Genomic DNA, 57,549 nt, shown 5'->3' with positions numbered 1-57,549 from the left:
TAGCCGCCGCCGCAGGTGATCACGCGCAGCTCGGGGCGGCGGGCGGCGCCGTACACCTTGTCGTCGGGGAAGCGCTTGGCGTCGTACACCTCGACCGCGTCGACGGTGAAGCGGGCGGTGGAGCCGTCGCGCCGGTCGACGTCGATGACCGCGCCGCGCTTCAGGGCGCCGAGGCGGTAGAAGACGGCGGGCCCGTCGGCGTTGTCCACGTGCCCGGCGACGATCGCGGTCCCGGTCTCGCCGGGCGTCGTCCCCGCCTCGTACCAACCGGCGAGGCCGGGGCGGTCAGCGGGCGGGACGTCGAGGCTGCCGCTGGGGGTGAGACCGAGGCCGGTCAGGGGGGCGTCGACGCGGATCGCGGGGATGCGGACGCGGTCCGGGGGAGAGGGCGGCAGCGCGGGCGCGGTGTCCCGCTCACCGCCCACCCGCGCCTCGGCGGCGGACGGCTGGGGCGGGGCGGGGGTGCCGTTGCCGTGCAGCAGCCACGCCCCGCAGCCCAGGGCGACGACGGTGACGGTCGCTATCGCGACATCACCGGCCCTGCCCGCCCTACGTCCCATGACGACCTCCTGCACTCGGCGACGCCCCGGGGGGGGGCCACCCCCTGAGGGGCGGCGGGTCCACGCCCTCAAGGGGCGCGGGGAACTGCGCGACCAGCCACGACGGCGCGGCACCCGGGAGACGACCGCACCCGGCACGACCCGCACCCGGCACGACCCGCACCCGGCACGGAACCCGCCCCCGGCACCCCACCCGCCCGCAACGCCCGGCAGGGCCCCGGCCCCCTCCGGGCCGCGAGGGGCGTCGGACCCGGAGGGGAGGGGACATGCGGTACCGGCGGACGGACAGCGGAGGGTGTCCGTCAGATCCCGTCGCCTCTCGCCCGGCGATGCAGGAGCCAGGTACCGCCCGCGGCGGCGACGGCGAGAGCCGCCACGCCCGCCGCGGTCTGCACGGGGTCGGGGCCGAGCGCGCCACCGACCCCCGTCTTCACACTTCCGCGCGGGTACACCTGCTCACGGGGCACGGTCAGCGTCACCACCAGGTCCCCGGCGACCCGCCGCCCGCCCGCCGCCTTCCCGGCGCACCGCGCGACGATCTCGTACGTCCCCGGCTGCGCGCTCGGCGGCACCCGGAACGTCCCGACCGCCTCGCCGTCCCGCTCGCCCGGCGCCAGGGTGAACGTTCCGGCGCCCACCGCGCTGGCGTCCCCGGCCGCGGTGCCGCCGCTGCCGCACGCCGTGGTGGTCACCGTGACCTCGCCGCCCGGGACCACGCCGGACGGGGACACCTCCAGACGGCCGGAGTCCGCGCCGGACGCGGGCGCGGCGAGCGCGAGTACGCCACCGGTCAGTCCGGACAGCATCAGCAGCCGGGCGGTACGTCGCATGGTGCTTGCTCCTTCGAGCCGATCGGGCGCTGCCCTACCGAGGTAAGTGCCATCGGCCCGCCACCGCTTGCTGAGACGCCGTCAGAACGGCGTCGGGAATGTGCCGAACGGGTGCTACGACTTCCAGGACCGATGCCCTTACCGCAGGTCAAGGGGGTCGCGGGGGGAGCGCCGCAAGAGCACCCGATGGGCGCACGGCGAAGGTGTGAACGGGTGACCGAGCCCTCCGCCGCCCCCGGCCGCTTGACCTCAACCAAACTTGAGGTAGGAGGCTGTGCCGCATGACCCCCAACCTCAACCTCACCCTCGTCATCGGCAGCAACCGCCACGGCCGCTTCGGCCCCGTCGTCGCGGACTGGCTGCTCGGCCACGTCCGCCAGCGCGACGACCTCACCGCCCGCGTCATCGACCTCGCCGAGACCGACCTGCCGACCTCCCTCGCCCGCACCCCCGAGGCGGCCGACGCGCTCGCCGGGACCACCCCGAAGCTGTCGGCCGCGGACGCGTTCGTCGTCCTCACCCCCGAGTACAACCACTCCTTCCCGGCGGCCCTGAAGAACCTGATCGACTGGCACTACACCGAGTGGCGCGCCAAACCGGTCGCGTTCGTCTCCTACGGCGGCCTCTCCGGCGGCCTGCGCGCCGTCGAACAGCTCCGCCAGGTCTTCGCGGAGCTGCACGCGGTCACCGTCCGCGACACCGTCTCCTTCCACAACGCCGGTGACTCCTTCGACGCCCAGGGCCGCCCGAAGGACCCCACGGGCCCGGACGCGGCGGCCAAGACGATGCTGGACCAACTGGTGTGGTGGGGCACGGCCCTCAAGGAAGCCAGGGAGAAGCGCCCCTACGCCGGTTGACGCACGTGGCTGAAACGCGGTCTGTGCGTCGCGTCGGGACTCGCGAAGTCTCACGCAAGCCTCGAAACGCCAACTGGCACCTGTTTGGTCGGCGATGCCCGATCTCTCCCTCGGTGCGGGAGTGAGGGCCCACCGCGACAACCGGAACATCGAGGTGTGAATCGGTCAGCCTGGGCGCGGTGCCTCGCCACTCCTGACGGCCGAACGGTTCAAGCCGTTGTCATATGACGGCCATGACAGCTTGTGGGTGACATGTGAAGATCCCGGACTGGCGCAGAGCGTACCTGCGCCAGTGAGGACTTCACATGTCAATCCCCTTCCACAAGAACCATCGACACAGATCCGTTGACCCGGAACTCCCGTACCGGCCGCTGCCGTCCATGGCGCGGCTGCGCCCCGTGGCCCTGGCCGTGACGCTCCTCATGGCGCTTGAGGCCACCCTGGTCATCGGGTCCACGGGCGAAGCCGTCGCGCTCTCCCGTGAGACCGAGAGCGCGACGGCTTCCGGTGAGCCCAAGGACCTCGGTCCCGCCACCGCGGCCTCGGAGGCGGCGGCCCGGTTGAAGGCCAAGATCCAGAACCGCAGGATCGAGGTCACCGACGCTCGTACGGAGACCTCGACCACCTATGTCAATCCCGACGGGACGGTGACGGAGGAGGCGCACGCCGGTCCGGTCCGTTTCAAGGGTGACGACGGCGCCTGGCACGACGTCGACGCGTCGCTGACCCGGGCCGAGGACGGCTTACTACGGGCCAAGGGCCACCCGCACGGGCTGGTGCTCGCGGGCAGGAAGGCCGCCCCTAAGGGCCTCAGGACCGCCGGGGAGAAAGGCGCGACGGCCGTCCCTCTGGTGACCATGGAGGACCGTGCGGGTCGGCGGATACAGCTCGGCTGGTACGGCGCGCTGCCGACGCCCACGGTCGAGGGTGCCGAGGACACGGTCGCCCGGTACAAGGACGTGCTGCCGGCGACCGACCTGCTGATCGAGTCCACGCGTACCGGCTACGAGCAGTTCCTGGAGTTGCAGGATCGTTCCGCCGTCGACGCCAACGGTCAGGTCTCCTACAGCCTGAAAGCCAAGGGGCTCACCGCGAAGGCGCAGGAGGACGGCTCGGTCACTTTCACCGACGCCAAGGGCAAGACCGCGGGGGTCCTGCCGTCGCCGGTGATGTGGGACGCCCGTACCGACAAGAACTCCGGTGAGCACACGCACACCGCGGAGGTCGGGGTGAAGGTCGCGCAGGACGGCGACACGATCACCCTCACCCTGACGCCGGACGCCGAGTTCCTGGCGGATGGGAAGACCCAGTTCCCGGTCACCATCGATCCGACCATCAACGTCGGCGCCAGCTTCGACACGTTCGTCCAGCAGGGCTACACCACCGACCAGTCGACGGCCACCGAGCTGAAGATCGGCAACAACGGCTCCAGCCAGGTGGCCCGTTCCTTCCTGTCGTTCCCGATGAAGAACATCACCGGGAAGCAGATCACCGCGGCGAAGCTGAACCTGTTCGAGTTCCACTCCTGGTCCTGCACGGCCAAGGGCTGGGACCTGTACAGGACGGGGGCCTCCTCGACGAGCACCCGGTGGACGAGCCAGCCCACCTGGGGCACCAAGTACGCCACCAGCACCCAGACCAAGGGCTACTCCAGCTCCTGCAACGACGGCTGGGTCAACGTCGACGCCACCTCGCTGGTGAAGGCGTGGGCGGCCAACGGCAACGCCACCAACCACCTGGGCCTGCGCGCCTCGGACGAGTCCGACCCGTACGGCTGGAAGCGCTTCAACTCGGGCAACGCGGCCTCCAACACGCCGTATCTGTCGGTGACGTACAACTCCATCCCGGACGTCCCGACCCTGATAGCCCCGGCGGCCGCGGCCGCCACGAACGTCACCACGCCGACCCTGTCGGCGAAGGCGCTGGACGGGGACGGCTCGCAGGTCAAGTTCGACTTCGAGGTCTGGGCGTCCAACGGCACCGCCGCGCTGCGCTCCGGCTCCAGCGGCTACGTGGCCTCGGGCGCGCAGGCGTCCTGGAAGCCCGCGACGGCGCTGCCCGCGGGCGCCTACAAGTGGCGTGCGCGGTCTTCGGACGGTTCGGCGAGCAGTGCCTGGTCCGCGTTCCGTTCGCTGACGGTCGACACCACGGCGCCCGCGACGACCAAGGTGTCGTCCACCGACTTCCCGGCCGGACAGTGGTCCGGCACCCCGGACGACAACGGTGACTTCACCGGCACCTTCACCTTCACCCCGCCGACCAGCGATGTGAAGGAGGTCCAGTGGAAGCTGGACTCCGGCGCCTGGCAGTCGGCCGCGACCACCGGCACCGCCGTCACCCGCAAGCCGGTCTTCCGCGCGGGCAAGCACGTGCTGACCGCGCGGACCAAGGACGCGGCCGGAAACGTCTCGGCGGAGACGTCGCACACCTTCTACGCCGGTTCCGGCGCGGCCCTGCTCACCCCGACCGACGGGGATCGCCCCGCGCGGCGCACCGAGCTGACGGGCGAGGGCAAGGCGGGCGACACCGGGGTGCGTTACCAGTACCGCCGCGGTGAGACGGACACCTGGAAGGACATCCCCGCGGCGAACGTACGCCGCAAGGCCGACGGTTCGGCCCTGTCCGCGTGGCCCGCGAAGGTCACCGGCGGCAGCGCCGAGGCGCTCGTCTGGAACGTCACCGACACCTTCGGCGAGGACGGCCCGGTGGACGTCCGCGCGGTGTTCACCGACGGGAGCACCAGCGACGCGTCTCCCGCGACCCGGATCACGGTGGACCGCAACGCCGGTGAGGCGCCCAGCGAGGAGGCCGGTCCGGGCAGCGTGAACACGCTCACGGGCGACTTCGGCCTGTCGGCCACCGACGCCTCCGGGTTCGATCTGACCGCCACGCGGTCCTTCTCCTCCCGCCGCCCGGCCAACGGTTCGCAGCAGGAGGGGCAGGCCGCCATCTTCGGCCCGCAGTGGACCGCGGGCACCGTGGCGGAACTCTCCGAGAGCGACTGGGCCTACGTGCGCGCGACGTCGTCGACCTCGGTGGCGGTCGTGGACGTGGACGGCGAGGAGACCGGGTTCACCGCGGTCACCGGTGGCGGCTGGAAGCCGGAGACCGGCGCGGAGGACCTGACGCTGACGGGTTCGCTGACGGGTTCCTTCACGCTGAAGGACACGGAGGGCACGACCTCGGTGTTCGCCAAGGTGGACACGACGGCCACCACGTGGCAGCTGTCGAGGACCTTCCTGCCCGCCGAGAACTCGACCACGACGGTGATCTCGGAGAAGGTCACGGTGGACGGCAAGACCCTGGCCCGCCCCAAGTACGTGATCGCGCCCACGTCGGCGGTCTCCGCCGCCACCTGCGCGGGCACGCCGTCGACCAAGGGCTGCCGCATCCTGGAGTACCAGTACGCCACGACGACCACGGCGAGCGGCAGCACGCTCGGTGACGTGGCCGGGCAGGTGACACAGATCCGTCTGTGGACGACCGTCCCGGGCGCGTCGACGTCGACCGCGACGGTCGTCTCCCGTTACGCCTACGACAGCCAGGGCCGTCTGCGTGAGCAGTGGGACCCGCGCGTCTCACCGGCGCTGAAGACCGCCTACACCTACGACAGCGCGGGCCGCGTGGTCACCCTGACCCCGCCGGGCGAGCTGCCGTGGACGTTCGAGTACGGCAGGGCGGGCGCCAGCGCGGTGGCCGGGGACGGCATGTTGCTGAAGGTCTCCCGGCCGACCCTGAAGGCGGGCAGCAAGGACGAGCAGGACGGTGGCAGGGCCGTCACCTCGGTCGTCTACGACGTACCGCTGTCCGGCGACAAGGCCCCGCACCAGGTCTCGCCCGTCGAGGCCGCGAAGTGGGGCCAGACGGACGCGCCCACGGACGCCACCGCCGTCTTCCCCGCCGACCAGACGCCCGCCTCGCACACCGGTGGTGACCTGGGCGCGGCCGACTACGACAAGGCCACCCTCACCTACACCGACGCCTCGGGACGCGAGGTCAACTCCGGCCTGCCCGGTCGGCACCTGACCGTCAAGCAGTACGACCGCTTCGGCAACACGGTGTTCGACCTGTCGGCCACCAACCGCGAACTCGCCCTGGGCAACGCGGACTACCAGGTCAACACCCAGAGTGAACTCGGCATCCTGTCCGCCTCACCGGCCGAGCGCGCCCGCCTGCTGGGCACCGTCTGGGTGTACTCGACCGACGGCAAGCGCCTGCTGGAGCAGTCCGGGCCGCTGCACCTGGTCACCCTGACCAAGGCGCTCCAGGGTGACGAGGACAGTCCGGACCTCCCGGCCGGGGTCCAGGTCGCGGCGCGCGAGCACACCGTCAACCGCTACGACGAGGGCCGCCCCGCCGACGGCACCGCCACGGTGAGCGACCAGGTCACCACCTCGATGGTGGGCGCGGCGATCGACGGCTACCCGGCCGACGGCGACGTGCGCACCAGCGCCACCGCCTACGACTGGGTCAAGGGCCTGCCCACCAGCGAGGTCACCGACCCGGACGGTTTGAAGCTGACCAAGACCACCAGCTACGACACGCAGGGCCGGGTCATCAAGACGACGCTGCCCAAGTCGGGCGGCAACGACGCCGGAGCCACGGTGACCCGCTACTGGTCCGCCACCGGCACCGGCACCTGCGAGGGACGGCCGGAGTGGGCCGACCTGCTCTGTTCCACGGGCCCGGCAGGCAAGATCACCGGAGGTGGTTCGAACCCGGACGAACTCCCGCTGAGCACGACCGAGTACGACCGCTGGGGCAACGTGGCCAAGGTCACCGAGACCGCCAACGGTGTCACCCGTACCACGGAGAACACCTACGACGCGGCCGGACGCCTGACGCAGAGCAAGATGACGGGCGGCATCGGCACCGCGGTCCCGGCGCAGACCACCACCTACGATCCGGACAACGGCGCGGTGGCGACCGTCACCAACGGCACCGCCACCATTCGCCGTACCACCGACCGGCTCGGCCGGGAGATCACCTACGACGACGGGGCGGGCAATGTCACCCGCACCGAGTACGACAACCGCGACCGCAGGATCAGGGTCGCCGACTCCGCCCCGTCGACGGTCAGCTACGACTACGACAACCCCGCCGGTCTGCCCACCAGGATCCACGACTCCGTCATGGGCGCCATCGGTGACGTCACCGGCTTCTACGACTCCGACGGCCGCCTCTACAAGCAGAGGCTGCCGTGGAACATGGACGTCGAGTTCAACCTCGACCCCACCGGCACCGAGACCTCCCGCTACTGGCACTGGGAGTCCGGCTGGACGGTCCAGGGCGAGTCCACCAGCCTGAACATCCACGACCAGGTCGTCTCCCGCACCACCTACACCGGAGGCGGCGCCTACCAGGAGTACACCTACGACGCGGCAGGCCGCCTGACCAGGACGGACGACTCCCAGGCGGGCGTCACCACCCACCGCGCCTACACCTTCGACAACAACACCAACCGCACCTCCCTGACCACCACGATCGACGACCTCGACGGAGGTACCCCCGCCAGCGACACCGTCACCTCCACCTACGACAGCGCCGACCGCCTGATCGCCACCGGCACCGTCTACGACGCCTACGGCCGCACCACCGCCCAGGCGAACGGCGCCCAGAACGCGTACTACGCCAACGACCTCGTCCGTCAGATCACCGCCAACTCCAAGCGCACGACCTGGAGCCTGGACGCGGCTGGCCGTCTGGCCTCCGCCGCGACCGAGGAGCAGGACGAGGACGGCACCTGGGGCGCGGCTGTCACCAGCACCAACCACTACGGCGGCGACGGCGACAGCCCGGACTGGATCGCGGAAGGCAACGGCGCCATCAGCCGCAGCCTCGAAGACCTGTCCGGCGGTCTGATCGCCACCACCAGCGCGACCGGTGACGTCACCCTGCAACTGGCCAACCTGCACGGCGACATCGGCACCCAGATCCCGCTGGTGGACAACACCACCCCCGTGGTCAACACCTACGACGAGTACGGCAACCCACTGCCCGGCACCGACCCGGCCCGCTACGGCTGGCTCGGCGGCAAGCAGCGCTCCACCGAAACCCCCAGCCGCGTGACCCTCATGGGCGTCCGTCTGTACGACCCCGTCATCGGACGCTTCCTGTCGGTCGACCCGATCGCGGGGGGCAACGCCAACGCCTACGACTACGTCCACGCCGATCCGCTCAACCGTTACGACCTCGACGGCAAGTGGAGCTGGAAGAAAGCCTGGAAGAAGACCAAGCGGTTCGTGAAGCGACACAAGTGGGACATCGCCCTCACGGCTGCCAGCTTCGTGCCGGGAGTGGGTGCGGCGTCGTGGGCCTACCGCGGATATCGCGCGTACCGCGCCTACCGTGCCGTTCGTGCGGCGAGGTACGCACGCCATGCGGCACCGAGGGCCAGAAGCTTCGGGCGATATGTCAACCGGCGAGCGGCCGGCCGGATCGCACGAGGGGCCGTTTGTTCCGCCTCCTTCATGGGCATCGGCAGCCTGCCGAGCTACAGGTACGGCCGAAGCCGATGGACCGATGCGTCAGTAGCGGCGGGGGGCGCCTTCGGAGCCGGGTACTACTGGAGGAAGAGGAGATGCTTCTCATAGCCGTTCGTTGACGGCGATCGGCGACAGGCTCAATTGACGAGTGTGAGGGTGCAGACGCCGATGGCGTCTGCACCCTCGCTACGGAAAGGTGACCAATGCTCCGCCGGATCACGCCAAGGGCGCTACTGGTTCCTGGGTCGGTCATTGCTCTGTTGATCGTCGTTGTCGGCCTTGGCCCGGACCTGCTGGAAGCGCGGGATTCCGTACCCGTCTGGTACCTGGTGCTCACCGGCGTATTTCTCTGTCGTCCCTTCTTCTATCCCGTTGTCTTCAAGGAGCAGTACCTCGTCGCGGCGGAGAAGTGCGAGAAGGTGAAGCCGAGTCCCCTGCTTTCCAGGTGTGCGTTTCTGTTGGCTGCCGTCGGCGGTGCCGCGCTGCTCATGCCGCAGCCGTCCGTGCCGGCCTTCTGGGTGGCGGTGGGGGTGGCCGCGGTGCACTGTGTCGCTTCGCCTGTGGTGTGGCCGTTCGCGGTCTGGAGATCGGGCATCACGAGTAAGGCGCGTTGACGCGGGTGACGGCGAGCCTTCCGGTGCAGGCGCGTGAAAGCAACCTCGATGCGATTGCGATCACGGTTCGAGAAGCACTGACCTTGGTGGACACGGACAGGCGACTTCGTCCACGAAGTGAGGGCGGGGAGGGTGCACCCGAACGGCCCAGCAGTGATGGCCGGGGCGGCCGGGCGCTCCTAGCGTCGATGCGGTGGCCGACCCGTCTGGGACGGCCGCCGAAATCGGAAAGGCTCGCCCATGCGAACGCCCATGCGAACCCGTAGGCGCGTACGCGTCGCGCTCACCGCCGCCGTCACCGTGCTCGCGACCGCCGGACCGGCGGTCGGCGGCGCGCACGCCCAGCCGGGGGACCTCGACTGCCGGGACTTCGCCTTCCAGGAGGACGCGCAGGCGGAACTCGCCCGCGACCCCAGCGACCCGAACCGGCTGGACGAGGACCAGGGACCGGACGACGGAGTCGCCTGCGAGGTCCTGCCCCGCCGGGCCACGGCCCGTACGACCGTGCCGCCGACGACCAGCTCCACGGCGCGCCCGAAAGCCACCGCCACCGCCACCGCCACGCCCACCGCCACGGCGCCCCCGGCAGCGACCAGCCCCGCCGCCCCGGCGCCCGCCACCTCCGTCCCCACCCGCGGCGTGGAGGGCGGCCTCGGTGGCGGTTCCGGGCCGTCCCGGCTCGAACTGGCCCTCGGCGCGGGGCTGACCGTGAGCGCGGTCGCCCTGACGGTCGGGTACCTGGCGCTGCGGCGGCGTCGTACGGTCGCGGGTGGCCAGGGCTGACCGGCGAGGGTGCCTCAGGGCCGCGTCCGGAACGGGGCGAGCGTGGCGCGCACGAGGTCGGCGGCGCCCCAGTCGGGGTCGAACTGGGCGATCACGGCCAGGTGCTGGCGCAGTTGGAGTATCGGCATCCGCTCGCGCCAGCCGTCGTCGAGCCCGGTCAGCTCGGCGTACCGCTCGAAGAACACCCGCGCCTCGGGCGGCGGGGCCGTCGTCCACAGGTGGGCCAGGTCGACCTCGGCCCACGTGTACGACACGGCCGGGTCGATCAGCGCGGGCCGCCCGTCGGGGGTGGCCATGGCGTTCATCGCCCACAGGTCACCGTGCGTCAGACACGCGGGCCGGACCGGCAGCAGCTCGGGCAGCCGGTCGCACAGCCGCTCCAGCGCCGCCCGGTCCGCGGCGCCGAGCGCTTCCTGGACGCGGGGTTCGTCGAGCCAGCGCAGCAGCCGGTGCTCGGCGAAGAACGCGAACCCGTCGTCGTGCCAGGTGTTGACCTGCCGACGGCGGCCCAGCCAGTTGTCCCGGTGCCAGCCGAACCGGGGGTGCCGCGTGGTGGTGTGCAGCTGGGCGAGCGCGTGGGCGAACCGCTCCCAGTAGGCGCCGCTGCCGGGCCGGGGCCGCAGCACGGACAGCACGAGCAGGTCGCGGTCCGCGAGGATGACCTCGGGGGTGGCGACGCCGCCCGCCTCCCGCAGCACGGTGAGCCCCTCGGCCTCCGCGGCGAAGGCGTCGTCCGAGGGCGGCTCACCGAACGCCTTGACGAACACCGACGTGCCGTCACCACGACGCGCGAGCCCCGCCGTCGCGGCGAGGCCGCCCGTGGCGGGCTCGACCGTGACGACATCGGTCAGCCCGGCCGCGCGCAGGCGTGCGAGCAGGAAGGACGCCGCGTCCGTCACGGAGGTGCTCCTCTCTCCCGGCCAGCGGCCACCCACCGCATGACCTGATCAAGGACGCTACCCGCGACCGGTGTCCCCGGGACAGGCCCTAGCCCTCCACCGCCTCCACCCGCACCGCGCACGCCTTGAACTCCGGCATCCGGGACGTCGGGTCGAGCGCCGGGTTGGTGAGGGTGTTGGCGCGGCCCTCGCCGGGCCAGTGGAACGGCATGAACACCGTGTCGGGCCGGATGCCGGTGGTGATGCGGGCGGGTGCCACCGCCCGCCCGCGCCGGGACACCACGGCCACCGGATCGCCCTCCGCCGCGCCCAGCCGGGCCGCGAGCCGCGGGTGCAGCTCGACGAACGGGCCCGGCGCGGCGGCGTTCAGCTCGTCGACGCGGCGGGTCTGGGCGCCGGACTGGTACTGCGACACCACCCGCCCGGTCGTCAGCAGCACCGGGTACTCGTCGTCCGGCTCCTCCGCGATCGGCCGGTGCGAGACGGGCGCGAACCGGGCCCGGCCGTCCTCCGTGGCGAACCGGTCGAGGAAGAGCCGCGGCGTCCCCGGATGGACGGCGCCACCGGCACCGTCACCGTCCCCGCTCCCGGCATCCGGCGCCGGGCACGGCCAGAACACCCCGTTCTCCTCCGCGAGCCTGCGGTAGGTGATCCCGGAGTAGTCCGCGACCCCGCCCGCGCTCGCCCGGCGCAGCTCCTCGAAGACCTCCTCGGCGTCGGTCGGGAACCGCTTCTCCGGGTTGCCCTCGCCGCCCAGCCGGGCGGCCAGCTCGTGCATGACCTCCAGGTCGCTGCGCACCCCGTCGGGCGGGGTGAGCGCGCGGCGGCGCAGCAGCACCCGCCCCTCCAGGTTGGTCATGGTGCCGGTCTCCTCCGCCCACTGGGTGACCGGCAGGACGACGTCGGCGAGGGCCGCCGTCTCCGACAGCACCACGTCGCAGACGGCGAGGAAGTCCAGCGACCTGATCCGCTCCTCCACGTGCGCGGCGCGCGGCGCCGACACCACCGGGTTGGACGCCATCAGCAGCAGCGCGCGGACGTCGGTGCCGAGCGCGTCCAGCAACTCGTAGGCGCTGCGGCCCGGGCCCGGCAGGCTGTCCGGGTCGACGCCCCACACCTCGGCGACGTGCCGCCGCGCCGCCGGGTCGGTCAGCTTGCGGTAGCCGGGCAACTGGTCGGCCTTCTGGCCGTGCTCGCGCCCGCCCTGCCCGTTGCCCTGCCCGGTCAGACAGCCGTACCCGGACAGCGGGCGCCCCGCCCGCCCCGTCGCCAGCGCCAGGTTGATCCACGCGCCGACGGTGTCCGTCCCCTTGGCCTGCTGCTCGGGCCCGCGGGCGGTGAGCACCATCGCCGCCTCCGGCTCGCAGAACAGCCGTACCGCCTCCCGCAGTTCGGGCACGGAGACGCCGGTGATCCGCTCCACGTACTCCGGCCAGTGCGCCATCGCCGCCGCGCGGGCCTCCTCCCAGCCCACGGTCCGCTCGCGGACGTACTCCTCGTCCACGCGCCCCTCGGCGACGACCAGGTGCAGCAGCCCGAGCGCCAGCGCGAGGTCGGTGCCGGGCCGGGGCGCGAGGTGCAGGTCGGCCTGCTCGGCGGTCTTGGTGCGCCGGGGGTCGATGACGACGAGGGTGCCGCCGTTCTCCTTCAGCTCGGTGAGGTAGCGCAGCGCGGGCGGCATCGTCTCGGCGAGGTTGGAGCCGACGAGGACGACGCAGCCGGTCCTCGGGATGTCCTCCAGCGGGAACGGCAGCCCGCGGTCCACGCCGAACGCCTTGATCCCGGCCGCGGCGGCGGACGACATGCAGAACCGGCCGTTGTAGTCGATCTGCGAGGTGCCCAGCACGATCCGCGCGAACTTGCCCAGCGCGTACGCCTTCTCGTTGGTCAGCCCACCGCCGCCGAACACCCCGAGCGCGTCCGCGCCGTGCGCGTCCCGCACGGACCCCAGCCCCTCGGCGATCCGGTCCAGCGCCTCGTCCCAGCTCGCGGGCACCAGGTCACCGTCGCGCCGGACCAGCGGCGACGTCAGCCGCACCCGCGACGACAGCACCGCGGGCGCCGTGCGCCCCTTGCCGCACAGCGCGCCCCGGTTCACCGGGAAGTCCGCCCGCTCGGTCACCTCGGCCGTCCCGTCGGGGGCGGGCGTCAGATTCATGCCGCACTGCAGGGCGCAGTACGGGCAGTGCGTGGGCGTCGCGGAGGTCTGCTGCATACCGCCCAGCGTGCGTCGACCGTGTTACGTGCCGCGGCGGCTCCCTGTTACACGGCCGGGACGGCGACCTCCCCGCCCGCCGACGGCCACCGTGAGGAGCGACCTCACACCCGCGCGTCCCCCCGCGGTGAACCCGCGGAAAAGACCCGTGACCCCCACGCAACGGCTCGGCAACCTCCCCCCGACACCATCGGTTCACGACGACGTCGGTTCCCGTGCACGGCGGGTACGACGGCCCCACCTCGACAGTTCGGCGGCGCACCCCATGAACCTGAACCCGAGCACGTACCGGAACGCCAGCCACCACCGCACCCGGCCCGCGCTGGTCCTGGTCGCCCACGGCAGCCGCGACCCGCGCGCCCTGGAGACGGTCACCGCGCTCGCCGACCGCGTCCGCGCGCTGCGCCCCGGCCTGCCGGTGCGCCTCGGCCACATCGAGCTGAACGCGCCCCTGCTGCCCGACACCCTCGCCGCCCTCGGTGACGGCGCGGAGGCGGTCCTGGTGCCGCTGCTGCTCAGCCGCGGCTACCACGTCAAGCAGGACATTCCCGAGATGGCCGCCGCGTCCGGCGTCCGCACCCGCCTGGCCGCCCCGCTCGGCCCGCACCCCCTGCTCGTGGAGACCCTGGTCACCCGGCTGACCGAGGCGGGCTGGACCCGCGGGGACGCCGTGGTCCTGGCGGCGGCGGGCTCCCGCGACCCGGAGGCCGCGGTCGACACCGGCCACACGGCCGACCTCCTCTCCGCCCGCCTGGGCGGCGTCCCCGTCGTCCCCGCCTACGCCTCCGCCGCCAAGCCCACGGTCCCGGAGGCGGTCGCCGCCCTGCGCGCACGGGGCCACCGCAGGGTGGCCATAGCGTCGTACTTCACGGCCCCCGGCCGCTTCGCCACGGAATCCGCCCAGGCGTCCCCCACCCTGGCGGCGGCCCCCTTGGGCCCCCACCCGGCCATGGCCCACCTGATCCTCCACCGCTACGACGAGGCGAGGAAGACAGCACCTCTGAAGCGGACGCTCGCCGCGCTTACCTAGGGGCGCGGGGAACTGCGCGAGTACCCCCCACGACCCGCAGTCGCCCCACAACAGATCCCACCCACCCCGTCCTGCGCATACTGTCAACCCATGGAAGGCAACACACCCCCCACCGCATACGACCCGGCGTCAGCCGCCCGCTGGGCCCCCGAACCAGACAAACGCCCCGGCCGCACCGCCTTCCAGAGAGACCGCGCCCGCATCCTCCACTCCGCCGCCCTGCGCCGCCTCGCGGGCAAGACCCAGGTCGTCACCCCCGGCACCACCAGCCAGGCCTGGGACCCCAGCCCCCGCACCCGCCTCACCCACTCCCTGGAGTGCGCCCAGGTGGGCCGCGAACTAGGCGCCGCCCTCGGCTGCGACCCCGACCTGGTGGAGGCCGCCTGCCTCGCCCACGACCTCGGCCACCCGCCCTTCGGCCACAACGGCGAACAGGCGCTCAACGAGTTCGCGGAGGACTGCGGCGGCTTCGAGGGCAACGCCCAGTCCCTCAGGCTCCTCACCCGCATCGAACCGAAACGGTTCACCCCCGACGGCTCCGTCGGCCTCAACCTCACCCGCGCCACCCTCGACGCCGCCACCAAGTACCCCTGGCCACGCGGCGCCCACCCCACCGACCCGGCGTCGCGCAAGTTCGGCGTGTACGAGGACGACCGCCCGGTGTTCGACTGGGTCCGCGAGGGCGCCCCCGGCACCCGCACCTGCTTCGAGGCGCAGGTCATGGACTGGTCGGACGACGTGGCGTACTCGGTGCACGACGTCGAGGACGGCCTGCACGCCGGGCACCTCGACCCCAACCTGCTGCACGCCGACCCCGAACGCCGGGCCGTCTTCGAGGTGGCCGTGGGCCGGTACGTGCCCGCCGACACCGATCCGGCCGAACTCGCCGCCGCCCTGGACCGCCTCACCGACCAGGAGTGGTGGCCGCACGGCTACGACGGCTCCGCGGTCGCGCAGGCCCGCCTCAAGGACGCCACCAGCCAGCTCATCGGCCGGTTCTGCCTGGCCGCGGAGGGCGCCACCCGGGCGGCGTACGGCAGCGGGCGCCTCACCCGGTACGGCGCCGAACTCGTCGTACCCCGTGAGACCCGGATGGAGTGCGCGGTGCTGAAGGCCGTCGCGGACCGGTACGTCATGCAGCGCGCCGAGCAGGCCCGGCTCCGCGCCGACCAGCGGATCGTCGTACTCGAACTGGCGGAGCGGCTCACCGCCCGCGCCCCGGACGGTCTTGACCCGCAGTTCCGGGCCCTGTTCGACGCGGCGCCGGACGACAGGGCCCGCAAGCGGGTGATCGTCGACCAGATCGCGTCCCTGACGGACGTGTCCGCGCGGTCGCTTCACGCGAGGCTGACCGGGCACCTGTGACACTGAAGGGGCATGTGCGCGACGGAAGGTGACCAGCGTGGCGCGGCCCACATCCGGCCGGGCCGGTCGGGACTCACACCCTCTTCCCCCAACACGCCGCGTGCGGGAGGCTCGCATGTGGCGGCACCCTTACGAGGAGGCATCAAGTGGTCGACGCGGACCAGACATTCGTCATCGTCGGAGGCGGCCTGGCGGGCGCCAAGGCGGCCGAGACGCTGCGGGCGGAGGGCTTCACCGGCCGCGTGATACTGATCTGCGACGAACGCGACCACCCCTACGAGCGCCCGCCGCTGTCCAAGGGCTACCTCCTCGGCAAGGAGGAGCGCGACAGCGTCTTCGTGCACGAGCCCACCTGGTACGCCCACCACGACGTCGAACTCCACCTCGGCCAGACGGTCGACGCGATCGACCGCACCGCGAAGACGGTCCGCTTCGGTGAGGACGGCACCGTCGTCCGCTACGACAAGCTCCTCCTCGCCACCGGCGCCGAGCCGCGCCGCCTGGACATCCCCGGCACCGACCTGGCGGGCGTCCACCACCTGCGCCGCCTCGCCCACGCCGAGCGCCTCAAGGGCGTCCTCGCCGCGCTCGGCCGGGACAACGGCCACCTCGTGATCGCGGGCGCGGGCTGGATCGGCCTGGAGGTCGCGGCGGCGGCCCGGGAGTACGGCGCCGAGGTCACCGTCGTGGAGCCGTCGCCGACGCCGCTGCACGGCGTGCTCGGGCCCGAGCTGGGGCAGCTCTTCGCCGAACTGCACACCGAGCACGGCGTCCGGTTCCGCTTCGGGACGCGGCTCACCGAGATCGTCGGGCAGGACGGCATGGTCCTCGCCGCCCGCACCGACGACGGCGAGGAGCAGCCCGCGCACGACGTCCTCGCCGCGATCGGCGCCGCCCCGCGCACCGCCCTCGCGGAGGCGGCGGGCCTGGAGCTGGCCGACCGGGCGCACGGCGGCGGCGTCGTCGTGGACGAGCGGCTGCGCACCTCCGACCCGGACATCCACGCCGCCGGTGACGTCGCCGCGTTCCCGCACGCCCTGTTCGGCACCCGGCTGCGGGTGGAGCACTGGGCCAACGCCCTCAACGGCGGCCCGGCGGCGGCGCGGGCGATGCTGGGCAAGGAGGTCGTGTACGACCGGGTGCCCTACTTCTTCTCCGACCAGTACGACCTGGGGATGGAGTACTCCGGCTGGGCGCCCCCGGGGTCGTACGACGAGGTGGTGATCCGCGGGGACGCCGGGAAGCGGGAGTTCATCGCGTTCTGGGTGAAGGACCACAGGGTGCTGGCCGGGATGAACGTGAACGTGTGGGACGTCACAGACCCCATCCAGGCGCTCATCCGCGGCCAGGCCCAGGTCAGCACGGAGGCGCTGGCTGACCCGCACGTCCCGCTCGACAGTCTGGTCCCGTGACTGTCCGACCGTCACCGTAGAATTCACGCGTGGCAGGACGGATCAACGACGAGGACGTGAAGGCGGTCAGGGACGCGGTCCCGATCGACGCCGTCGTCTCGGAGTACCTCCAGCTACGCAACGCGGGCGGCGGCAACCTGAAGGGGCTGTGCCCGTTCCACGACGAGAAGTCGCCGTCCTTCCAGGTCAGCCCGAGCAAGGGACTCTTCCACTGCTTCGGCTGCCAGGAGGGCGGCGACACCATCACGTTCGTGATGAAGATCGACCACCTCACCTTCTCGGAGGCGGTCGAGCGGCTCGCCGGTCAGGCGGGCATCACCCTGCGCTACGAGGAGGGCGGCTACAACCCCGCCCACCAGCGCGGCGAACGCATCCGCCTGGTCGAGGCCCACAAGATCGCCGCCGAGTGGTACGCGGAGCAGCTCGCGACGTCGGCCGAGGCCGACACCGGCCGGATCTTCCTGGCCGAGCGCGGCTTCGACCAGGCCGCCGCCGTCCACTTCGGCGTCGGCTACAGCCCGCAGGGCTGGGACCACCTCACCCGCTACCTGCGCGGCAAGGGCTTCACCGACAAGGAGCTGATCCTCTCCGGCCTCGCCCAGGAGGGCCGCCGCGGCCCCATCGACCGCTTCCGTGGACGGCTGATGTGGCCCATCCGCGACATCGGCGGCGACGTCGTCGGCTTCGGCGCCCGCAAGCTGTACGAGGCGGACACCGGCCCGAAGTACCTCAACACCCCCGACACGGCGATCTACCGGAAGTCCCAGGTCCTGTACGGCATCGACCTGGCGAAGAAGGAGATCGCGAAGTCGTCCCGCGCGGTCGTCGTCGAGGGCTACACGGACGTCATGGCCTGCCACCTCGCCGGGGTGACCACCGCGATCGCGACCTGCGGCACGGCCTTCGGCGGCGACCACATCAAGATCCTCCGCCGCCTCCTCATGGACAACGGCTCGGCCCGCGTCATCTTCACCTTCGACGGCGACGCGGCGGGCCAGAAGGCCGCCCTGCGCGCCTTCGAGGACGACCAGAAGTTCGCCGCCGAGACGTACATCGCCATCGCCCCCGACGGCATGGACCCCTGCGACCTGCGCCTGGCGAAGGGCGACGAGGCGGTCGCGGACCTGGTCGAACCCCGCACCCCGCTCTTCGAGTTCGCGCTCCGCCAGATCGTCTCCCGCTACGACCTCGACACCCCCGCCGGTCGCGCCGCCGCCCTCGACGAGGCCGCCCCGGTCGTCGCCCGCATCAAGAACAGCGGCGCCCAGCACGAGGTCGCCGTCGAACTGGCCGGGATGCTCGGCATCCTCGACACCCAGTTCGTGGTCAAGCGCGTCGCCCAACTCGCCCGCTGGGCCCGCGACCGCGGCGGCCGGGGCCCGGCCCCCACCCGCGCCCCCCAGCAGCCGTCGTACGAGTCGGCCCCCCGCCCCGCGACCTCCGGCCCGGCCCTCACCCTCCGCAACCCCGTCTACGCCACCGAACGCGAACTTCTGAAACTCGCCCTCCAGCGCCCCGAACTGGTCTCCCCGGCCTTCGACGCCTACGGCGTCGACGAGTTCACCGCCGCCCCCTACGCCGCCGTACGCCAGGCCATCCTCGACGCGGGCGGCGCGGAGTACGGCGTCCAGGACCCCCAGCAGTACCTGGTCCGGGTCCGCGAGGCGGCCCCCGACGACACCGTCCGCGCCATGGTCACCGAACTCGCCGTCGAGGCGATCATGCGCCGCACGGTCGACGAGACCTACGCGGGCGAGCAACTCGTCGCCGTCCGCCGCCGCGCCGTCGCCCGCCGCCTCACCGACCTCCAGAGCACCCTGACCCGCCTCGCCCACACGGACCCGGCCCAGTCGGCGGCCCTCCAGAACGAGATGATGGTCCTGACCCGATACGACCGCGCCCTCCAGGACCAGGGCCCCTCCGCGCTCTAGCGCCGAGCCCACGCGGCACCGGCGTTTTCCCCGCCCGTCGCCCCGGTCACCAGCGGGTCACGTTCCGGACGCAAAAAGTCACCGCACGCCCCTCGTGGCGGGGATGTGTCTTACCCCACACTGGGTTCCGGTGCCTGAGTCCTCGGAGCGCGGCCGATCCGTCCCCCACGGGTCCCACACCCCCGCGGTTCCGCTCAACGCGTACGGGACGGACAGCGGCAAGGCCGCCGACTCCGCCCCCCAAGCAGCGCTGCCGCACGCCTCAGCAGCGATCACCCTGGAGGTCGCCCCCGTGCAGACCCAGACCCTCATCCAGACCGACGTGACCACGGACGGCGCCGAGCCGGACGCGGAGCCCGGTGTGCTCCTCGCCGTCCCGACGCAGAACCGCGTCGCCCTCCACCCGGAGACGGACCCGGACACGGCGACGGAGGCAGAGCCGGAGCCGAGGCCCGAGACCGAACCGGTGGCCGTGCCCACCCGCCTGGACACCGGTGGCCCCTCGTCCGACCTGTTCCGCCAGTACCTGCGCGAGATCGGCCGCATCCCGCTGCTCAGCGCCGCCGAGGAGGTCGAGCTGGCGCGCCGCGTGGAGGCCGGGCTGTTCGCTGAGGAGAAGCTGGGCAACACCCCCCACCTGGACGACCAGCTCGCCCTCGACCTGGACAGACTCGTCGTCATGGGCCGGATGGCCAAACGCCGCCTGATCGAGGCGAACCTGCGGCTGGTCGTCTCCGTCGCCAAACGGTACGTCGGCCGCGGCCTGACCATGCTGGACCTGGTCCAGGAGGGCAACCTCGGCCTCATCCGCGCCGTGGAGAAGTTCGACTACGCCCGCGGCTACAAGTTCTCCACGTACGCCACCTGGTGGATCCGCCAGGCCATGTCCCGCGCCCTCGCGGACCAGGTCCGCACCATCCGCGTCCCCGTGCACGTCGTCGAACTCATCAACCGCGTCGTCCGCGTCCAGCGCCGGATGCTCCAGGAACGCGGCTACGAACCCACCCCGGCGGAGGTCGCCGCCCACCTCGACCTGCCCCCGGAACGGGTCAGCGAGGTGCTGCGGCTCGCGCAGGAACCGGTGTCCCTGCACGCCCCCGTGGGCGAGGAGGACGACGTGGCCCTCGGTGACCTCATCGAGGACGGCGACGCCGCGAGCCCCGTCGAGTCAGCCGCGTTCCTCCTCCTCAAGGAGCACCTGGAGGCGGTCCTCTCCACCCTCGGCGAACGAGAACGCAAGGTCGTCCAACTCCGCTACGGCCTCGCCGACGGCCGCCCCCGCACGCTGGAGGAGATAGGCCGTATCTTCGGCGTCACCCGCGAACGCATCCGCCAGATCGAGTCCAAGACCCTCAACAAACTGAGGGACCACGCCTTCGCGGACCAGTTGCGCGGCTACTTGGACTGAGTCAGCGGGTGCCGCTGCGTGCTCAGCGGCACCCCGACACCGGGCAACCCCTCAGTCCACCTCGGCCACAGCGGAGGCGAACTGGGCCTGATAGAGCCGCGCGTACGCGCCCCCGGAAGCGAGCAGCACCTCATGCGCGCCCTGCTCCACGATCGCCCCGTTCTCCATCACCAGGATCGTGTCCGCGTCCCGGATCGTCGACAACCGGTGCGCGATCACGAACGACGTCCGCCCGTGCGCCAGCTTCGCCATCGCCTTCTGGATCAGCACCTCCGTCCGCGTGTCCACGGAGGACGTCGCCTCGTCAAGGACCAGGATCACCGGATCGGACAGGAACGCCCGGGCGATCGTGATGAGCTGCTTCTCACCCGCGCTGACCCCGCTCCCCTCGTCGTCGATCACCGTGTCGTACCCGTCCGGCAGCGTCCGGATGAACCGGTCCGCGTGCGCCGCCCGCGCCGCCTCCTCGATCTCCCCGCGGGTGACCTTCCCGGACGCCCCGTACGCGATGTTCTCCGCGATCGTGCCGCCGAACAGCCAGGTGTCCTGGAGGACCATGCCGATCCCGGCCCGCAGCTCGTCCCGGGACATGCCCGCGATGTCGACCCCGTCGAGCGTGATCCGCCCGCCGGACACCTCGTAGAACCGCATGAGCAGGTTGACCAGCGTCGTCTTGCCCGCGCCGGTCGGGCCGACGATGGCGACGGTCTGCCCGGGTTCCACGGTCAGCGTCAGGTCCTCGATGAGCGGCTTCTCGGGGTCGTACCGGAACGACACGTGCTCCAGCGCGACCCGCCCCCGCAGCTCCTTGGGCCGTGCGCCCGCCACCGGGTCCGCGGACTGCTCCTCCGCGTCGAGGAGTTCGAAGACCCGCTCGGCGGAGGCGACCCCGGACTGCACCAGGTTGGCCATGGACGCGACCTGCGTCAGCGGCATGGAGAACTGCCGGGAGTACTGGATGAACGCCTGCACGTCACCGATGGACAGCGCCCCGGACGCCACCCGCAGCCCGCCCACGACCGCGACCAGCACGTAGTTGATGTTCGAGACGAACATCATCAGCGGCTGCATCATCCCGCTGTTGAACTGCGCCCGGAACCCGGCCTCGTACAGCTCCTCGTTGTGCTCGGCGAACTGCTGCGCGGACTCCTCCTGCCGCCCGAACACCTTCACCAGGGTGTGCCCGGTGTACATCTCCTCGATGTGCGCGTTGAGCTTGCCGGTGGTCCGCCACTGCGCGACGAAGTGCGGCTGCGAGCGCTTGCCGACACGCGTCGCGATCACGAACGACAGCGGCACGGTCACCAGCGCCACGAGAGCCAGGATCCAGGAGAGCCAGAACATCATCGCGAGCACGCCGATGATGGTCAGCACGCTGTTGATGAGCTGCCCCATCGACTGCTGGAGCGTCTGCCCGATGTTGTCGATGTCGTTGGTGGCGCGGGACAGCACCTCACCGCGCTGCCGCTTGTCGAAGTACGACAGCGGAAGCCGCGACAGCTTCGCCTGTACGTCCTCCCGCAGCCGGAACATGGTCCGGTTGACGGCCCGGTTCACCAGCCGCGTCGCGACGGCCATCAGCAGCCCGGCGCCGACGAACACGGCGAGCGCGAGCAGCAGCACGTCACCGACCGCGCCGAAGTCGATGCCCTCGCCGGGGGTGAAGTCGGTGGAGCGCAGCATGTCGGCGATCTCACCGTCGCCGCGCTCCCGCATGGCGTCCAGGACCTCCGCCTTGGACTCCCCGGTGGGGAACTGCCGTCCGACGATCCCGGCGAAGACGAGGTCGGTCGCCCGCCCCAGGATCTTCGGCCCGACGACCGACAGGCCGACGCTGACCAGCACGCACAGCACCAGCACGGCGACGGTGACCCGCTCGGGCCGGAACTGGGCGACGAGCCGCTTGCCCGAGCCCTTGAAGTCCATCGAACGGCTGTCGGGGCCGCCCCCGGCCATCATGCGCCCCATGGGCCCGGCCATCAGGCTGCCTCCGCTTCCGTCAGCTGGGAGAGCACGATCTCCCGGTAGGTCTCGTTGTCCGCCATCAGCTCGTGGTGGCGCCCGGTGCCGACCACCCGTCCCTCGTCGAGCACGACGATCCGGTCCGCGTCCCTGATGGTCGCGACCCGCTGGGCGACGATGACGACGGTCGCCTCCGCCGTCTCCCGGGCCAGCGCCGCCCGCAGCGCGGCGTCGGTGGCGTAGTCGAGGGCGGAGAAGGAGTCGTCGAAGAGGTAGATCTCCGGCCGCTGCACGAGCGTGCGGGCGATCGCGAGCCGCTGCCGCTGACCGCCGGAGACGTTGGTGCCGCCCTGCGCGATGGGGGAGTCGAGCCCGCCTTCGAGGCGCTCCACGAACTCCCTGGCCTGCGCCACCTCCAGCGCGTGCCACAGCTCCTCGTCGGTGGCGTCGGGGTTTCCGTACCGCAGGTTCGTGGCGACGGTCCCCGCGAACAGGTACGGCTTCTGCGGGACGAGCCCGACGGTCCGCGCGAGCACGTCCTGCCGGAGGGTGCGGACGTCGACCCCGTCCACGAAGACATCGCCCTCGGTGGCGTCGAAGAGCCGGGGCACCAGCCCCAGCAGGGTGGACTTGCCGCTGCCGGTGGAGCCGATGACGGCGGTCGTCTCCCCGGGCCGGGCGACCAGGTCGACCGCCTTCAGCACCGGCTCCTCGGCACCCGGGTAGCGGAAGCCCGCGCCGCGCAGCTCCAGGTGCCCGTGCCGCCGCAGCTCGGTGACCGGCGCGATCGGCGGGACGACGCTGGACTCGGTGTCCAGCACCTCCTGGACGCGCTCGGCGCACACCTCCGCGCGCGGCACCATCATGAACATGAAGGTGGCCATCATCACGGACATCACGATCTGCATCAGATAGGCGAGGAACGCGGTCAGGTCGCCGATCTGCATCCCGCCGCTGTCGATCCGGTGCGCGCCGAACCAAACCACGGCGACGGACGACAGGTTCACCACCGTCATCACGATGGGGAACATCAGCGCCAGCAGGTTGCCGGTGCCCAGCGCCATGTCGGTCAGGTCGGTGTTGGCCTTGCGGAAGCGGTGCTGCTCGTACTCGTCGCGGACGAAGGCGCGGATCACGCGGTTGCCGCTGATCTGCTCGCGCAGCACCCGGTTCACGGTGTCCAGGCGCTCCTGCATGGCCCGGAACAGCGGTCGCAGCGCCCGCACGATCAGCGTCACGCAGATGCCGAGCACCGGCACGACCGCGACGAGCACCCCGGACAGCGGCACGTCGAGGCCGAGCGCCAGGACGATGCCGCCCACGCACATGATGGGCGCCGACACCATCAGCGTGAACGTCATCAGCGCCAGCATCTGGACCTGCTGGACGTCGTTCGTCGTACGGGTGATCAGCGACGGCGCCCCGAAGTGACCGACCTCGCGCGCCGAGAACGACTGCACCCGGTCGAAGACGTCGCCCCGCACGTCCCGCCCGAGCGCCGACGCGGTGCGGGCGCCGTAGTACACGGCCCCGACGTTGGTGACGACCTGCGCCAGCGAGATGCCGATCATCAGGGCGCCGTAGCTGAGGATGTAGCCGGTGTCGCCCCGCACGACACCGTTGTCGATGATGTCGGCGTTGAGGGTGGGCAGGTACAGGGTGGCGCAGGTCTGGAGGAACTGCAGGAGCACCAGCAGGGCGATGGGTTTTCGGTAGGGCCTGAGATAGGTCCGCAGAAGTCGTATGAGCACGCTGCTTCTCTTCGGGGTCGACGACGGGGCGGCGGGGCGGTTGGTTGCCCCTGGCCCCTATCGTCGAACACTCCACCGGTGTTACCTCAACCGATTAACCCGAGAGCGCAACGCGGTACGCCCCTACGGGTCCCCTACGAGTCCCCCACGGGTCTCCTAGGAGCGGAACGCGCCCGGGTGGGTCTGCTCCCGCACGGACACGAACTGCTGCCGCACCGCCTGCCCCACGGCCAGCTCCTCCCCGGGCTCCATCACCTGCCCCGCGGGCCCCTGCCACATCGGCGGCGTGCGCGGGTCCAGCGTCCCCTGGGACACCCCGAGCGCCCACGCCGCCTGCCGCGCCGCCCCGATCGCCCCGTAGTCGGCGGGCTGCGGGACGAGGACCTGCGCCCCGAAGATCGCGGGCGCCGCGGCCTGCACGGCGGGCAGCTCGGCGGCGGCCCCCAGCAGGAACACCCGCCGCACCTCCACGCCCCGCCCGCGCAGCACGTCCAGCGCGTCCGCGAGCCCGCACAGCATCCCCTCGAACGCGGCCCGCGCCAGGTGCTCCGGCCGCATCGACTCCCGCCGCAGCCCGGCGAGGGTGCCCGCGGTGTGCGGCAGGGCGGGCGTCCGCTCCCCCTCCAGATAGGGCAGCAACACCAGCCCGTGCGAGCCCGGCGTCGACTTCATCGCCAGGTCGGACAGGCTCTCCAGATCGGGCACCCCGAGCAGCTCGGCCGTCCCCCGCAGGGTGCGCACGGCGTTCAGGGTGGTGACGACCGGCAGGTGCATCCCGGTGGCGTCGGCGAGGGAGGTGATCATGCCGGTCTGGTCGTGCAGCGCCTCGGGGTGGACGGCCATCACCGACCCGGACGCCCCGAGCGACACCACGGCGTCCCCGAGCCCGATGCCCAGCCCGAACGCGGCGGCCATGGTCTCGCCGGTCCCCGCCGAGATCAACAGCCCCTCCGGCGTCGTACCGGCGGCGTCCGCCGGGCCGATGACCTCCGGCAGCATCGCCTGGTGCCCGAGCGCCAGCTCCACGAGATCGGACCGGTAGGCCCCCGTGGCGGCGGACCAGTACCCGGTCCCGGAAGCCCCACCCCGATCCGTCGTCCTCCGAACCGGCCGCCCCAGCAACTGCCACACCAGCCAGTCGTGCGCCTGCATCAGTACGGCGACCCGCGCGGCGTTCTCCGGTTCGGCGCGGGCCAGCCAGCGCAGTTTGGTCACCGGGTGCGCGGCCTGCGGCACACTGCCCACCGCCTGCGCCCACGCCTCACGCCCGCCGAGCGCGTCCACCAGATCGGCCGCCGCGACCTGCGCCCGCTTGTCCCCGCCGACCAGCGCGGGCCGCACGGTGGCGCCCTGCGCGTCCAGCGGGACCAGGGCGTTCTGCTGCGCGGAGACGCCGATGGCCTGCACACCCTCCAGCAGCCCGCCCCCGGCGGCCTCCCCGAGGGACAGCAGCCACGCCTGCGGATCGACGTCGGAGGGCCGCCCGCCGCCCTCGGCCTCGTCGACCGGGTGCGGCGCATATCCCTGCCTGAGCACGGCCCCCGTGTCCGTGTCGCAGACGACGATACGAGTGAAATCGGGCGCACTGTCCAGCCCGGCGACTATCCCCATGGCCGAAATTCTGCCGCACGGGACCCGGTGACGGCGCGGCCGGGCGCCTCAGGTGTTGCTGGTCCCCCACTCGTCGGCTCCGCCGCCATTGGAGTTCCGCTCCCGCAGCGACCGCACCCGCTGCGCCACCGAGTCCGGCATCCGGTCCCCGACCCGGTCGCTGACCACGTGGTACGCCTTCCCCGCGAACTGCCGCCCCTGCTGCGCGGCGGTCTCGGCGGAGTTCCGCACGGCGGGGTTCTGGCTGATCTGCCGTGCCGACTTCTTCAACTGCTCGTAGCGCTCGCGCCCGGCGCGCGTGCCCAGCACGTAACCCAGAGCGAGTCCGACGACGAACGTGAGCCGGTAGCGCATGACGGCCACCCTTCCTGGCTTGCTAGACGAGTACCTGCGGGGAACCGATTGGCGGAGCACCCCCCCGCTTGCGCTAATGTATGTGTCGCAGCGAGCGCGCGCCCCCTGGCGAATACCCAGGTAGGTACGTTCGATGCAGCGAGGCATTCCTCCGTAGCTCAATTGGCAGAGCAGCCGGCTGTTAACCGGCAGGTTACTGGTTCGAGTCCAGTCGGGGGAGCTTCGGTCCTCCGTAGCTCAATTGGCAGAGCAGCCGGCTGTTAACCGGCAGGTTACTGGTTCGAGTCCAGTCGGGGGAGCAGCCGGAACGAGGACCCTACGGGGTCCTTTTTCGTGCCCGTCCCGCCACCCGGGAACCGCGCACGCCACACCGGAGTCCTCAAGGTCACGAAGGCACCGCGGTAAGCCGACCATCCGGAGCAGGAGATCGTATGAGCGGCTATGCTGCGGCAGACGGCGCGCACACATGTACGCGACACGCCGCTATGGGGCGGTAGCTCAGCCGGTTAGAGCAGCGGACTCATAATCCGTCGGCCGTGGGTTCGAGTCCCACCCGCCCCACCAAGCGCGGCTCAGAGAATCGTTCTGACCTGCGGTGATGATGGCTGCAGCGGCAGTAGGCCGCCGCGGAAGCGCGGCCACGGGACGCGAGGTCTCAGAACCGGAGTGCGAGGCGCCGCGTGTCGGGACCCGGAGACGACCGAGCTCTTCGGGAGACGCGCCCGGGTGAGGTGCTCGGCGTGTACCCGCGGCTGGTCGAGCGGTCGAAGGAGCCGACCCGGCACGGGCCGTGACGGTGGGCGGGCCGGCGCTCGCTCATCTGTGTGAGGGGCGGCGTCTGACGGCCCAAGGCCGATCAGTTCTTGAGATCGATCATCCGTACCGGCTGTCCGGTCGTGCGGGCGATCGTCTCGAAGTCGCGATCACAGTGGAGCAGGGTCAGCCCCGCCTCTTCCGCGGCGGCGGCGATGAGCAGGTCGACGGGGCCCGCACTGCGGTGCTCGCCCTTGGCGGTGAGCATTTCCTGGACGACGCGTGCGCGCCGGTAGATGCCATCGGGCATGGGGCACCAGGTGTAGTGGGCTTCCAGCGCTCGCTTCACGCGTTCCCGGTCCGCTGCCGAGCGGGCTGAGTAGAGGACTTCCAGTTCGGTGAGATCGCACAGGGCAACGAGTCCCGCGCCGACCCTGTCGTCCCACTCGGCCGTGGTCCGGCCGAGCAGGACGCGGGCGAGGGCGGAGGTGTCGATCAGGTAGTCGGCGACGGTCACGCATCCGCTCCTGCGTCGCGGACGCGGTTCTGCCTGCCGGTGGGCCGGTATGTGCTCTTGTCGAGGAGGACGTCCACGTCCAGCGCGCCCTCGGCGACCAGGTCGCGGGCTTCTGCCAGCGCGCGCAGTCGCCGGTACCGGGCCGTGACTTCCCGCAGCGCGGTGTTGATGGTGTCGCGTTTGGTGGTGGTGCCGAGCTCCTTGGCTGCGGCCTCCAGCGCCTCGTCGTCGAGGTCGATCACGGTGCGGCTCAAGACGGCCCCCTGTATATCCGGAGTCTTATATCAAGATACACGCTTCGGTATGCCTGGCGGAGGCCGCGGGGGCCGCTCGGTCCGCGGAGACCCGTACGTACGCCCTTCGCCGCACCCAGAACGGTTCGCGGTGCATCTGAGGTCCGAGGGTCGGGTGCGGGAATCCGCAGGCACGGCGTCCGCGCGCTGACCGGCTTCCCGGAGGCCGACGAGGGCGAATCAGCGGTCCTGGCGCTACGTCAGCTATCCCAGTGGCACGGAAAGCGGTGGGATTCGGCGAGGATGATCTGAGGGTGCTGGCCGGGGCTCGGTCCTTCGAGCAGGGGCTGGGGGCGGCTGGTGCGGCTGGTGGAACTGTCCGGCCTGTCGCCGATCCGCTTCCATGATCTCCGGCACGTCTCTCGGCAAGGGTGTCGCTACTCCTCCCTATGCAAGATGAGGCAAGGGCCGGGATGGATCGGAAGATCAGAGAGGGACTCATACCGGCAGGGTGAGCAGGGCGACGGGGGCGGACGTGGGGTGGGGGGAGCCGCCCGTGGGTTCGACGGTGAGGCCCACGGCCGAGGCCGCGTTCGCGGAGCCCCTGAGGACGACGGCCTGGCCGGTGTCCCGCGTGCCGGAGGCCAGGCCCGCCGGGCGCATACTGCCGTCGACCTGGTACCACGCCTGGTAGACCTTGCCCGGGGGTGCGGCTGGCAGGTCCGTCAGGAGGACCGCCTGGTCACGGCTCGCGGAGACGACGACCGTGGCGCGGGAGCCGTCCGTCAGGCGCGTCGAGCGGGTCTCGGCGTCCGGGGCGCCCAGGACGGCGACGAGGTCGTCCAGGCGTCCTCGCGCCTCCTCGGCCCGGGTGGTGGCGTCCTGCGCGCGGTCGTGCTGCCACACCGCGATGCCGCCGAACGCCGTGGCCGCCGCCAGGCAGGCGGCCAGCGCGAGGCGGGGGAGCCGTCGGCGCAGGGCCGTGGACGGTGTGCGGAGACGGGGGGTGGGGGCGACCTGGCGGACCGTGCGGATGCGCTGCAGGACCTCCAGCCTGGCGGTGCTGCGGGGGCTCACCGCGACCGCGGCGGCGAGCCGGGCGGCGGTCGCGGTGAACTCGGCCACTTCCTCCCGGCAGGCCGCGCACGCCGTCAGGTGCTCCTCGAAGAGGGCGCGTTCGTCGTCGGGCAGCGCGTTCAGGGCGTAGGCACCGGTGAGGGTGTGCGGATCGGCCTTGGTGCTCATGCGCTCACTCCCAGGCAGTCGCGCAGCCGGATCAGGCCGTCGCGGAGACGGGTCTTGACGGTCCCCAGCGGGACGGACAACTGTTCGGCCACCTCGCGGTAGGTGAGCCCCCGGTAGTAGGCGAGCGCCACCGACTGGCGTTGCAGCTCCGTCAGGGTGCGCAGGCAGCGCCGTACCTGCTCGTGTTCGAGGCGGTGCTCGACCTCCTCGCTCACCTCGTCGTACTCGGGCGTCTGGTCCAGCGCCGCGGCCCGGTGGTCGCGGGCGGCGGACGCCTCCGCGGAGCGGACCCGGTCGATGGCGCGCCGATGGGCGAGGGCGAGGACCCAGTTGGTGACGGAGCCCCGGTCGGGCCGGTAGCGGGGGGCGGTGCGCCACACCTCCACCAGCACGTCCTGGGCGACCTCCTCCGACTGCGCCGGATCGCGCAGCACCGCGCGGACCACCCCCAGGACGGCGGGCGCCACGGCGTCGTAGAGGCGGGCGAAGGCGTCCGTGTCGCCGCGGGCCACCTCGTGGACCAGCGTCTCCAGGTCCGGTCGCCGGGGCGGTGGGGTGCCGAGGAAGATGGGCTCTTGCACGGGTTCCGTCCTGTCGTGCGCGGAGGGGGGCAACGTACCGGGCGGTCCGCCGGGCGCCCCGCGGCGCCCGGCGGACCGGCGTACCCGTCAGCTCTGGGGCATCAGGACGCTGTCGATGATGTAGACGTTGGCGTTGGCCGTCTTCACGTTGCCGCAGACCACCTTGGCGGAGTCGTTGACCGTGTACTCCTCGTCCGCGCCGGAGGTGGTCAGCCGCGACTTCTCCAGGGTGGCGAAGGAGCCGTCCTCCAGGTCGGCCGGGGCCAGCTTCTGCCCGACCACGTGGTAGGTGAGGAGCTTCGTGAGCTGCTCCTTGTCGTTGAGGACCTTGTTCAGGTCGGCCTCCGGGATCTTCGCGAAGGCGTCGTTGGTGGGGGCGAACACCGTGATGTCCTCGGCGCTGTTGAGGGTGTCGACCAGGCCCGCCTTCCGCACCGCGGTCACCAGCGTGGACAGCGCGGGGTTGTTGGAGGCGGCGGTGGCGACCGGGTCCTTGGCCATGCCGTCGAAGGAACCGGCGCCGTCCTCGGGGACGGACGCGCAGGCCGGGCCGAACGGCTCGTCCATGGCGGCGGCGTCGCCCGCGCCGTCCTCGCCCGCGCCGGACGGGGCCGCCGGGGCGGACGTGGCGCCGCTCGCCGAGTCCGAGGTGGCGGAGTCGCCGCCGTCGTCGGAGCAGGCGGCGAGGCCCAGCGGCAGCACGACGGAAGCGGTCACGGCGACGGCGATACGGCGGATACGGGTGTTCATGTTCGTCTCTCCTGGATGAGGGTTGATGTAGCGGGTGGGGGAAAAGGGGGCCGGAGGGGTCAAGGGGGTCAGGGGGGGCAGGGGTCAGTCGACGGTCACCACCACCGAGTGCCAGCCGCTGGCGCCGTCGGGGATGGGCCGGGCGCGCCGCTCGGTCTGTACGGCGCCGGAGCGGTCGGTGGCGCGGACGGCGAGGGTGTGGCCGCCCTTGGTGGCCCGCCAGGGGAAGGACCACTGCCGCCAGGTGTCGCGGGAGTCCTCGGCGGCGAGCCGGGCCCGCTGCCAGGGCCCGTCGTCGACGCGGACCTCGACCTCGTCGATGCCGCGGTGCTGGGCCCAGGCGACCCCGGCGACCATGACGGTGCCCGCCCGCGGCCGGGCGAAGGGCTTCGGGGTGTCGATGCGGGACTGCGTCTTGACGGGGGCCTCCCGTGCCCAGTCGCGCTTGACCCAGTAGGTGTCGTAGTCGGCGAAGGTGGTGAGTTCGATGTCCTCGATCCACTTGCACGCGGACACGTAGCCGTACAGTCCCGGGACGACCATGCGGACGGGGAAGCCGTGGTCGAAGGGGAGCGGCTGGCCGTTCATGCCGACGGCGAGCAGGGCGTCGCGGCCGTCGAGGACGTCCTCGACGGGGCTGCCGAGCGTCATGCCGTCCACCGAGCGCGCCACCAACTGGTCGGCGGGGCCGCCCCGGGACGGCGGGCGCACCCCGCAGTCGGCGAGCAGGTCGGCCAGGCGTACGCCGATCCAGCGGGCGTTGCCGACGTAGGGGCCGCCGACCTCGTTGGAGACGCAGGTGAGCGTGATGTCCCGCTCGATCAGTTCGCGTCGCAGCAGGTCGTCGAAGGTGAGGGTGGCGGGCCTGGTGACTCCCGTGCCGTGGACGCGCAGCCGCCAGGCGGTGGCGTCCACCTTGGGCACCACGAGGGCGGTGTCCACCCGGTAGAAGTCCTCGGTCGGCGTGAGGAAGGGGCTGACGCCGGGGAGCCGTAGCTGGGCGCCCTTGGGCACCGGGCGGGCCGGGGAGGCGGGAGCCGGGAGGACGACGTGGGCGCGGGAGGCCGCCGCGTCCTGGCCGCGGTCGCGCTTCAGGGCGCGCCCCGCGAGCCCGGCACCGGCGGTCGTGGCGGCCACCGCGGTCGCCGCGGTCACGAACCCGCGCCGGTCCCAGGTGGGCGCGGGCGGCAAGGCGTCCGGTGCGGGGGCCCCGGCGGCGGGTGGCCGCAGGTGGCCGAGGAGGAGGTGGAGGGCGAGCGCGCCGGTCACCGCCCCGAGCAGCGAGGGCAGCGCGTCGGCGGGGCCGGTGGAGTCCGGGCGGCTGGTCGCGGCGGCGGCCCCCACGGCGCCGAGGAGCAGGACCCCGGCGGCACCGGCGTACCGGTGGCGCAGGTTGAGGAGGCCCAGTGTCACCGCGAGGACCGCGAGGGCGGTGAGGATGCCGAGTTGGAGGACCAGTTTGTCGGCGGTGCCGAAGGAGCGGATCGCCCAGTCCTTCACCGCGGCGGGGGTGCGGTCGATGGCCGCGCCGCCGACGGCGACGACCGGACCGGCCTGCGGCCTCACCCAGGCGGCCACCAGTTCGGCGACGGCCAGGGCGGTGCACCCGGCGAGCAGGCCGCTGAGCGCGGCCAGTGTCCGGCGGAGCCCCCGGTGGGCGGTGCGCGTGGTCCTGTCGTCGTCCGTCACGTGGGGAATCCGGCGCCGGACGGGGCGCGGATTGGTCCGGCACCCGATCGGATGAAAAGAGTGCCGTGGACCAATCCGCGCAGGTCCGGGCTACGGATATCCCCTCTCGTGCCCGCTCAGCCCGGCCAGGTTCCCGTCAGGCGGCGGGTCGCCGTGGCGCCGCCGCGGTCGACGATCGCCTTGATGCCCGCGAAGATCGCGCCCTGGAGGACCGCGGCGACGACGACCTCCCGCCAGGTGCGTTCCTCGTCGGTGGCGTCGGGGGCGTCCTCGTCGTGGCCGAGGACCTTCCAGGACTGCTTGAACAGGGCGCCCGCGAGGACACCGCTGAGGGCGCCCAGGGCCAGGCCGACCGGCTTGTAGGCGAGTTTGGATGCTTTCACCGGCTCCACGTCCTTCCGGTTCGCGCGGGCTTGCGTGGGCGCCAGGTCAGCCAGACCAGGGCGGCGATGACGCCCACGGTCGTGACGGCGGTTCCGGTCAGGGCGGTGCGGTGGGTCCCGGCCCGCTGCCTGACCTCCTCCGCCTTCTGCCGGGCGCGGGCCTTGACGTCGGTCTTGTGGGCCAGGGCCTCGACGGTGTGGCCCAGTTCCTCGCGGGTGTGCTCGACGTGGGCCCGCAGTTCGTCGGTGGTGGTGGGCTGTCTGCTCATCGGTGCGCGCTCCCCTTGATCTCGGCCACGTCCGCCTTGACGTTGGCGATGGTCTGCTCGGGCGCGGCGGGCGCGGCCTTCTTGAACTGGGCCTTCCCGGTCGCCGCCATGACCGCGGCGATCAGGCCGAGCGCGCCGGTGACGATCAGCGCGGCGGCCCACACCGGCAGCGGTACGGCCAGCCCGGCGATCGCGGCGGCGACGCCCGCCTGGAGCATCAGGAAGCCGACGAGTCCGGCGCCGCCGAAGAACCCGCCGCCCCTGCCGTAGCGCTTGCCCTTCTGGGCCATCTCCGCGCGGGCCAGTTGCATCTCGCCCCGCACCAGCTCGCTGAGCTGCCGGGACGCCTGCTGCACCAGCTCGCCGACGGGCTGTTCGGCGCGGGAGTGGTGGCCGTTCGTGGAGACTTCGGTGAAACGTGTCTGCTGAGTCGACATGAGGGTCTCTCCTGTGGAGCCTGGCGGGGGTCAGGGTTCGTTCAGGCGGCGGCGGTCCGTCTCGTCCCACTTGGCCGTGTCACGCGGCTGTGTGTACGGCTCCGCGTCCGGCGGGTGACCGCCCTGGACGGCTCGCTGGCGTGCGGTCTCGGCGTCGAACTCCAGGCCCAGCAGGATCGCCAGGTTGGTGATCCACAGCCACACCAGGAAGATGATGACGCCCGCCATGGTGCCGTAGGTCTTGTTGTACGAGGCGAAGTTGGCGACGTAGAACGCGAACCCGGCGGAGGCGACCAGCCAGATCACCAGGGCCAGGAAGCTGCCCGGGGTGATCCAGCGCCAGCCCTTGACCTTGGCGTTGGGGCTCGCCCAGTACAGGATCGCGATCATGAGGGTGACCAGCAGGACGAGGACGGGCCACTTGGCGATCGACCACACCGTCAGCGCCGTGTCCCCGATGCCGAGCGCCTCCCCGACGCGGTCGGCCATGCTGCCGGTGAGGACCACGATCAGCGCGCTGACCACGGCCAGGACCAGCAGGGACAGGGTGAGGGCGAAGCGGACCGGCAGGATCTTCCAGGCCGGGCGGCCCTCGGGCATGTCGTAGACGGCGTTGGAGGCGCGGATGAACGCCGCGATGTAGCCGGACGCCGACCACACCGCCAGCACCAGGCCGACGATCGCCATGATCGAGCCGACGCCGGAGTTGTTCTGGAGCTGCTGCACCGCGTTGGTGAGGATGTCGCGGACCGCGCCGGGCGCGAACTGGTTGATGTTGTCCAGCACCTTGTCCGTGGTCGACTTCCCCGCCAGGCCGAGCAGCGACACCAGCACCAGCAGCGCCGGGAACAGCGCGAGGACCGCGTAGTACGTCAGGGCCGCCGCGCGGTCCGTCAGCTCGTCGTCCTTGAACTCCCGCAGGGTGCCTTTCAGCACCGCGCGCCAGGAGCCCTTCGACAGTTTCGTGGGTGCGTCCGGGGCGTCACGCTCCACCTCGGGTCCCGGCCCGGGGGCCGGTTCCGCGGCGTTGTGCGTTCGTCCTGGTAGATGGAGTTTGGCCATGGCGGCCGGGTATCCCGCTTTGGGGTGTTTTATGTAAGCGTTATGAAGCGGTGCGGGGTGGGGAGCGTGTGTGTCGTCCGGCACTCGTCGGCGGGCCAAGACTGCCGGGAGTCGGCAATGCGGCGAAGCGTGGCCTGGGTCAGGATGAGGGCGCGAGAACGCGGGGGGCGTTTCTCATGCCGGACACCGGCAGCGTCACCCTTTCACCGACTTCAAGGACTTCCTCATGGATGCCATGACTCTGGGCATCGGCGTGCTCGTCGTCGCCCTCGTCGCCGCCGTGCTGGTGCTGGTGCTCGTCTCCCGGCTGTTCCGCAAGGTCGAGCAGGGCAAGGCGCTGATCGTCTCCAAGATGCGCAAGGTCGACGTGACCTTCACCGGGCAGGTCGTGCTGCCCGTGCTGCACAAGGCCGAGGTGATGGACATCTCGGTCAAGACCATCGAGATCACCCGCGCCGGGCGGGAGGGGCTGATCTGCCGGGACAACATCCGCGCCGACATCCGGATCTCGTTCTTCGTCCGGGTCAACAAGACCGTCGAGGACGTCATCAAGGTCGCGCAGGCCGTGGGCACCGCCCGCGCCAGCGACCGGGAGACCCTCCAGGAGCTGTTCCACGCCAAGTTCTCCGAGGCGCTGAAGACCGTCGGCAAGCAGCTCGACTTCACCGACCTCTACACCAAGCGCGAGGAACTGCGGTACCGGATCATCGAGGTCATCGGTGTCGACCTCAACGGCTACCACCTGGAGGACGCCGCGATCGACTACCTGGAGCAGACCCCGCTCACCCAGCTCGACCCCGCCAACGTCCTCGACGCCCAGGGCATCCGCAAGATCACCGAGCTGACCGCCGTGGAGCACGTGCGCACCAACGAGTTCCAGCGCCACGAGGAGAAGGAGATCACCCGGCAGAACGTCGACGCCCGCGAGGCCATCCTGGAGCTGGAGCGGCGGCAGGCGGACGCGGAGATCAAGCAGCGCCGGGAGATAGAGACCGTACGGGCCCGGGAGGAGGCCGAGACCGCGCGGGTCGTGGAGGAGGAGCGGCTGCGCGCGCAGAGCGCCTTCCTGCGCACCGAGGAACAGCTCGGCGTGCAGCGCGAGAACCAGGCCCGCGAGGTCGCCGTCGCCGCGAAGAACCGCGAGCGGGTCATCGCCATCGAGAACGAGCGCATCGAGAAGGACCGCGTCCTGGAGGTCATCGCCCGCGAGCGGGAGACCGAGCTGACCCGGATCGCCGCGTCCAAGGAGGTCGAGGCGGAGAAGCGGGACATCGCCGAGGTCATCCGCGAGCGCGTCGCCGTGGACCGCACCGTCGCCGAGCAGGAGGAGTCCATCAAGCGGCTGCGGGCCGTGGAGGAGGCCGAGCGCGAGCGGCAGGCCGTCATCATCGCCGCCGAGGCCGAGGCGCAGGAGAAGCTGGTCAAGGACATCAAGGCCGCCGAGGCCGCCGAGCAGGCCGCCACCCACCGCGCCGCCGAGGAGCTGACGCTCGCCGAGTCCCGGCTGAAGTCCGCCGACCTCGACGCCCGCGCCAAGCTGCGCCTGGCCGAGGGCATCCAGGCCGAGTCCGCCGCCGAGGGACTGGCCGCGGTGCAGGTCCGCGACAAGGAGGCCGAGGTCATCGAGAAGGCGGGCCGTGCCGAGGCCGAGGCCACGCAGGCACGGCTGCGCGCCGAGGCCGAGGGCGCCCGGCTCAAGGCCCTCGCGGACGCCGAGGCCATCAGCGGCAGGCTGAAGGCGGAGGCCGCCGGGCTCACCGAGAAGGCCACCGCGATGGCCGCCCTCGACGAGGCGTCCCGCGGGCACGAGGAGTACCGGCTGCGCCTGGAGGCGGAGAAGGACATCCGGCTCGCCGGGCTCGACGTGCAGCGGCAGGTCGCGCAGGCGCAGGCCACCGTCCTCGCGACCGGTCTGGAGAGCGCGGACATCAACATCGTCGGCGGCGAGTCCGTCTTCTTCGACCGGCTGATGTCGTCCATCGCGCTCGGCAAGAGCGTCGACGGGTTCGTCCAGAACTCCGAGACCGCGCGGACGCTCGCCGGGCCCTGGCTGGACGGCGGCTCCAGCTTCACCGACGACCTCAGCCGCGTCCTCGGCTCCCTCTCCACGGCCGACGTGCGGGACATGACCGTCTCCGCGCTGCTGCTGAAGCTGATGAACGGCGCCGGGGAGCGGTCCGGGCAGGTCAGGGAGCTGCTCGACAAGGCCGGTCAGCTCGGCCTCGCCGACCTGCCGCTGAGCGGGCTGAACGGGGCGCTCGACGGCGCGCTGAACGGCGTACCGAGGGGCTGACGGACCGCGCGCGCCGCCAAAGACCGGCCGGGGCCGACGTACGGGGGGCGACGGCCCCGGCCAGCAGCGGACCCGCGAGCACGACAGGCAAGTTCATGGAGGCGTACATTGCCGGAAGGACGCAGTGCGCCGACCTGGAACCAAGTGCGAGCATATGTTCGTCAACGGGGGTGACAGGCGCCACGGGGGAGCGGGAAGGGCGGTGGGGGCGGATGGCCTGGTTTCTGGGTCTCGGCATCGTGGGGGTCGTCCTCCTCGTCCTGTCGCTCGTCTTCGACGGCATCCTCGAAGGGTTCTTCGACGGCTTCGGACTCGACGGCTTCCTCGACGGACTGCTCTCCCTGCCCGTCATCGCCGGGTTCGTCTCCATGCTCGGCTTCACCGGCGCGATCGTGATGGGCGGCACCGGCCTGGGCGCCGTCGCCGCCACCGCCGTCGGCATCCCCGCCGGGGTCCTCACCGGCTGGCTCGCCTACAAGCTCAGCCGCGCCCTGATGAACGACCGCTCCGGTACGGCGCCCAGCGGCGGCGACCTGATCGGGGTGGCCGGGTCCGTGGTGACCGCCATCCCCGCCGACGGCTACGGCGAGGTGCTGGTGCGCCTCGCGGGCCAGACCGTGAAGCTCGCCGCGAAGAGCCCGGTGCCGCTGGCCCGCGGCGCGGAGGTGTGGATCGCGGAGACGCTCTCCCATACCGCGGTCTCGGTACGCCAGGTCGAGCGCTGAGCCCGGCCCCCACCCAGGCCGCTCACCCACCTCACCCCACCTCACCCGCATCACCCACCTCACCCGCATCACCCACGTCACCTACTTCACCCTTGTCAATCGCCGTCCCCAGGGAGGGCTGAGGGGAACCACCATGAGTTCAGTCACCATCGCCGTCATCGGAGTCGTCGTACTCCTCGTCCTGCTCGCCCTCGTCGTCGTCACCCGCTACAAGGTGGCCGGGCCGAGCGAGGCGTTCATCGTCACCGGGCGGCGCGGCAAGAAGTCCACCGACCCCGAGACCGGGCGGATCTTCACCGACAACAGCGGGCAGAAGGTCGTCGTCGGCGGCGGCGTCTTCGTCGTCCCGTTCGTGCAGCAGAAGTTCACCCTCGACCTGTCCTCCCGGCACATCCCCGTGGCGGTGCGGGGCGCGGTCACGCTGCGCGGCATCAAGGCCAACCTCGAAGGCGTCGCCATCGTGAAGGTCGGCGGCACCGAGGACGCCATCCGGGCCGCCGCCCAGCGGTTCCTCGTCCAGCAGGACGGCATCGTCGGCTTCACCCAGGAAGTGCTCTCCGGCGCGCTGCGCGCCATCGTCGGCCGGATGTCCGTGGAGGACATCATCCGCGACCGCGCCGCGTTCGCCGGGCAGGTCGCGGAGGAGGCCGAGGCCAGCCTGTCCGGGCAGGGCCTGGTCCTCGACGCCTTCCAGATCCAGGACATCACCACCGAGGGCTCCTACCTGGAGGACCTCGGCCGTCCCGAGGCCGCCCGCGCCAAGCAGGAGGCCGACATCGCGGAGGCCGTCGCCCGCCGGGCCGCCGAGCAGGCGCGGCTGAAGGCCGAGGAGGAGATCGCCGTCGCCCAGCGGACCTTCGCGCTGCGCCAGGCCGAGATCAAGGCCGAGACCGACGAGGCCGCCGCCCGCGCCGACGCCGCCGGACCGCTCGCCGAGGCCGCCCGCCGCCAGGAGGTCCTCGCCGAGCAGGAGAAGGTCGCCGAGCGGCAGGCCGCGCTCACCGACCGCGAGCTGGACACCAAGGTCCGCAAGCCCGCCGACGCCGCCCGCTACCAGGCCGAGCAGGAGGCCGAGGCGCGCAGGATCGCCCTGGTCAAGGAGGCCGAGGCGGAGGCCGACCGGGCCCGCCTCACCGGTGAGGGCGAGAAGGCGCAGCGCGCCGCGCTCGCGGAGGCCGTCCGCATCGAGGGTGAGGCCGAGGCCGCCGCGATCGGCGCCAAGGGGTCCGCGGAGGCGGAGGCCATGCGCAAGAAGGCCGACGCGTTCGCGCAGTACGGCGACGCCGCCGTGCTCCAGATGCTCGTGGAGGTGCTGCCGCAGGTCGTCGCCAAGGCGTCCGAGCCGCTGAGCGCCGTCGACAAGATGACCGTCATCTCCACCGACGGGGCCAGCCAGCTCTCCCGCACCGTCGCCGACAACGTCGCGCAGGGCGTGGAGCTGCTGAACGCCACCACGGGCGTCGACCTCGCCCAGCTCCTGAAGGGCATCACCAGCCGCGCGGGCGGCGGCGACGCGCCCGTGCCCGCGCCCGCCACCGAGGCGAACGGGAAGATAGAGATCACCGGCTGACCGGCCGCGCGCCGACGGCCCTGGGGACGGCACCCGCCCCCGGGGCCGTCCTCAGTTCAGGCACCGCCGCAGCGCCGTGCGCAGCGCCTCCCGCAGCTTCGCCGGGGGCGGCGGGCCGTCCGGGTGCTCCGTGCTCGCGGTGACCGTGGCGGCGACGGTGCGCAGCTTGGTGTTGGAGAGCTGCGACGCCTCCCGCAGGATGTCCCACGCCTGGTCGGAGGTGCAGGCGTGGGTCGCCATCAGGATGCCGCGGGCCTGGTCGATCACCGGCCGGGACGCGATGGCGAACCGGAGCTGCTCGATCTCCTCGCGCAGGCTGTGCAACTGCTCGGCGCGCTCCAGCGCCACCGCCGACGGCATGGGCGCCGGGGCGCAGGGCTCCGGCGCGGTGGGCTCCTGCGGGGCGGGGCGGGTCAGGGAGCGCAGCGGGTCGGAGGTGTCCAGGCCCGCGAGCTCCAGTATCCGGCGCGGCTGGCCGTTCCAGTGCCGGGCCGTGACCGGGATCAGCCGCCGCTCCCCGTGGTCCCGCAGGACCTTCAGGAAGCCCAGCCCGGCGGTGTCCATGAAGACCACCCCGGACATGTCCGCGTCGATCCGGGACACCCCGGCCGGGAGGCCGTCCAGCGTCGCGGCCAGGGTGTCGGTGCAGCCGTGTACGAGTTCGCCGCGCGTGGTGAGCACGGCTCGGCCCCCGTCCGTGTGGCCGTCGACGACGAGGGTGCTCCGCCGACCGAGTGATACCGGAGGTATGGGTGCCGTTGAGGTCATGTCACCGCCTTCTTCTGCGCCGTCAGGGTCGTCCTGCTGTCACGCGCCGGGTACGTGTCGCACGTACGCGTGGGGTATGGAGTTGAGGGGGGAGGACGCCCGTTGCCGTGCGCCTGCCCGCTGCCCGTCGCGGTACACCCGGTCACCGTGTGTCCCACGGGAAGGGGAACTGATTGACGAGGGCCGTGAGGGGTACGAGCATCGTCCGAGGACCAGCGAGAGAACCAGCGAGAGACCCAGCGAGCGAAGGCGTGAACGGATGACCCGGCCCGGCCCGTCGGCGCGGGGCCCGTCGGCGAGCGAGGTGTCGATGTCATGACTGCGGTGACGGAACCGGAGGAGTCGTACGCCGCGCCCGCCGCCTTCGGCCACCCGGCCCTCTTCTACGGCGGCCCCGGGGAGTACCTCGCCGCCACCGTGCCCTTCGTCAGGGACGGGCTGGCGGCCGGGGAACCGGTGGCCGTGGCGGTGCCCGGCACCAACCTCGAACTGCTGCGGGACGCCCTGGAGGACGCCGCCGACGCCGTACTGCTGCTGGACATGCGGCAGGCCGGACGCAACCCGGGGCGGATCATCCCCGCGGTGCTCCGCGCGTTCGCCGACGCCCAGCCGCCCGACCGCCGGGTGCGGATCATCGGCGAGCCGATCTGGGCGGGCCGCACCCCCACGGAGTACCCGGCGTGCGCGCAGCACGAGGCGCTGATCAACGCCGCGTTCGTGGGCCGGGCCGTGACCGTCCTGTGCCCCTACGACGTCCGCGGCCTCGACGAGCAGACCCTCGCCGACGCCCGCGCCACCCACCCCACCGTCATCCGCGCCGGACGCGAGGAACCCAGCGCCGCCTACGACCCCGACGGCGTCGTCGCCCGCTACAACCGGCCGCTGCCGCCGGTGCCGGGCGCCCTGGACCTCGCCTTCGACTCGGCCTCGCTGTCCCGTACCCGGCACGCCGCCACCGCCGAGGCGGCCCGGCTCGGGCTCAGCGGCACCCGCCTGGAGGACCTGGCCCTCGTCACCGCCGAGCTGACCACCAACAGCGTCGTGCACGGCGGCGGCTCCGGCCAGGTGCGACTGTGGGCGGAGGACGGCCAGGTGGTCTGCGAGGTACGCGACGGCGGACGCCTGACCGACCCGCTCGCCGGACGCCGACCGGCCCCCCGCGACCAGCGCGGAGGCCGGGGCCTGCTCCTGGTCAACCTGGTCGCCGACCTCGTACGCGTGCACACGGACGAGCAGGGGACGACGGTGCGGTGCTGGTTCACCCGCGGCTGAGCGGGGCCGAGGTAGGACCGGTGCGGCCGAACCGGCTCAGTCGTTGCTGAGCGGGTCCAGCTCCAAGGGCTGGACCCGCCCCTCCAGCATGTAACCCAACCCTTGTACGGCGCACACGTCCGGCCGTTCCGCGATGTGCACCGGCATCCCGGTGGCCTGCCGCAGCATCTGGTCGAAGCCGGGCAGCAGCGCGCTGCCGCCGACCATCATGATCCCGCGGTCGGCGAGGTCGGCCACCAGGTCGGGCGGACAGTCCCGCAGCACCTTGCCGATGCCGTCGAGGACGGCCGTCAGCGGCGTCTGGATGGCGTCCCGCACCGCCGCCGTCTCCACCCGCACACTGCGCGCCAGACCCGTGGCGACGTCCCGGCCGTGGATCTCCGTGGACGACGGCCCCTGCGGGGTGAGCCCGTTCCCGGACAGCGCCAGCGTGAGGGGCCGTACCGACTGGCTCGGCAGCATCAGCTCGTGCTCCAGCCGCAGGTGCTGCACGATCGCGTGGTCCACGGCCTCCCCGCCCACCGGAATCCGCTCCGCCGTCACGATCGCCCCCAGCGACAACACCGCGACCTGCGTCGTCGCCGCCCCGCACACCAGCACCATCGTCGCCTCCGGCTGCTCCACGGGCAGCCCGCAGCCCACGGCGGCGGCGATCAGCGTGTCCACCAGCTCCACCCGCCGCGCCCCGAGCCCCACCAGCGTCTCGATCGCCGCCCGCCGCGCCAGCGGGTCCGCGTCGTGCGGGGTGCAGCAGGCCGCCCGCAGCCGGGGCTTGCGGCGCAGGGCCCGGCGCACCTTGTCACCGAGCAGGTGCCGCAGCATCCGCTGCGCCATCTCGATGTCGACGACCGTGCCGCCGGACACCGGCCGGACGACCCGGATGTAGCTGGGGGTACGGCCCGTCATCTTCTCCGCGAACTCACCCACCGCGATCAGCGCGCCGGTCCGGGTGTTCACGGCGGCGACGGACGGCTGGTCGACGACCAGACCGGCGCCCTTCACATAGACACGGGTACGGGCGGCGCCCAGGTCGACGGCGAAGTGGCAGCGGCGTAGCTGCTCCAGACTGGCGGTCATCGCAGTTCCTCCCGAGAGCGCAGACCGTGGGCTGCTTGATGCGGGCCTTACCTCGCATGGTGGGCGGGGCGGAGCGCGGGCCGCCTGCTGGAGGGGGCCGGGTGGGGAGCGGCTGTACGGGTGGTGTTCACGGGTACGGCCGGATGGCGTACCCGGACCGGGACCCGCCCCGCCCGCCGCCCGCCCTGGCGGGAACCCGCCAGGGCACCTATCCGCCAGCACCGCTCAACTCACTTGTCACACAAGCCCCCTGACACTCTTCGCAGCACTCGCTCGATCGACGAAGGTTCGACGAACGCTCGACGAAGAGAGGCGTGGATGAGGACAGGACCAGTCAGACGCGGGGCGATCCTCCTGTCGACGGGGCTCGTGGTCGCGCTGTCGCCGGTGGCACCGGCGTCCGGGGCCGGGGCCGCCGAGGAACCCCGTACGGCAGCGGCGGCGGACCCCCGCACCGTCACCCTCGTCACCGGCGACCAGGTGACCGTCACCGAGGTCGGCGCCGGGAAGCGGACGGTCACCGTGGCGCGTCCGCCGGGGGCCACCGGTGCCGTGCGCACCCAGGTGACGGACGGCGCCGTCACCGTCGTACCGGACGAGGCGCTGCCGTACCTGCGGGCGGGCACCCTCGACGAGCGGCTGTTCGACGTCAGCGGACTGATCCGGCAGGGCCTCGCGGACGCCCGGACCGCCGAGCTGCCGCTGATCGTGACCTACGGCAAGGGCGCGCGGTCCGCCGCCGTACCGCCCGGGGCGCGCCGGGAGCGGGCGCTGCCCAGCGTGCGCGGGGCCGCCGTCGCGGCGGCGAAGGGGCGGGACTTCTGGCGCGGGTTCACCCGGCACGCGGCCGGGGTCGAGGGCGTGTGGCTCGACGGCCGGGTGCGTGCCGAGCTGGCGGAGAGCAACGCGCAGATCGGTACGGCGGCGGCCTGGGAGGCGGGGCTGACCGGGAAGGGCGTCACCGTCGCCGTCCTGGACTCCGGCGTGGACGCCGGGCACCCCGACCTCGTCGGGCGGATCGACCGCGCCGAGAGCTTCGTCGAGGGCGAGGAGGTCGCCGACCGCAACGGCCACGGCACGCACGTCACCTCCACGGTCGGCGGCAGCGGGGCGGCGTCCGGCGGTACGGAGAGGGGCGTCGCGCCGGGCGCCACGCTCGCCGTCGGCAAGGTGCTCAGCGACCAGGGCTCGGGCAGCGAGTCGCAGATCATCGCCGGGATGGAGTGGGCCGCGCGGGACGTCGGCGCGGACATCGTCTCCCTGAGCCTCGGCTCCACCGAACCCAGCGACGGCACCGACCCCATGGCACGGGCGGTCGACGCCCTCTCCGCCGAGACCGACGCCCTGTTCGTCGTCGCGGCGGGCAACACCGGCGCCCCGTCGTCCATCGGCTCCCCGGGCGCCGCCGACGCCGCGCTCACCGTCGGCGCGGTCGACGCCGCCGACCAGGCCGCCTACTTCACCAGCGGCGGCCCACGCCACGGCGACAACGCCCTCAAGCCCGACCTCTCGGCCCCCGGCGTCGACATCCTCGCCGCCCGCTCCCGCCTCACCGAGGGCGACGGCGACTACAGCGCCCTGAGCGGTACGTCCATGGCGACCCCGCACGTCGCGGGCGTCGCCGCCCTGCTCGCCGAGCGGCACCCCGACTGGACCGGCGCCCAGCTCAAGGACGCCCTGATGTCGACGTCGAAGCAACTCGACGCCTCCGTGTACGCGTTGGGCGCGGGCCGGGTCAGCGTGCCCCACGCGCTGGACGCCCCCGTCACCGCGACCGGCAGCGCCGACCTCGGCTACGTCCGCTGGCCCTACGACGCCAACGAGCCGGTGTCCCGCACCCTCACCTACACCAACGCCACCGCCGAACCGGTGGAGCTGCGCCTGTCGACGGAGGGCGCCGCACCCGGCGTCGCCACCCTGGCGGACACCACCCTCACCGTCCCCGCGCACGGCACGGCCACGACGACCCTCACGGGCGACGGCACGCACGCCCCGGTCGGCACCACCAGCGGCCGGGTCGTCGCCTCCACCCCCGACGGCACGCCGCTCGCGCACACCGCGTTCGGGCTGGTCAAGGAGGACGAGCGCTACACGCTCACCGTCCACGTGAAGGACCGCGACGGCGCCGCGACCGCCGCCGACCTGACCGTCCAGCGGCTCACCGAGGGCGCCGACCCCGTCCCCGCGCACGTCGACGACTCCGGCACCCTCAGGCTCCGGCTCGCCCCGGCGACGTACAGCCTCACCTCCTTCCTCGACGTGCGCGGCGGCCACGGCGCCGACTCGCTCGGCCTCGGCTTCCTCGCCGCGCCCGAGGTCACCCTCGACCGGGACCTGGAGGTCACCCTCGACGGCCGCACCCTGCGCGAGGTCAGCGCCGACGTCGGCCGCCGCACCGAGACCCGGCAACTGCTCATGGAGTACGACCGCAGGGCCCACGGCTCCGACCTGTTCGGCGCGGTCCAGGTCCCGTTGACGTACGACAGCGTCTTCGCGGCGCCCACCGGACGCGTCCGGCAGGGCACCTTCGAGTACCGCACGGTGTGGCGGCTCGGCAAGCCGCCGCTCCAGGTGGCGGGCGTCGGCGAGGCGGTCGTCCAGCCCGGCGGCACGCTGATCGAGGGCCGTACCCGGCTGCCGCTGGTGGACGTCGGTGACGGCCCCCTGAACGGCGTGGCGGGCAAGGCGGTCCTGGCCCGGCTGCCGGGGGGCGTGACCCCGTCCGCGCTCGCCCAGGCCGCGCAGGACGCGGGCGCCCGCGCGCTGTTCGTCACCGACGACCGCCCCGGACGGCTCATGGCCTGGTGGGGCACGGACGACAACGCCGACCGGCCGCTCCAGATCGCCACGGTCAACGCGGCCGACGCCGCCCGGCTGCGCGCCGCCCGCACCGTCGACATGACGGGCACGCGCAACACGCCGTACGTCTACGACCTCTCCCACGGCCACCCCGGCGGCATCCCCGACCGGGACCTGACCTACGCCCCCGACCCGCGCCGGGACCTGGCCGCGCTGGACGTCCGCTTCCACGCGGTACGGCCGGGGACCACCGAGGGCGGCGAGTTCCGCTACTCGATCACGGACACCTTCCCCGTCGGCATCGGCTTCGCCGAGCGGATCGACTACCCCGCCGAACGCACCGACTACGTCTCCACCGGCGCCGGACAGTGGTGGCACGAGTCGGTCAGCACGGCCGACGGGGCGCTGGAGCAGCGCGGTGGACTGGTCGACCACCGGGACGGCGGCGAGCTGAACTGGTTCCGCCCGGTGTGGCACCCCTGGCTCGGCACCGGCCTGGGCTGGGGCCAGCAGCGCACCGGCAACCAGCTCCAGTTCAACGTCCCCGGCTGGGGCGACTCCGGCCCCGACCACACGGGCTTCGGTGACGTGTGGAGCGACGGGAGCGGGATGACCCAGTCCACGGAGGTGTACCTGGACGGTGAGCTGGTCGACCGCCGTCGCGGCTCGGGCGCGTACGTGTGGGACGCGCCCGCCGACGCGCACACCTACCGCGTCGTCACCGACACGGCCCTCGACGCCGCCCGCTGGGGACGGGCCGCCGAGGGCCACGCGGAGTGGACGCTCCGGTCGTCGGCCACCCCGGACGACCGGGCGACCTACCTCCCCCTGATCAACCTCGCCTTCGACCTCGACACCGACCTCGCGGGGACGGTACGCGCCGGTTCCCGGGTGCCGGTCGGGCTGCGGGCGGAGTACGTGCGCGGCGCGACCGGCACGGGGACGATCGGCGGCGGAACGCTGGAGGTGTCGTACGACGACGGGAGGACCTGGCGACCGGTCGAACTGTCGCGCGCCACGCCCGGCGCGTCCTGGCGCGGTGTGCTGCGGGTGCCGAAGGACGCCTCCGGGTACGTCGCCCTGCGGGCGTCGGCGCGCGACGACCGGGGCGGTGCGGTGACCCAGGAGCTGATCCGGGCGGTGGGAACGCGGTAACGGGGGTACCCGTCACTCGGCGCCGCCTCCCTGGGACGGGGAGGCGGCGCCTTCGTGCGCCTAGATGTTCTGTCCACGGAGGTTGGCGACAGCGATCACTGATGTGTGATCTTGAAATGGGTGAGGGCCTTCTGGCTCGGTGTGGATTGCGAGATCTGCACCGGCGACCAGAGAGGCCCTCGTGCCCCACCGTAATGCACCCCTGACCGAGACCGGACGACTGCGCCTGGCCCGCTGCATCGTGGACGACCACTGGCCCCTGCGGCGGGCCGCGGAACGCTTCCAAGTCTCCGTGAGCACCGCCAAGCGATGGGCCGACCGCTACCGGCAGCACGGCGAGGCGGGCATGGCCGACCGGTCCAGCCGCCCGCACACCAGCCCACGGCGGACCCCGACCCGCACCGAGCGGCGGATCATCAAGGTCCGTGTGCTGCGCCGCTGGGGACCTGCGCGGATCGCGGGCCTGCTGCGGCTGGTTCCTTCCACCGTCCACCGGGTGCTCACCCGCTTCGGCCTGGCCCGCCTCACGCACCTGGACCGGGCCACCGGCCACGTCATACGCCGCTACGAACGGGAACGTCCCGGCGAGCTGGTGCATGTGGACATCAAGAAGCTCGGCAACATCCCCGACGGCGGCGGCCACAAGGTCCTGGGGCGCCAGGCGGGCCGAAGGAGGCGTTGCGGGGCTGGCTACAGCTACCTGCACACCGCCGTCGACGACCACTCCCGCCTGGCCTACAGCGAAATCCTCACTGACGAGAGGAAGGAAACCGCCGTCGCCTTCTGGGGGCGGGCGCAGGCGTTCTTCGCCTCGTGCGGGGTCACCGTCGAGCGCGTGCTGACCGACAACGGTTCCTGCTACAAGTCCCGTCTGTGGCGCGATGCCCTGGCCGCAGCCGGCATCACGCACAAGCGCACGCGCGCCTACCGGCCCCAGACCAACGGCAAGGTCGAACGGTTCAACCGCACCCTGCTCGACGAATGGGCCTATGCCCGCCCCTACCGCTCGGAACAGGAACGACGCGACGCCTTCCCCAACTGGCTGCACACCTACAATCACCACCGCGGACACACCGCGCTGAGAGGTCAGCCACCCGCCAGCCGCGTTCCCAACCTCACGGGCCAATACACCTAGAACGGCCGGGCGACTCCGAGCCGTGTCAGTTCCTCCGGGGTGATCCGGAGCTGGTTGGCGGTCAGCTCGCTCTCGCTGGCGGGCCGCTTGAGGATCGCGGTGGCCAGCTCCGGCGCGATGACGGAGAAGTAACTGTCCGGCGTGGCCCAGGTGTTGCCGGGCGCGGCGAGCGCGAGGGCGCCGCCGGAGCCGCCCTCGCCGATGACGAGGGTGGTGACCGGCGTCCGGGCGGTCGCCACCGCCGCGAACACCTCCGCGATCGCCGGACCCACCCCCTGCCGCTCCGCCTCGGCGTCGTTCGCCGCGCCCGGCGTGTCGACCAGGGTCAGCACCGGGATGCCCAGCCGGTCCGCGAGCCGGATCAGCCGGGCGGCGGTGCGGTACCCGGCGGGCCGGGTGGCGGTGCCGGTCTGGGCGGCGTACGCGACGGTCCGCCCGTCGAGCCTGCTCGCGCCGAACCCGCAGAGGATGCCGGTGGGGTCGACGCCGCCGCAGCGGTCGCCGGAGACGGTGACCCGGTGCGTGAAGTAGGCGTCCAGGTAGCGGGGCGCGCGGGGCCGGTCCGGGTGCCGGGCGCGGTGCACGGCGTCCCAGCCGGTGGCGGGCGGGTCGGTGAGCCCCAGGGGGCGGGGAGGTGGGGCCGGTTCGGTGGAGGCCGGTGCCGTGAGCAGCCGTAGCCACTGCCCGAGCGTGGCACGCAACGCCTCGGGCGGGACGACGGCGTCGGCGGCGCCCGCCGCGACCTGCGCCTCCGCCGTGTACGCCGCCGGGTCGGCGTCCGCCGGGCGCACCCGGGAGCCCGCGAAGCCGACCTGCGCGCCGGGCAGCGCGAGGACGACGTCGGCGCCCGCGCCGAGGGTGGCCCAGCCGCCGCCGGTGGCCGGGTCCCGCAGCACGGCGATCTGCGGCACCCCCGCGTCCCGCGTCAGCGCGGACTGCCGGGCCACGCGCTGCAACTGCGTGAGCGCGATCATGCCCTCCTGCATCCGGCTGCCGCCGGTGGCGATGAGCGAGACGACGGGGAGCCGCCGCGCACGGGCGTGGGTGTACGCCGACTCCAGCCGGTCGCCGGTGCGTTCGCCGAGGGAGCCGCCGAGGAAGCCGAACTCGGAGACGATGAGGACGGCACGGGTGCCGTCGATCAGGGCGGTGCCGCAGACGACGGACTCGTCCTCGCCGGTGCGCTCGGCGGCGCGGGCACGGGCGGCGTCGTAGCCGGGCCAGGCGAGAGGGCCGTCCGGGGCGTACGGTCTGGGGTCACCGCCGTCCGGAAGCTGATGGAAGTCCTCCCCCAGCAGCCGGATGACGGCACGGGCGGAGAGTCGGCGGGCCCGCTCAGACATGCTCACCCAGGGCCCGCTTCATGATCTTCCCCATGTCGTTGCGGGGCAGGGCGTCGAGGTGGCGCAGGACGCGGGGCCGCTTGTGCGGGGCGAGACGCCGGGCGACGTGGTCGGCCAACTCCTCCAGGCCGGGCGGCGCCTGCGGATCGGCGGCGACGACCCAGGCGACGATCCGCTCCCCGAGGTCGGGGTCGGGCTCCCCGGTGACGGCGGCCTCCCGCACGCCGGGATGTTCGAGGAGGGCGTTCTCGATCTCGCCCGCCCCGATCTTGTACCCGCCGCTCTTGATGAGGTCGGTGGCCTTGCGCCCGACGATCCGGACGTACCCGTCCGCCTCCCGCACGGCCATGTCCCCGGTGCGGAACCAGCCGTCGGCGGTGAAGGCGGCGGCGGTGGCGTCGGGCCGGTTGAGGTACTCGGTGAAGAGGTTGTCGCCGCGCACCTGGACCTCACCCACGGTCTCCCCGTCGTACGAGGTGAGGGGCGCCCCGTCCTCCTCGACGAGCCGCAGTTCGACCCCGGGCAACGGCACCCCGACCGTCCCCGCCCGCGCCTCCCCGTCGGCCCGCACGCTGGTGTTCATCAACGTCTCCGTCATGCCGTACCGCTCGATGACCCGGCGCCCGGTCGCGGCGGCGATGCGTTCGTGGTCGTGGACGGGGAGCGCGGCGGAGCCGGAGACGAGCAGCCGGGCGGTGCTGAGCCCCTTGACGAGGGCTGGTTCGTGGGGCAGCGCCTCGGCGATGCGGTGGTACATGGTCGGCACCCCGAAGAGCATGGTCGCGCCGTCGTTCAGCTCCCGCGCGACGCCCTCGGTGCTGAACCGCCCCAGGTGCCGGACGGCCCCGCCGCGCCGCAGCGGCCCCAGGACGCCGAGCACCAGACCGTGCACGTGGAAGAGGGGCAGCCCGTGCACGAGCACGTCGTCGCCGGTCCACTGCCAGGCGTCGGCGAGCGCGTCGAGGGTGGCGGCGAGGGCACGGCGGGGGATGACGGCGCCCTTGGGCGGGCCGGTGGTGCCGGAGGTGTAGACGACGAGGGCGGGGGTCTCGGGGTCGGGGTGGTCGTCGGGGGTCCGGTCGACGGTCTCTCGCACGTCGATGTCGTACCGCTCGATGTCGTCGAGGGCGCCGGGAAGGGCGTCCCCAGGCGCCGCGAGGACCAGCTCCGGCGCACTGTCGCGGAGGATGTGGCCGAGTTCCTGGTCGCCGGACCTGGGGTTGAGGGGCACGGCGGCGACCCCGGCGAGCAGGACGCCCACGACGCCGACGGCGGTCTCCAGCGTGGGCGTCGCCCAGACGGCGACCCGCCGCGCGGCACGTACCCGGTCCGCGACGGCACCGCCGGCGGCGGCGAGTTCCGCGTAGCTGAGGGAACGGTCACCGAACCGCAGGGCGGGCCGGTCGGGGGCGGGATCGCGGGTCAGGGCCGGGAAGAGGGTGGACACGCGGCGTACTCCTCGGGAGGGAAGGGGTCGGCGGCGCCGCCGTCCGGGATTTGGTCCCCACAGCAGCGGACGAAGTCCTGGACGACGGGGTTGGCGTCGTCGGCGGGTGCCCAGGCGACGGCGACCTGGCTGGGGCTGACGCCGCTGAGGGGCCGGTAGACGATGCCGGGGCGGGCGTAGAAGCGGGCGGCGGAGGCGGGGGCGAGGGCGATGCCGTAGCCGTTGGCGATGGCGTTGAGCCAGTCGTCGGGCTGGTCGGTGACGGCGCCGACGCGGACGGGGTGGCCGTCGCGTTCGTCGGCGGCCAGCCAGTGGTCGCGCCAGGGCCCGGCTCGGGCGGGGCGGCGACGAAGGGCTCGTCGCGGAGTTCGTGGAAGGCGATGAGGTCGCGGCCCGCGAGGGGGTGCGCGGTGGGCAGGGCGATCCAGCGGGCTTCGGTGAACAGCACCGACGTACGCAGGGCGTGCTGGCCGGGGAAGGGCAGCCGTAGCAGGGCGACGTCGACGTCGCCTTCGCCGCCGCCTTCGCCTTCGGCGAGTCCGGCGCTCGGGTCGGCCCAGGTGGCCTGCCGCATCTCCACGCGCCAGCCGGGTCGGCGGCGGGCGAACTCCGCGACGATGCGCGGGGTGGCCTCGTTGGCGGCGCTGGCGAGGAAGCCGACGCGCAGCACGCGGGCGGCCCGGCTGGCGGCGCCGCGTGTGTCCCGCAGGGCGCGGTCCCAGTCGGCGAGCAGGGCGGGGACGCGTTCGGCGAGCGTGCGCCCCGGTTCGGTGAGGGTCATCCCCGTGCGCGACCGGTTGAACAGCCGGACGCCGAGCTGGGCCTCCAACTGCCGGATCTGCTTGGTGAGCGCGGGCTGGGACACGTACAGGCGCTCCGCGGCACGGGTGAGGGTCCCCTCCTCCGCGACGGCGACGAAGTAGCGCAGCAGCCGGGTGTCCACGTCCATGCCGTCAGGTTATAGGCGCAGGTATTGGCGGCTGGCGGGGACGCTCGGCGAGGCTGGCGGCACGGCGAAGAAAGGGGCTGTCGTGCTCGTCTCCCTCACCTACGTGACCATCACCGCCATCACCATCGCGGCGAACGCCGCCATCGCCGCCGCGGACTTCGCGAAGGCGGAGTTCGTCCTCGCCAACTCGGCCGAGGTCGGCGTCCCACGCGGCTGGCTCCCCTGGCTCGGCACGCTCAAGGCCGCGGGGGCGGCGGGTCTCCTGCTGGGGCTCCTGGGCGTCCCGGTGATCGGCGCCGCGGCGGCGACCGGGCTCGTGCTGTTCTTCACCGGCGCGCTGGTGGCGCACGTACGTGCTCGGGTGTACGGCAACATCGCGTTTCCGGGGGTTTATTGGGGGCTGTCGGTGGCGTCTCTGGCTCTCGCGCTCGCGTCCGCCTAGGAAGGTGATCGGCGCCTCTGGCTCACGCCCGTGCGCCGTCCCAGGACTGTGGCGAGGTCTGGGGCGAGGTGGATCTCCGTGGTGTGGAGTGCGGGGTGGGTCAGCCAGTGGAGGCGGGGGTGGTCCGGTGTGCCGTTGTGGGTGGGGGGCCAGGTGGGGGACGGGGTGAAGTCGTCGATGACGACGGTGCCGTGGGGGGTGAGGAGGTGGGTGGGGTCGGCTGGGGGGTCGGTGGGGGTCTTGCCGGTGCCGCCGCCGTCTAGGACGAGGAGGTCGTAGGGGGCGTGGTCGGTGATGTGGTGCCAGTCGCCGGGGAGGACGGTCACGTTGGGGTGGTCGGTGAAGAGTTCGGCGGCGATGGCGGCGCGGTGGGGGTCGCGTTCCACGCTGATGAGGTGGGTGCCGGGGGGTGCGCCAGAGGTCAGCCAGGCCAGGCCGACGCCGTAGCCGGTGCCGGTTTCGGCGATCGGGCCGCCGGTGGCGGAGGCGAGGGCGTGCAGGAGGCGGCCCTGTTCGGGGCGGCAGGAGTAGGGGAAGCCGTGGGCGCGGGCGGCGGTGACGGCGCGTTGGACGAGCGGGGGTAGGGCGCCCGTCGTGGTGGGGTCGTCGTACGCGGCTGTACCGGAGAGCGACATGCGGACGATTCTTCCGCCCTTGTTACCCTCGCGGGCGATCACGTGTTCTACCGGAAGAGGTCCCGCCGTGCCCCGCATAGCGCTCGTCACCTGTCGGCCGCGGCCGGAGGTCAGTGTCGACCGGGACATGCCGGTGCTGGTGGCGGCGTTGGAGGCGGCCGGGGCGGAGGTCCGGGTGGTGGCGTGGGATCAGCCGGGCGTGGAGTGGGCGGGCTTCGACCTCGCGCTGATCCGGTCGACGTGGGACTACAGCTGGCGGGCCGGGGAGTTCCTGGCCTGGGCCGAGGCTTGTGGGAAGGCCACGCGGTTGGTGAATCCGGTGGGCGTGGTGCGGTGGAACGCCGACAAGCGCTACCTCGGGGAGCTGGCGGCGGCCGGTGTGCCCACCGTGCCGACGCGGTACGTGGCGCCGGGGGAGGCGTTCGAGCCGCCCCGCGACACCGAGTACGTCGTCAAGCCGACCTCCGGGGCGGGGGCGCGGTTCGCCGCCCGCTATGCGCCCGACGAGCACGACATCGCCGTACGGCAGGTGCGGCGGATGCACGCCGAGGGGTTCACGGCGATGGTGCAGCCGTACATGCGCGGCATCGACCTGCGCGGGGAGCGGGCGTTGCAGTTCTTCGGCGGGCGGCTGCTGCACGCCAGCCGGAAGGGCGCGGTCCTCGCGCCCGGCGTGGCGTACGACGAGCGGAAGGTCGCGCATCCCGGGCTGGAGGTCTGGGAGCCCACGGCCGCCGAACTCGCACTCGCTGAGCGGGCCTTGGGGGCCGTACCCGATGCTGATGCTCGCGGGTTGCTGTACGCGCGCGTGGACCTCGTGGACGGGGAGGACGGGGCGCCGCGGCTGATGGAACTGGAGCTGGTCGAGCCGAATCTCTTCCTGTCGCTGCATCCCGGGTCCGTGGGGCCGGTGGTGGCGGCGGTGCTCGGGGCGGCGGCGGGGGTGCGTTAGCGCTGTCGGTGGTGTGCTCGGGCGCTCAGAAGGCTTGGGCGGGTGCCGTCCTCCGCGGGGTCGAGGCCAGGCGTAGGCCGACCTCCACGAGGGTCCAGCCGACGCGGGTGCGGAGGTGGACGGGGCGGCGGGCCGTGGTGGCGAGGCGGTAGGCGTCGGCTTCGGTACGGAGTTCGGTGGCGCGGGCGTGGGGCAGGGCGAGGGGGGTCTCCGGGTGCATCGGGCTGTGGCCTCTCATTCCGTGGTGAGGGGGAACGCGTGGGTGTGGACGCGTACCTGGGCGGTGTCGGTGTCGGCCTCGTCGGTGGCGCGGTCGCGGTAGGTGTCGATGAGCGCGTGCATCTTCTCGACGAGTTCGCGGGTGAGGTCGGGCGTCAGCCGCAGCGTCGCGCTGCTCATGTCCCAGGTGCGGTTCCACTCGTCCGGCCAGGTGTGGCGGTTGCCCAGCCAGGTCGACAGGTCCCGCGTCTGCGTGCTCGCGATCTCGTGGAGGTACGTGTCGGCCGCGCCCCGTACGGTCGGGTTCGCGTCCGTGAGGAGGGCGTCGTCGAAGCGCAGGCCCTGGTGGGCCGCCCGCCACCACCGCTCCCGGCCCTTGCCGTGCTCGGGTGCGTCCTCGATGAAGCCGTGGGCGGCGAGCTGTCGTAGGTGGTAGCTGGTGGAACCGCTCGACTCGCCCAGTTTCTCGGCGAGTTGCGACGCGGTGGCCGGACCGCCGAAGCGCAGGGCGTCCAGCAGTTGCATCCGCAGGGGGTGTGCGAGGCCGCGCAGGGAGCGGGCGTCGAGGTTGCGGACTTGTGGGTCTGGGGGCTGCTCGGGCATGAGTACAAAGGTAGCGTTGCAAAGGGTATGTTGCAACGACTTCTTTGTAATGCGTCGCGCTACTGCGCCTGAGCCTGAGGAGGCGTCGGCGGTAGGCGTACCGTGAAGCACGCGCCGCCCTCCGGGCCCCGGCCCTGTGCCGTGATCGTGCCGCCGAGGCGGGTGGTCAGGCGGTGGGCGATGGCCAGGCCCAGGCCGCTGCCCACCGGGCGGACGCCGCGGTAGCGGGTGGTGAGGGTGCCGCGTTCGAAGGCCACCGCCGCGTCGGCGTCGGTGAGGCCGGGGCCGCCGTCGCGGACCTGGAGGACGGTGGAGTCACTGAGGGCCACCACCAGGGGGCGGCCCGCCGGGGTGACCCGTAGGGCGTTCTCGATCAGGCCGTCCAGGAGTTGGCGGACCCGGAAGCCGTCCGTGCGGAGGGGGAGGGGGGCTTCTGAATCCGGGACTTCCGTGCGGAAGTCGACTCCGTGGCGGGTGCAGAGCGGTTGCCAGACCTCCGCCACGTGCGTCAGGAGTGCCGCCAGGTCCACCTCCGTCACCTCCAGGCGGAAGTCGTCCGACTCCAGGCGGGCCAGGGAGAGCAGGTCGCCCACGAAGGTTTCCAGGCGCTCCACCTCGCCCGTCAGGACTCGGCCGACCTGCGGGACCTCGGCGCCCGTCACCACCTCGTCCGCCAGGGCCTCCGCGTAGCCGCGGACCGTCGTCAGGGGCGTGCGGATCTCGTGGGAGACCGAGAGGAGGAAGTCGCGTTGGCGGTTCTCGCTGCGGGCCAGCGCCGCGTCCAGGGAGTTCAGAGCGCCCGCCAGCTCCGCGACCTCCGTCGGGCCGTCCGTGCCGACGGGCAACCCGCGTTCGCCGTCCGCCAGGCGGTGGGCCACCGCGGCGGCGGAGGTGAGGGGGCGGGCCAGTCTGCGGGCCAGCAGGGCGCCTGCCAGGGCCGAGCCGACCAGGCCCAGGGAGAGGGGGAGGAGCAGGCGGGTGCGCATCCTCGCGCTCGCCTCGTCCACCGTGCTCATGGGCTGCGCCAGCACCAGGCCCCCGCCCGCAGGGGTCGGGACGCCCTCCACCAGCATGTGGCGGCCGTTCAGGGTCGCGGTCGCGGAGATCCTCTCGCCCGACAGCAGCGCCGCCCGGCGGGGTGCCGTCACCACCTCCGCCGCCGGGCCCTCCACCTCGCCCGACCTCCGTACCCTCGCCAGCATCGTGCCCGTGGGGCCCGCGATGCGCTCCTGGCGGTTCAGCATCGCCGCCGCCAGCGGTGGGGTGCGGGACAGCACCTCCGCCTGCGCCGCCAACTGGTCGCGCTCCTGCGCCTCCGACGTCGAACGGATCACCCACCAGGCGATCGCCCCCGTCAGCAGCACCGCCACCGTCGCCACCGTGGTGGCGAGGAGGGTGACGTGCACCGTCAGGGACCCGCGCCTCATCCGTCGGCCACCGCGTAACCGACCCCCCGCACCGTGCGGATCGGGCTCGCCCCGCCCAGTTTGGCGCGCAGTTGGGAGACGTAGACGTCGATGACCCGGGTGTCCCGGTAGTCCGCGTAGCCCCACACCCGGGCCAACAGTTGGTCCCGGGAGAAGACCTGGCCCGGGTTGCGCATCAGGAACGCCAGCAGGTTGAACTCCGTCGTCGTCAGGTCGAGCGCCGCGCCGTCCACGTGCAGGGTGCGGCGGCCCGTGTCCAGCACCAGCTGCCCCACCCGGCGTACGGGGTCCTGGCCGGGGCCCGCCGTGCGGCGCAGCACGCTCTTCACCCGGGCCACCAGCTCGTGCGGGGAGAACGGCTTCGTCAGGTAGTCGTCGGCGCCCAGTTCCAGGCCCAGGACGCGGTCGGCCACCTCGTCCCGCGCCGTCACGAACACCACCGGCGTCCAGTCGCCGTCCTCCCGCAGCCTGCGGCACACCGTCACGCCGTCCAGCCCCGGCAGGGCGATGTCCAGCACGATCGCCACCGGACGCAGCCGCCGTGCCGCGGCCAGCGCCGCCGTGCCGTCCGCCTCCACGTGGACGCCGAAACCCTCCCGGCTCAGATAGCGCCGCTGGACGTCGGCGATGTGCCGCTCGTCCTCGGCGATCAGGACGAGCCCCTTGTGCTCCGGCAGGTCCGGCAGGTCCGGCATGGACTCGATGCTAGTCACGGGCGGGGGCGTAAGCGGCCTCACCAGCCCCCTGACGCCGATCCTTACACTCCCCGAACATTCGTCGAACGTTCCGCTCGTACGGCTTCGTCAGTCTGGCCTCGCCTTTCCGGATTCCCTTCTACCTGGCCAGGAACGACGTGCGCATGATCGACAGTTCACCCGCCCCGCCCGCTCCGCCCCGCCCCCGTCCCGGGCTCCTGCACCGTGCCGGGCGCCTGTGTGCCCGTCGGCCCTGGTGGGTGCTCGGGGTGTGGCTGCTGGTCGCCCTCGCCGCCCTCGGGGCCGACCGTGCCTTCGGCGGTACGTACGAGGACGACTTCTCCCTGCCCGGCACCTCCGCGCAGACCGGCGCCGACCTGCTCCAGGAGCACGGCTCCGACGGTGTGCGCGGCACCTCCTCGCAGATCGTCCTGCACACGGAGGGGGACGGCGGGCTCAGCGGGCACCGGGACGCCGTCCGCGACACCCTCGGGGAGCTGCGGGCGCTGCCCGGCGTCATCTCCGTCGCCGACCCGTTCGCCACGCCCGGCGCCGTGTCCGCCGACGGCGACACCGCACTCGTCACCGTCCGGTTCGCGGAGAACCCGAGCGGCTACGGGAAGTCGTACGTCGATCAGGTCGACGGCGCGGTGAGCGGGCTGCGCGGCGACGGGGTCCAGGTCGAGTACGGGGGGCCGCTCGGGCAGCTCGCGCGGCCGGAGTCGGGTGCCCATCTGTCGGAGGTCATCGGGTTCGCCACCGCCGTACTGGTGCTGCTCGTCGGGTTCGGGAGCGTCGCCGCCGCCGGGTTCCCGCTGCTGACCGCCCTTGTCGGGCTGGTCGCCGGGTTGGCCGTGCTGGGGCTGCTCGCGGGGGTGTTCAGCTTCGGGGCCGCCGCGCCGACGCTCGCGACCATGATGGGGCTCGGTGTCGGCATCGACTACGCGCTGTTCCTCATCACCCGCTACCGGCGCCTCCTGCGCGACCTCGGTGACCCGGCCGAGGCCGCCGGGCGGGCCGTCGCCACCAGCGGGCGCGCGGTGATCGTCGCCGCGCTGACCGTCGCCCTCGCGCTCGGCGGCCTGTACGCCTCCGGCGTCACCTTCATCGGCACCCTCGGTGCCGCCGCCGCGGTGACCGTCCTCGTGGCCGCCGTCGCCGCGCTCACCCTCGCCCCCGCCCTGCTCGGCATCGTGGGGCGGAACGTCGACCGGTGGCGGGTGCGGACGCCCGTCGACGAGCCCGACGACGAGGGCGGCGCCGACGCCTGGCACCGGTGGGGCGCCGCCATCGGGCGTCGGCCTTGGCTGTTCCTGCTCACCGGCGTCCTCGCGCTCGGCGTGCTGGCCGTACCGGCGGCCGGGATGCGCCTCGGGCACGTCGACGCGGGCGCCGGGCCCACCGGCCACACCGACCGCCGCGCCTACGACCTCGTCTCCGACGGCTTCGGGCCCGGCACCAACGGCCAGGTCACCGTCGTCGTGGAGCGGCCGGGCTCCCTCGACCCGCGTGAGTTGTACGACGCCCTCGCCGCCACGCCCGGGGTCGCCCACGTCTCCACCCCGGCCGCCACCGCCGACCAGGCCCTGCTGACCGCGACCGTCACCCCCGACTCCGGGCCCCAGGACCAGGCCACCTCCGAAGTGCTGGACCGACTGCGGGACGACACCCTCCCCGACGTCCTCGCCGGAACCGGCGCCGAAGCCCACCTCACCGGCACCACCGCCGCGCAGCTCACCTTCCGGGACGTCGTGCGCGACCGGCTGCCGGTGATCATCGCGGTCGTCGTCGCGGCGGCGTTCCTGCTGCTGCTCACCGTCTTCCGCAGCCTGCTCGTCGCCCTCAAGGCCGCCCTGCTGAACCTGTTGTCCATCGCCGCCGCGTACGGCGTCGTCGTCGCCGTCTTCCAGTGGGGGTGGGGCGGCGCGCTGTTCGGGGTGCCGGAGCCCGTGCCCGTGGAGTCGTACGTACCGATGATGATGTTCGCCATCGTCTTCGGGCTGTCCATGGACTACGAGGTGTTCCTGCTGTCCCGGGTGCGGGAGGCGTGGCTGGCG

Annotated in this window: 45 protein-coding genes, 3 tRNA genes and 1 pseudogene (2 of these 49 cut by a window edge); 21 read left to right on the top strand and 28 right to left on the bottom strand. The window is 72.8% G+C overall.

Annotated elements, in window-relative coordinates:
• Together ACFQZ6_RS11645 and ACFQZ6_RS11640 are read right to left on the bottom strand one after the other, a co-directional pair.
• Positions 1 to 560 carry the 5' portion of a class F sortase gene (locus tag ACFQZ6_RS11645; protein ID WP_381607366.1) on the bottom strand. 61 nt of this gene lie to the left of the window's left edge, so 560 of the gene's 621 nt are visible here — the first part of the coding sequence; it begins with the start codon at positions 558 to 560; the stop codon falls past the left edge of the window.
• Positions 561 to 862: 302 nt separating this feature from the next.
• On the bottom strand, positions 863 to 1,390 hold the full coding sequence (locus ACFQZ6_RS11640) for a hypothetical protein (RefSeq protein WP_381607364.1): 528 nt from the start codon (positions 1,388 to 1,390) through the stop codon (positions 863 to 865).
• A gap of 281 nt (positions 1,391 to 1,671) precedes the next feature.
• Here ACFQZ6_RS11640 and ACFQZ6_RS11635 point away from each other — a divergent pair, with 281 nt between their 5' ends.
• The 4 genes from ACFQZ6_RS11635 to ACFQZ6_RS11620 all read left to right on the top strand — a co-directional run bounded on the left by ACFQZ6_RS11635 (position 1,672) and on the right by ACFQZ6_RS11620 (position 10,129).
• Positions 1,672 to 2,247 (top strand): NADPH-dependent FMN reductase, encoded by a 576-nt coding sequence (locus ACFQZ6_RS11635; RefSeq protein ID WP_381607362.1) that lies wholly within the window; start codon positions 1,672 to 1,674, stop codon positions 2,245 to 2,247.
• Positions 2,248 to 2,552: 305 nt separating this feature from the next.
• On the top strand, positions 2,553 to 8,840 hold the full coding sequence (locus ACFQZ6_RS11630) for a DNRLRE domain-containing protein (RefSeq protein ID WP_381607360.1): 6,288 nt from the start codon (positions 2,553 to 2,555) through the stop codon (positions 8,838 to 8,840).
• Between the two features lie 95 nt (positions 8,841 to 8,935).
• The gene (locus ACFQZ6_RS11625) at positions 8,936 to 9,346 is read left to right on the top strand and encodes a hypothetical protein (protein ID WP_381607358.1); all 411 of its coding nucleotides are present in this window, start codon (positions 8,936 to 8,938) and stop codon (positions 9,344 to 9,346) included.
• Positions 9,347 to 9,598: 252 nt separating this feature from the next.
• Positions 9,599 to 10,129 carry a hypothetical protein gene (locus ACFQZ6_RS11620; RefSeq protein ID WP_381607356.1) on the top strand — a complete coding sequence of 177 codons (531 nt, stop codon included), beginning with the start codon at positions 9,599 to 9,601 and terminating at the stop codon, positions 10,127 to 10,129.
• 14 nt (positions 10,130 to 10,143) lie between these two features.
• On the opposite strand, the gene ACFQZ6_RS11615 is transcribed toward ACFQZ6_RS11620, so the two are convergent.
• On the bottom strand, positions 10,144 to 11,028 hold the full coding sequence (locus ACFQZ6_RS11615) for a fructosamine kinase family protein (protein ID WP_381607354.1): 885 nt from the start codon (positions 11,026 to 11,028) through the stop codon (positions 10,144 to 10,146).
• 88 nt (positions 11,029 to 11,116) lie between these two features.
• On the bottom strand, positions 11,117 to 13,243 hold the full coding sequence (locus ACFQZ6_RS11610; protein ID WP_381607352.1) for a molybdopterin oxidoreductase family protein: 2,127 nt from the start codon (positions 13,241 to 13,243) through the stop codon (positions 11,117 to 11,119).
• 265 nt (positions 13,244 to 13,508) lie between these two features.
• Here ACFQZ6_RS11610 and ACFQZ6_RS11605 point away from each other — a divergent pair, with 265 nt between their 5' ends.
• The 5 genes from ACFQZ6_RS11605 (at position 13,509) to ACFQZ6_RS11585 (ending at position 20,389) form a co-directional block, all read left to right on the top strand.
• Entirely contained in the window at positions 13,509 to 14,273 is a 765-nt protein-coding gene (locus ACFQZ6_RS11605; RefSeq protein WP_381607350.1) for a sirohydrochlorin chelatase, read from the top strand.
• Between the two features lie 90 nt (positions 14,274 to 14,363).
• Positions 14,364 to 15,638, top strand: coding sequence for a deoxyguanosinetriphosphate triphosphohydrolase (locus tag ACFQZ6_RS11600; protein ID WP_381607348.1), 1,275 nt, complete (start codon positions 14,364 to 14,366; stop codon positions 15,636 to 15,638).
• A 146-nt stretch (positions 15,639 to 15,784) separates the two neighbouring features.
• Positions 15,785 to 17,050 (top strand): NAD(P)/FAD-dependent oxidoreductase, encoded by a 1,266-nt coding sequence (locus ACFQZ6_RS11595; RefSeq protein ID WP_381607346.1) that lies wholly within the window; start codon positions 15,785 to 15,787, stop codon positions 17,048 to 17,050.
• Positions 17,051 to 17,079: 29 nt separating this feature from the next.
• Complete coding sequence (dnaG, locus tag ACFQZ6_RS11590) at positions 17,080 to 18,981, top strand: DNA primase (protein ID WP_381607344.1); 1,902 nt, start codon at positions 17,080 to 17,082, stop codon at positions 18,979 to 18,981.
• Between the two features lie 130 nt (positions 18,982 to 19,111).
• The gene (locus ACFQZ6_RS11585; RefSeq protein WP_381607342.1) at positions 19,112 to 20,389 is read left to right on the top strand and encodes an RNA polymerase sigma factor; all 1,278 of its coding nucleotides are present in this window, start codon (positions 19,112 to 19,114) and stop codon (positions 20,387 to 20,389) included.
• Positions 20,390 to 20,440: 51 nt separating this feature from the next.
• Here the strand turns inward: ACFQZ6_RS11585 and ACFQZ6_RS11580 are convergent, their stop codons facing one another.
• From ACFQZ6_RS11580 to ACFQZ6_RS11565, 4 genes are all read right to left on the bottom strand, one after another.
• Positions 20,441 to 22,369 (bottom strand): ABC transporter ATP-binding protein, encoded by a 1,929-nt coding sequence (locus ACFQZ6_RS11580; RefSeq protein WP_381607339.1) that lies wholly within the window; start codon positions 22,367 to 22,369, stop codon positions 20,441 to 20,443.
• A complete protein-coding gene (locus tag ACFQZ6_RS11575; RefSeq protein WP_381607337.1) occupies positions 22,369 to 24,102 on the bottom strand; it encodes an ABC transporter ATP-binding protein in 1,734 nt (577 codons plus the stop codon). Before ACFQZ6_RS11575 ends, ACFQZ6_RS11580 begins: the two co-directional genes overlap by 1 nt.
• A 156-nt stretch (positions 24,103 to 24,258) precedes the next feature.
• A complete protein-coding gene (locus ACFQZ6_RS11570) occupies positions 24,259 to 25,713 on the bottom strand; it encodes an FGGY family carbohydrate kinase (RefSeq protein ID WP_381607335.1) in 1,455 nt (484 codons plus the stop codon).
• Between the two features lie 48 nt (positions 25,714 to 25,761).
• The gene (locus ACFQZ6_RS11565) at positions 25,762 to 26,067 is read right to left on the bottom strand and encodes a YtxH domain-containing protein (RefSeq protein ID WP_381607333.1); all 306 of its coding nucleotides are present in this window, start codon (positions 26,065 to 26,067) and stop codon (positions 25,762 to 25,764) included.
• Positions 26,068 to 26,214: 147 nt separating this feature from the next.
• Here ACFQZ6_RS11565 and ACFQZ6_RS11560 point away from each other — a divergent pair.
• The 3 genes from ACFQZ6_RS11560 to ACFQZ6_RS11550 all read left to right on the top strand — a co-directional run bounded on the left by ACFQZ6_RS11560 (position 26,215) and on the right by ACFQZ6_RS11550 (position 26,631).
• A tRNA-Asn gene (locus ACFQZ6_RS11560) sits at positions 26,215 to 26,287 on the top strand.
• 6 nt (positions 26,288 to 26,293) lie between these two features.
• Positions 26,294 to 26,366 (top strand) — tRNA-Asn (locus ACFQZ6_RS11555).
• 188 nt (positions 26,367 to 26,554) lie between these two features.
• Positions 26,555 to 26,631, top strand: a tRNA-Ile gene (locus ACFQZ6_RS11550).
• Positions 26,632 to 26,923: 292 nt separating this feature from the next.
• On the opposite strand, the gene ACFQZ6_RS11545 is transcribed toward ACFQZ6_RS11550, so the two are convergent.
• The 10 genes from ACFQZ6_RS11545 to ACFQZ6_RS11500 all read right to left on the bottom strand — a co-directional run bounded on the left by ACFQZ6_RS11545 (position 26,924) and on the right by ACFQZ6_RS11500 (position 33,986).
• Positions 26,924 to 27,337 carry a PIN domain nuclease gene (locus ACFQZ6_RS11545; protein WP_381607331.1) on the bottom strand — a complete coding sequence of 138 codons (414 nt, stop codon included), beginning with the start codon at positions 27,335 to 27,337 and terminating at the stop codon, positions 26,924 to 26,926.
• Positions 27,334 to 27,591 (bottom strand): type II toxin-antitoxin system VapB family antitoxin, encoded by a 258-nt coding sequence (locus ACFQZ6_RS11540; protein WP_381607329.1) that lies wholly within the window; start codon positions 27,589 to 27,591, stop codon positions 27,334 to 27,336. The genes ACFQZ6_RS11545 and ACFQZ6_RS11540 overlap by 4 nt, the downstream gene beginning before the upstream one ends.
• A gap of 477 nt (positions 27,592 to 28,068) precedes the next feature.
• On the bottom strand, positions 28,069 to 28,815 hold the full coding sequence (locus ACFQZ6_RS11535) for an anti-sigma factor (RefSeq protein ID WP_381607327.1): 747 nt from the start codon (positions 28,813 to 28,815) through the stop codon (positions 28,069 to 28,071).
• Positions 28,812 to 29,396 (bottom strand): sigma-70 family RNA polymerase sigma factor, encoded by a 585-nt coding sequence (locus tag ACFQZ6_RS11530; protein ID WP_381607325.1) that lies wholly within the window; start codon positions 29,394 to 29,396, stop codon positions 28,812 to 28,814. The genes ACFQZ6_RS11535 and ACFQZ6_RS11530 overlap by 4 nt, the downstream gene beginning before the upstream one ends.
• Positions 29,397 to 29,483: 87 nt before the next feature.
• The gene (locus ACFQZ6_RS11525) at positions 29,484 to 30,146 is read right to left on the bottom strand and encodes a fasciclin domain-containing protein (RefSeq protein WP_381607323.1); all 663 of its coding nucleotides are present in this window, start codon (positions 30,144 to 30,146) and stop codon (positions 29,484 to 29,486) included.
• 84 nt (positions 30,147 to 30,230) lie between these two features.
• On the bottom strand, positions 30,231 to 31,835 hold the full coding sequence (locus ACFQZ6_RS11520; RefSeq protein ID WP_381607321.1) for a molybdopterin-dependent oxidoreductase: 1,605 nt from the start codon (positions 31,833 to 31,835) through the stop codon (positions 30,231 to 30,233).
• A 116-nt stretch (positions 31,836 to 31,951) separates the two neighbouring features.
• Entirely contained in the window at positions 31,952 to 32,218 is a 267-nt protein-coding gene (locus tag ACFQZ6_RS11515) for a DUF4235 domain-containing protein (protein ID WP_381607319.1), read from the bottom strand.
• Positions 32,215 to 32,487: a DUF3618 domain-containing protein gene (locus tag ACFQZ6_RS11510; protein WP_381607317.1), complete on the bottom strand. Its 273-nt coding sequence runs from the start codon at positions 32,485 to 32,487 to the stop codon at positions 32,215 to 32,217. The genes ACFQZ6_RS11515 and ACFQZ6_RS11510 overlap by 4 nt, the downstream gene beginning before the upstream one ends.
• Entirely contained in the window at positions 32,484 to 32,924 is a 441-nt protein-coding gene (locus ACFQZ6_RS11505; protein WP_381607315.1) for a phage holin family protein, read from the bottom strand. Before ACFQZ6_RS11505 ends, ACFQZ6_RS11510 begins: the two co-directional genes overlap by 4 nt.
• Before the next feature lie 30 nt (positions 32,925 to 32,954).
• Positions 32,955 to 33,986 carry a YihY/virulence factor BrkB family protein gene (locus tag ACFQZ6_RS11500; RefSeq protein ID WP_381607313.1) on the bottom strand — a complete coding sequence of 344 codons (1,032 nt, stop codon included), beginning with the start codon at positions 33,984 to 33,986 and terminating at the stop codon, positions 32,955 to 32,957.
• Positions 33,987 to 34,212: 226 nt separating this feature from the next.
• Here ACFQZ6_RS11500 and ACFQZ6_RS11495 point away from each other — a divergent pair, with 226 nt between their 5' ends.
• The 3 genes from ACFQZ6_RS11495 (at position 34,213) to ACFQZ6_RS11485 (ending at position 38,574) form a co-directional block, all read left to right on the top strand.
• Entirely contained in the window at positions 34,213 to 36,279 is a 2,067-nt protein-coding gene (locus ACFQZ6_RS11495) for a flotillin family protein (RefSeq protein WP_381607311.1), read from the top strand.
• A gap of 212 nt (positions 36,280 to 36,491) precedes the next feature.
• Positions 36,492 to 37,004, top strand: coding sequence for a hypothetical protein (locus tag ACFQZ6_RS11490; protein ID WP_381607309.1), 513 nt, complete (start codon positions 36,492 to 36,494; stop codon positions 37,002 to 37,004).
• Positions 37,005 to 37,137: 133 nt separating this feature from the next.
• Positions 37,138 to 38,574 (top strand): flotillin family protein, encoded by a 1,437-nt coding sequence (locus ACFQZ6_RS11485; RefSeq protein WP_381607307.1) that lies wholly within the window; start codon positions 37,138 to 37,140, stop codon positions 38,572 to 38,574.
• 51 nt (positions 38,575 to 38,625) lie between these two features.
• On the opposite strand, the gene ACFQZ6_RS11480 is transcribed toward ACFQZ6_RS11485, so the two are convergent.
• On the bottom strand, positions 38,626 to 39,342 hold the full coding sequence (locus ACFQZ6_RS11480) for an ANTAR domain-containing response regulator (RefSeq protein WP_381607305.1): 717 nt from the start codon (positions 39,340 to 39,342) through the stop codon (positions 38,626 to 38,628).
• Between the two features lie 315 nt (positions 39,343 to 39,657).
• On the opposite strand from ACFQZ6_RS11480, the gene ACFQZ6_RS11475 reads away from it, so the two are divergent.
• Positions 39,658 to 40,614 (top strand): anti-sigma factor RsbA family regulatory protein, encoded by a 957-nt coding sequence (locus ACFQZ6_RS11475; protein WP_381607303.1) that lies wholly within the window; start codon positions 39,658 to 39,660, stop codon positions 40,612 to 40,614.
• 36 nt (positions 40,615 to 40,650) lie between these two features.
• Here the strand turns inward: ACFQZ6_RS11475 and mreB are convergent, their stop codons facing one another.
• Positions 40,651 to 41,691, bottom strand: coding sequence for a rod shape-determining protein (gene mreB / locus ACFQZ6_RS11470; protein WP_381607301.1), 1,041 nt, complete (start codon positions 41,689 to 41,691; stop codon positions 40,651 to 40,653).
• A 318-nt stretch (positions 41,692 to 42,009) separates the two neighbouring features.
• Here mreB and ACFQZ6_RS11465 point away from each other — a divergent pair, with 318 nt between their 5' ends.
• Together ACFQZ6_RS11465 and ACFQZ6_RS11460 are read left to right on the top strand one after the other, a co-directional pair.
• On the top strand, positions 42,010 to 45,645 hold the full coding sequence (locus tag ACFQZ6_RS11465; RefSeq protein ID WP_381607299.1) for a S8 family serine peptidase: 3,636 nt from the start codon (positions 42,010 to 42,012) through the stop codon (positions 45,643 to 45,645).
• Between the two features lie 181 nt (positions 45,646 to 45,826).
• Complete coding sequence (locus ACFQZ6_RS11460; protein WP_381606707.1) at positions 45,827 to 46,780, top strand: IS481 family transposase; 954 nt, start codon at positions 45,827 to 45,829, stop codon at positions 46,778 to 46,780.
• Here ACFQZ6_RS11460 and ACFQZ6_RS11455 read toward each other — a convergent pair.
• The 3 genes and pseudogenes from ACFQZ6_RS11455 to ACFQZ6_RS11445 form a co-directional block, all read right to left on the bottom strand.
• Positions 46,777 to 48,123 (bottom strand): carboxyl transferase domain-containing protein, encoded by a 1,347-nt coding sequence (locus tag ACFQZ6_RS11455; protein WP_381618237.1) that lies wholly within the window; start codon positions 48,121 to 48,123, stop codon positions 46,777 to 46,779. The two genes, ACFQZ6_RS11460 and ACFQZ6_RS11455, sit on opposite strands and share 4 nt — an antisense overlap.
• A complete protein-coding gene (locus ACFQZ6_RS11450) occupies positions 48,116 to 49,570 on the bottom strand; it encodes an acyl-CoA synthetase (protein ID WP_381607297.1) in 1,455 nt (484 codons plus the stop codon). Before ACFQZ6_RS11450 ends, ACFQZ6_RS11455 begins: the two co-directional genes overlap by 8 nt.
• Positions 49,546 to 50,519, bottom strand: a pseudogene (locus tag ACFQZ6_RS11445) (LysR family transcriptional regulator). The gene ACFQZ6_RS11450 and the pseudogene ACFQZ6_RS11445 overlap by 25 nt, the downstream one beginning before the upstream one ends.
• 82 nt (positions 50,520 to 50,601) lie before the next feature.
• Here ACFQZ6_RS11445 and ACFQZ6_RS11440 point away from each other — a divergent pair.
• A complete protein-coding gene (locus tag ACFQZ6_RS11440) occupies positions 50,602 to 50,961 on the top strand; it encodes a DoxX family protein (protein WP_381607295.1) in 360 nt (119 codons plus the stop codon).
• Here ACFQZ6_RS11440 and ACFQZ6_RS11435 read toward each other — a convergent pair.
• Positions 50,958 to 51,596, bottom strand: a complete 639-nt coding sequence (locus ACFQZ6_RS11435) for an O-methyltransferase (protein WP_381607293.1) — start codon at positions 51,594 to 51,596, stop codon at positions 50,958 to 50,960. The two genes, ACFQZ6_RS11440 and ACFQZ6_RS11435, sit on opposite strands and share 4 nt — an antisense overlap.
• Positions 51,597 to 51,663: 67 nt before the next feature.
• On the opposite strand from ACFQZ6_RS11435, the gene ACFQZ6_RS11430 reads away from it, so the two are divergent.
• Complete coding sequence (locus ACFQZ6_RS11430) at positions 51,664 to 52,548, top strand: ATP-grasp domain-containing protein (protein WP_381607291.1); 885 nt, start codon at positions 51,664 to 51,666, stop codon at positions 52,546 to 52,548.
• Between the two features lie 25 nt (positions 52,549 to 52,573).
• Here the strand turns inward: ACFQZ6_RS11430 and ACFQZ6_RS11425 are convergent, their stop codons facing one another.
• Genes ACFQZ6_RS11425 through ACFQZ6_RS11410 form a run of 4 tightly spaced genes read right to left on the bottom strand, consistent with a single transcriptional unit; the run spans position 52,574 to position 55,510 of the window.
• Entirely contained in the window at positions 52,574 to 52,768 is a 195-nt protein-coding gene (locus tag ACFQZ6_RS11425; RefSeq protein ID WP_381607289.1) for a hypothetical protein, read from the bottom strand.
• Positions 52,769 to 52,782: 14 nt separating this feature from the next.
• Positions 52,783 to 53,370: an ArsR/SmtB family transcription factor gene (locus ACFQZ6_RS11420; protein WP_381607287.1), complete on the bottom strand. Its 588-nt coding sequence runs from the start codon at positions 53,368 to 53,370 to the stop codon at positions 52,783 to 52,785.
• Between the two features lie 59 nt (positions 53,371 to 53,429).
• Positions 53,430 to 54,797: a sensor histidine kinase gene (locus ACFQZ6_RS11415; RefSeq protein ID WP_381607285.1), complete on the bottom strand. Its 1,368-nt coding sequence runs from the start codon at positions 54,795 to 54,797 to the stop codon at positions 53,430 to 53,432.
• Complete coding sequence (locus ACFQZ6_RS11410; RefSeq protein WP_381607283.1) at positions 54,794 to 55,510, bottom strand: response regulator transcription factor; 717 nt, start codon at positions 55,508 to 55,510, stop codon at positions 54,794 to 54,796. The genes ACFQZ6_RS11415 and ACFQZ6_RS11410 overlap by 4 nt, the downstream gene beginning before the upstream one ends.
• Positions 55,511 to 55,656: 146 nt before the next feature.
• On the opposite strand from ACFQZ6_RS11410, the gene ACFQZ6_RS11405 reads away from it, so the two are divergent.
• Positions 55,657 to 57,549: the 5' portion of an MMPL family transporter gene (locus ACFQZ6_RS11405; RefSeq protein ID WP_381607281.1), read on the top strand. 291 nt of this gene lie beyond the right edge of the window; 1,893 of the gene's 2,184 nt are visible here — the first part of the coding sequence; the start codon lies at positions 55,657 to 55,659; its stop codon lies off the right edge, out of view.

Origin of the sequence: Streptomyces flavalbus (genome assembly GCF_042674625.1) — a bacterium.
In the GTDB taxonomy this organism is placed as follows: Bacteria; Actinomycetota; Actinomycetes; order Streptomycetales; family Streptomycetaceae; genus Streptomyces; species Streptomyces flavalbus.
The sequence above is the reverse complement of the archived record's forward strand: the minus strand, read 5'-3'. Positions and strand labels throughout refer to the sequence as shown.

Coding starts and splice junctions, on each gene's coding strand:
- ACFQZ6_RS11640 (WP_381607364.1), bottom strand. CDS start 1,390: ATGCGACGTACCGCCCGGCTGCTGATGCTGTCCGGACTGACCGGTGGC.
- ACFQZ6_RS11635 (WP_381607362.1), top strand. CDS start 1,672: ATGACCCCCAACCTCAACCTCACCCTCGTCATCGGCAGCAACCGCCAC.
- ACFQZ6_RS11630 (WP_381607360.1), top strand. CDS start 2,553: ATGTCAATCCCCTTCCACAAGAACCATCGACACAGATCCGTTGACCCG.
- ACFQZ6_RS11625 (WP_381607358.1), top strand. CDS start 8,936: ATGCTCCGCCGGATCACGCCAAGGGCGCTACTGGTTCCTGGGTCGGTC.
- ACFQZ6_RS11620 (WP_381607356.1), top strand. CDS start 9,599: ATGCGAACCCGTAGGCGCGTACGCGTCGCGCTCACCGCCGCCGTCACC.
- ACFQZ6_RS11610 (WP_381607352.1), bottom strand. CDS start 13,243: ATGCAGCAGACCTCCGCGACGCCCACGCACTGCCCGTACTGCGCCCTG.
- ACFQZ6_RS11605 (WP_381607350.1), top strand. CDS start 13,509: ATGAACCTGAACCCGAGCACGTACCGGAACGCCAGCCACCACCGCACC.
- ACFQZ6_RS11600 (WP_381607348.1), top strand. CDS start 14,364: ATGGAAGGCAACACACCCCCCACCGCATACGACCCGGCGTCAGCCGCC.
- ACFQZ6_RS11580 (WP_381607339.1), bottom strand. CDS start 22,369: ATGGCCGGGCCCATGGGGCGCATGATGGCCGGGGGCGGCCCCGACAGC.
- ACFQZ6_RS11570 (WP_381607335.1), bottom strand. CDS start 25,713: ATGGGGATAGTCGCCGGGCTGGACAGTGCGCCCGATTTCACTCGTATC.
- ACFQZ6_RS11565 (WP_381607333.1), bottom strand. CDS start 26,067: ATGCGCTACCGGCTCACGTTCGTCGTCGGACTCGCTCTGGGTTACGTG.
- ACFQZ6_RS11535 (WP_381607327.1), bottom strand. CDS start 28,815: ATGAGCACCAAGGCCGATCCGCACACCCTCACCGGTGCCTACGCCCTG.
- ACFQZ6_RS11525 (WP_381607323.1), bottom strand. CDS start 30,146: ATGAACACCCGTATCCGCCGTATCGCCGTCGCCGTGACCGCTTCCGTC.
- ACFQZ6_RS11510 (WP_381607317.1), bottom strand. CDS start 32,487: ATGAGCAGACAGCCCACCACCACCGACGAACTGCGGGCCCACGTCGAG.
- ACFQZ6_RS11505 (WP_381607315.1), bottom strand. CDS start 32,924: ATGTCGACTCAGCAGACACGTTTCACCGAAGTCTCCACGAACGGCCAC.
- ACFQZ6_RS11500 (WP_381607313.1), bottom strand. CDS start 33,986: ATGGCCAAACTCCATCTACCAGGACGAACGCACAACGCCGCGGAACCG.
- ACFQZ6_RS11495 (WP_381607311.1), top strand. CDS start 34,213: ATGGATGCCATGACTCTGGGCATCGGCGTGCTCGTCGTCGCCCTCGTC.
- ACFQZ6_RS11490 (WP_381607309.1), top strand. CDS start 36,492: ATGGCCTGGTTTCTGGGTCTCGGCATCGTGGGGGTCGTCCTCCTCGTC.
- ACFQZ6_RS11485 (WP_381607307.1), top strand. CDS start 37,138: ATGAGTTCAGTCACCATCGCCGTCATCGGAGTCGTCGTACTCCTCGTC.
- ACFQZ6_RS11480 (WP_381607305.1), bottom strand. CDS start 39,342: ATGACCTCAACGGCACCCATACCTCCGGTATCACTCGGTCGGCGGAGC.
- ACFQZ6_RS11475 (WP_381607303.1), top strand. CDS start 39,658: ATGACTGCGGTGACGGAACCGGAGGAGTCGTACGCCGCGCCCGCCGCC.
- mreB (WP_381607301.1), bottom strand. CDS start 41,691: ATGACCGCCAGTCTGGAGCAGCTACGCCGCTGCCACTTCGCCGTCGAC.
- ACFQZ6_RS11465 (WP_381607299.1), top strand. CDS start 42,010: ATGAGGACAGGACCAGTCAGACGCGGGGCGATCCTCCTGTCGACGGGG.
- ACFQZ6_RS11455 (WP_381618237.1), bottom strand. CDS start 48,123: ATGTCTGAGCGGGCCCGCCGACTCTCCGCCCGTGCCGTCATCCGGCTG.
- ACFQZ6_RS11435 (WP_381607293.1), bottom strand. CDS start 51,596: ATGTCGCTCTCCGGTACAGCCGCGTACGACGACCCCACCACGACGGGC.
- ACFQZ6_RS11425 (WP_381607289.1), bottom strand. CDS start 52,768: ATGCACCCGGAGACCCCCCTCGCCCTGCCCCACGCCCGCGCCACCGAA.
- ACFQZ6_RS11420 (WP_381607287.1), bottom strand. CDS start 53,370: ATGCCCGAGCAGCCCCCAGACCCACAAGTCCGCAACCTCGACGCCCGC.
- ACFQZ6_RS11415 (WP_381607285.1), bottom strand. CDS start 54,797: ATGAGGCGCGGGTCCCTGACGGTGCACGTCACCCTCCTCGCCACCACG.